Origin of the sequence: Streptomyces sp. NPDC093544 (assembly GCF_040683495.1) — a bacterium.
GTDB lineage: Bacteria > Actinomycetota > Actinomycetes > Streptomycetales > Streptomycetaceae > Streptomyces.
Genome location: NZ_JBFBEA010000015.1, coordinates 121,920 through 179,590, shown reverse-complemented (window position 1 = coordinate 179,590; position 57,671 = coordinate 121,920). Strand labels below are relative to the sequence as shown.

Genomic DNA, 57,671 nt, shown 5'->3' with positions numbered 1-57,671 from the left:
TCGGGATCGGGCGACTCCTGGGCCTCGGCCGGGGACTCCACCACGACCGCGTGCCTGAGGCCGTAGCGAGCGCGCAGCGCGTCCGAGCGCTCCGCGTCCAACTCTGCGGGGACGCGGATCTCGATCCTCACGAGATCCCGTTCGAGAGCGGTTTCCAGGACCCGGGCCACTTTGAAGCGGCTGACGCCGAACTCCTCGGCGATCTGGATCTTGGATTTGCCCTCGAGGTAGAAGCGGCGGGCCATGGCCGCCGCCTGCACCAGCTCTGCGGGTCCCATCCGCATGGCTGACCGGCCCGTCGACATACCCGACACGGCGATCTCCTCACTGCTGTTCACACTCTGGATTCGCCGTTCATCCTCGCAGATCCGGCGTACTTGATCAGCCCAGATGGGCGGCGTTCACGTTCCCTTCGGTCAGTGGCCGCACGCCCACGTCGCCTGGGCCGTCACCTCCTGAGCCTGCGTGCGCAATGCACGTACCGCCTGGGCCGGGTCGGATGCCCCGTACACCGCCGATCCGGCGACGAAAACGTCGGCTCCCGCCTCCGCACACCGCTCGATCGTCGACGCCGAAACTCCTCCGTCGACCTGAAGCCAGAGTTCAAGACCGTGCTTGCTGATCAGCTCGCGAGTGCGCCGGATCTTCGGGAGCATGATGTCGAGGAAGGACTGGCCGCCGAATCCCGGCTCCACCGTCATGATCAGCAGCATGTCGAGCTCGGGAAGCAGATCCTCGTACGGCTCGATCGGGGTCGCGGGCTTGAGCGCCATGGAGGCACGGGCACCCATGGCCCGGATTTCGCGGGCGAGCCGCACCGGCGCGGCGGCCGCCTCCACATGGAAGGTGACGGAACCGGCACCCGCTTCTACGTACTGAGGTGCCCACCGATCGGCGTTCTCGATCATCAGATGGCAGTCCAGCGGCGTATCCGTCGCACGGGCCAGGGACTCTACGACCGGCACACCCAGGGTGAGGTTCGGTACGAAATGGTTGTCCATGACGTCGACGTGGAGCCAGTCGGCCCCCTCCACCGCCTTTGCCTCCTCGGCAAGGCGGGCAAAGTCGGCGGACAGGATGCTGGGGTTGATCTGCACGGCCATGCCCCAAGACTGCCATGCCACGGGACGGTTGCCCTCCTCGGTCCAGACCTAGGCCGTTCTGCGGATGTTGTGGCGCGGCACCACATGCCATGCTGGGCGGCCCACAGGCGCCAGATGCGGCTACGGGGGTGGCCATGACGGACCAACAGGGAAAGCAGCGGCGTGGAATCGCCTGGCTTGTCTGCGGTCGACGCAGCAAGTGGGCGGTGGTGGGCCTGTGGCTGGTGCTGCTGGTTCTCACGGCACCGTTCGCCCAGAAACTCACCGACGCCCAGGACAACGACGCGGCCTCCTGGCTGCCCGGCTCCGCCGAGTCCACCCAAGTCCTGCAGATCTCCGAGGACTTCAGGCCGGAGCAGATCCCCGCGGTCGTCGTGTACGCCCGCGCGGACGGCCTCACGGCACAGGACCGGACGCGGATCGCCGAGGACGCGACACAGATCAAGCAGCTCACGGCGCACGGCATCCGCGGCTCGGAGACCCGGGGACCGGTGTACGACCGGGCCGCCGATCCGCGCGCGGCCCAGATCCTCGTACCCATCACGATGGACGAGAAGGGCTGGGAGGAGATCGCTCCCGCGGTCGACTCGATCCGTGACGTGACCGGCAAGGGCGGCGACGGGCTCGCGGTGCACGTCACAGGGCCGGGCGGTACGTCCGCGGACTTCTCCGAGGCCTTCGAGGGCATCGACTCCACCCTGCTCCTCTCGGCGCTGGGCGTCGTCATCGTGATGCTGCTGCTCACCTATCGCAGCCCCACCCTGATCGTCGTCCCGCTGCTCGGGGTGATCGCGGCGCTGTTCACCGCGCAGGCGCTGATCTACTTCCTCGCCGAGCACGCGGGCCTGACGGTCAACGGCCAGAGCGCCGGGATCCTCACGGTGCTGGTCTTCGGCGCGGGGACCGACTATGCCCTGCTGCTGGTCGCCCGGTACCGGGAGGAGCTGCGCCGCCACGAGGACCGTCACGAGGCCATGGCGCTGGCCCTGCACCGCGCGGGCCCCGCCGTACTGGCCTCCGGCGCCACCGTCGTCCTGAGCATGCTGGTGCTGCTGGCGGCCGAGATGAACTCGACGCGCGGCCTCGGCCCGGTCGCCGCGATCGGCGTCGGGGTCGCGCTGGTCGCCATGATGACGCTGTTCCCCGCCCTGCTGGTGATCTTCGGCCGCTGGATCTTCTGGCCGGTGATCCCGCACTTCGGTTCCGCCGACCCGACCGCACACGGCGTGTGGGCGCGCATGGGCGGCCGTATCGCCCGCCGCCCGCGGATGGTCTGGGGCGTCACGGCGGCCGCCCTCGCGCTGCTCTCGCTGGGCCTCATCCAGCTGCGCGCGGAGGGCATCGGCAACGCCGACGCCTTCACCGGCAAACCCGACTCGATCGTCGGCCAGGAGGTGTCCGCGCGCTACTTCCCGGCGGGCAGCGGCGACCCGCTCGTCATCGTCAGCAACCGCGACCAGGCCGAGGAGGTCAGCCGGGCGGTGGCCGCCACCTCCGGTGTCGTACCGGACTCCCTCGGTCTGCCACCCGGCACAAAACCCGAGTTCGAGGGCAAGGCCCTCTTCGAGGCCACCATGACCGCCCCCGCGGACAGCGAGACGGCGAAACAGACGGTGGAGCGGGTACGGGACGCCGTCCACACGGTTCCCGGCGCCAACGCCCAGGTGGGCGGCGGCACCGCGTCCCTGCTCGACATGGACAAGGCGACGACCCACGACAACATCCTGATCATCCCGCTGGTACTGGTCGTGGTCCTGCTGATCCTCGGCGCGCTGCTCCGCGCCCTGATAGCGCCCTTGCTGCTCATCGGGACGGTGGTGCTGTCCTTCGCGGCGGCACTCGGCATCAGCGCGCTGGCATTCCGGTACATCTTCGACTACGCGGGCGAGTCGACGGACTTCCCGCTGTTCGTCTTCGTCTTCCTGGTCGCCCTGGGTATCGACTACAACATCTTCCTGACCACCCGTATCCGCGAAGAGGCGGCCCGCCACGGCACCCGCAAGGGCGTGGTGACAGGCCTGACCGCGACCGGCGCGGTCATCACCTCGGCCGGCCTGGTCCTCGCGGGCACCTTCGCCGCGCTGGGCACACTGCCGATGGTGGCCTTCGCGGAGCTCGGCTTCACGGTGGCACTCGGCGTCCTGCTCGACACCTTCATCGTGCGTTCGGTGCTGGTCACGTCCCTGTTCCTGGACGTGGGACCGAAGGTGTGGTGGCCGCACCGGCTGGCGAACGAGGACGACCGAGAGCCGCCGCCCGCGGTGGCTCCGACGGAGGCACCGGAACCGGCGTCGCGGCCGGAGTGAGTGGCCGACCCCCGGCCCGGCACTCGTCGGTCACGCTGCCGCGGTCGCCGAACAGTTGGGGTCAGGCTTCAGCATCCGTACCTGATCAGCGGCTGCGGGCACCTTCCTGTACCGGCACCGTGGCCTGACCTGACCTGATCCACCGACGCCTCGGTGCGGGCCGAACTCCGGCTGATGGCCCCAGCCGCTGCCGCTTCGGACCGACGAAGGCCCGGCCCTACCCGCCGTGTCCCGTGCGCCACGGGGCCAGATACCCCGCCACGCACACCGTCGCGATCCCGGCGAGCGCCATGGCCACGCCGGCATCGGTGAACTCGGCGACGGCTCCGAACACGACCGGTCCCACTCCCTGCACCGACATCAGGCCGGCGTTGAGCAGCCCGAACGCCTGGCCGCGGCCCGCCTCCGGGACCGCGTCGAGGAAGGGCCGCTGGAGTCCGAGTGCGTAGGCGAACCCGGTCCCGGTGACCAGCAGGAGTCCCGCACACACCACCCAGGGCGGGTCCAGCGCGAAGCCGACCAGCGGCAGGCCGAGGACCACGACCAGCGTGACGACCAGACGTTCCCGTACGGCGGGACGGACGAAGCGGCCGACGGCCAGGTCGCCGGCGAGCATGCCGACCGGCAGACAGGCGAGCAACGGTCCTGCCGAACCGGCGGTCATACCGTGACCGCCCGCGAACGGGACGATCAGGCTCTCGGCGCCGGCGACGAAAGCGGGTGGCAGCCACTGGGCCAGCAGGAGCGCGCGGACCCTCCGTTCGGCGAGCAGCTTTGTGCTGCCGTACCAACTCTGGCGCAGTACGGAGCCGGAGCCGGAGCCCTGCCTCGGTCCGAGACGTACCGTCTGCTCGGGCGCGGGCAGGTCGGGCAGCCGGAGGCGGACGGCGACCGCGGCGGCCAGGTAGACACCCGCACTGAGCAGCAGCGCGGCCCGCGGGCCGAGGAACTCGACTGCTGCACCGCCACCGGCCAGGCCGAGCAACTGGGCAGCGGACGCGGACATGTTGGACAACGAGCGGCCCAGGACGTAGGCGTCACCGGTGAGCGTCTCGGCGACAAGTCGGTTGGTCACTCCGCTGAAGACGGGGGTCAGGCAGGCCACGGCGGCGAGGAGCATCAGGACCGCCGCCACCGGCAGTTGGGCCACCCCCATGACAGCGGCCGCCGCGCACTGGAGGCCATAACCCGCGGTGACGAGCCGGCGCGGGCGGCCTCGATCGGCGAGCGAGCCGAGGAGCAGCGAACCGGCGAGTTGCGGCAGGAAGCCGATGCCGAACGTCAGGGCGCCCAGCAGAGGTGAGCCGGTCGTCGCGAAGACGAGCACCGAAAGGGTCATGATCCGCAGCGAGTCGGCCGTGACCGTCAGAGTCCGGGTCACGAACAGCAGCCGGAAGCGCGGATCGGCCAGCACTTCCCGGTAGGTGGCGCGCTGTTCCGGGGCGGGGACGGTGGTCATGGCAGCAGCGTGCGGGGCGTCCCGCGCCCCGATCCGTCGTTATGCCTGGGGCGTAAGTCCATCAGTGTGTCTGGCGGGGTGCGGGACAAAATTCGGGACAACAGTCCCATCGGTGCGGGACACGGGGTGTCGGAAGATGATGCGTCGGGCAGGGTGTCATCCGCCCTGCCCGGGCCCGCCCCGTCCGACCAATGACGACCGAAGGGACCGGACATGCTGGTAGACCGCATCGAGACCCCCGACCTGGCTCCGCAGACCTACCTCGACGACGAGACCCCGGAGATTGCCGTGGACGCACCGGAGGAGCGCGCCTGGCTCCCGTCGTACCAGGCGGTCCGGACCGCCTGACCCGCGGCACGCCCTGCCGGTACCGGGCCCGCGACAGGTCCCGGTACCGGTGTCCTACGTCCACGTCCACGTCCACGTCCACGTCCACGTCCGCTGTCCTACGTCCACGTCCGCCGCTCGACCCCGAAGGACGGTCCGTCGTTGCCCGCTTCACCTTCAGCCGCCGAGCCGGTCGCCGACCGGGTGGCGCAGGCCGACACCCTGCTCTGCGCCGACCGGCAGTTCGGCGACTCCGCCGCCATCGGAGAGCGCAACCTCGCCCGGTTCCGGCTGGGCCTGACCATGCTGGCGCGGCACGACGGCGAAGCGTCGCATCTGCTGCGGACGACAGCCGCGGCGACCGAAGAACGCCTGCGTCCACTGCTGTACGACCCGGTGCTGCGCAACTGCTTCGAGGTCGACCTCGCGCGTCTGGAGAGCGGCCCGCTCACACACAGTTCGTTCGCCGCCCACGTGAGCGGCTACGCGGACGCCCCGCCTTCCTCCATGGCGCCCAGCGAAACCCTCACCAGTCCGCACCGGCTTGCCTGGCCCGGTCTCGGGGACACCTGGGTACTGACCGAACCGGCGCCCCACGGCAGCTCTCAGGAGATGCTGGCCGGGCGCCTCATGGAGCTGTACCGCGGTGCGATCGGCGCCGGCAAGGAGGCGACGCCGGTCGACCCGACTGACGGTGTCCGCGCCGTACTGCGGGAGGGCGCGGAGCTCCTCGCGACGCTACTGCCCGCCGCGGGAGCCGGTGTACTCGGACACGTCACGATGGTGGGTTTCGCACGCCGGGAGAGCGAGGAGGGCCCCCTGCAGTCCATGTCCGGCGGCGACCCTCTCCCCTCGACGGTGCTGCTGGCGCCCGAACGCTGCACGTCCCCGTGGCTCACCGCCGAGAGCCTGTTGCACGAGGGCGCCCACCTCAAGCTCTTCGACGCGCTGCGTACCGGCTCCGTGGTCAGGAACGCCACCGAGCGCGTCCCGATCCCCTGGCGGATCGGTTCCTGGACGGTCATCCGGGTGTTCGTCGCCCTGCACTTCTACGTGCACCTGCTGGTCTTCCGGGCGGCGGCGAGCGCCGCGGGTGAAGCGGTCCAGGAGAGGTTCGGCCCACCCCCGGCGGCCGAGGACCTCGACGAGCCCAGCCCCGGTACCCCCGCCGCCCGAAGCGGGCAGTACCGGACCAGCGCCGAACGGGCCCGCTACCTCGCCGAGTGTGTGTTGGCGCTGCCGGAACAGGCGCTCACCGAGAACGGACACCGGTTCGCCCGCTGGCTCCTGACAGCGCTGCGTCTGGTGGACGAGAACGCGCCGCGGCCCCATGCCCCGGCCGCCACGACGACCCGGTGGGCGGAACAGGGACAGCCCCCGGAGGTTCCCCCAGCAGGCGCCCTCCAGCGGATCGCCCCGGTGGACGCCTGCGCACTGCCCGGCCTGGGACAACTCGTCGTCAGCCCCGCGCGGTCGGCCCGGATGCACTGGCTGAACGCGCGCTCGTGGACGGTCTACTCCCTGTGCGACGGGCGTGACCTGGGCGCGGTGCACACGGCTTTCGCCGAGGCGGCCGGTCTCCCGGCCGGCTCGGAGGAAGTCGGCCGACAGGTGCGCGACAGCGTGCGCTCGCTGGTGGCCGCAGGCCTGGTCACCCAAGACATGTGACACCCCTCGCCCCGGGCACCGGTTCCGTCCGCCACCGCCCTTTCAACTGCTCTGCGGCTGCGCGTCCACACCTGCGGAGCCCGTGCCGGGGTAGGCCGTTTCCAGGCCTGCCAGCCGCGCGGACACGATGGCCTCCAGCCGACTGGAGACATTGATTTTCGGCAGGATGGCCGAAACATAGTTGCGCACGGTCTTCTCCGATATGAACAGCTCCTGCGCTATCCGCCGGTTTCCGTAGCCGAGCGAGACCAATCGCAGCACCTCCCGTTCCCGGTTGGTCAGCGCCGGGAACGGGAGCATTCCATCGGCTTCCGCCAGACGCACCAAAAGGGCGGAGAGTTCGCCCCCGGCCCGCGGACCCAGCGTGACGTAACCCCGCTGCACGGCCCGCACGGTGCGCAGCAGGTCCACCGTCTCTGTGTTCTTAAGCAGATATCCGGTGGCCCCCGCCAGCAGTGTCGTCAGCAGCAGGCTGTCGTCGTCGTGCTCCGGGGACACCGCGGCGACCAGCCGCGGAGCGGGGTACTGCCGGCGCAACTGCTGGAGCAGCCCGATACCCGCGCGGCCGGGCAGGTCGAGATCGACGATGACCACATCGGGCTTCTTCTCCCGTACTGCCCGCACCCCGGTGTGCGGGTCGTGGGTCCCTAAAGCAACGGTGATCCCGTCGTCTTCGAGCGCTGAACGTAAGCCGCCCAGAATCAGCGGAATGCTCTCGATTACCACCACACGCGTACTGACATCAGCGACCGCACTGGCCATTCTGGCCCCATCCTCACACCCTGGCCGGCGTGAGGCGCAACGAGCACTCTCCCCCCACGCCGTGACTATCAACGTCCAGGTGAAAGAGTAGAACCCGAGTTGATCAGCCGGCCGATACGTCGCACGGGCGGATCAGGCAGCACGGAGCGAGCGGCCCTGCCTGAGGAACCACAACAAGGCTGCGGCCAGAGGCAGTTCGCCATCCGCACGGCCCTGACCGGCGCCGGACGCGATCCGGACGAGTATCGGCCAAAGCGACCCGCCCCGCCTGCTTACTGGTCGATCTCGGGTTCAACGCCTGGCGTGTCGTGCCAGTTTGGGCGCCGAAGTCGCTTCGAACGCCTTCAACCAGCCCTGCCTCACCCGGTCCTGCGGATCAACGCCAGATACATCGCGTCCGTCCCGTGCAGATGCGGCCACAGCTGTACGTCGGGACCGTCGCCCAGGGCCGGAACTCCAGGCAGCAGGGGGCGGGCGTCGATGAGCTCGGCGTCGTGCTGCTTGACCACGTCCTCGACCACGGCCCGGGTCTCGGCGAGGTGCGGCGAGCAGGTCGCGTAACCGACGATGCCGCCGACGCGCACGGAGTCGAGCGCCGTGCGCAGCAGCCCGCGCTGGAGCGGCGCGAAGCCCTCCAGGTCCGAGGGGCGCCGCCGCCAGCGGGCCTCGGGACGGCGGCGCAGGGCGCCGAGCCCGGTGCACGGCACGTCCATGAGCACGCGGTCGAAGGTGCCGGAGCGCCACGGCGGACGGGTCCCGTCGGCGGCGATGACCTGGTAAGGACCGGGGTTCCCGGCGAGCGACTTCGCCACGAGCGCGGCGCGGTGCGGCAGCTTCTCGGAGGCGAGCAGCACGGCACCACGTTCGGCGGCGAGCCCGGCCAGCATGGCGGCCTTGCCACCGGGACCGGCGCAGCCGTCCAGCCACAGCTTGTCGGGCCCGTCGAGCGGGGCGTTCGCCAGGGCGATCGCGACGAGCTGGCTGCCCTCGTCCTGAACGCCGGCACGGCCTTCCCGTACGGCGTCGATGGCACCCGGCTCGCCGCCCTCGGAGAGCCGCACGGCGTACGGCGACCAGCGCCCCGGCAGCGCGGACTCCTCGCCGAGCACGTCGAGGAGTTCAGCGGCGGTGGACCGACCGGGCCGGGCGACAAGCGTCACCTCGGGCCGCTCGTTGTCGGCTTCGAGCAGATCCTCGATCCCGGCACGGCCGCCGCCCAGCGCGTCCCACAGCGCCGAGACGACCCACCGCGGGTGCGAGTGGACGATGGCGAGATTGTCCTCGGGGTCGTCGTCGTACGGCGGTGCGACCTGCTCGATCCATGCGTCGAGATCCTGCTGCGAGATCTTCCGCAGGACGGCGTTGACGAACTTGGCCCGCCCGTCGCCCAGCACCACGCGGGCGAGCTCGACGGAGGCCGAGACGGCGGCGTGGGTCGGGATGCGGGTGCCGAGCAGCTGATGGGCACCCAGGCTGAGCACATCGAGCACCGGCGGATCGACTTCGCGGAGCGGCCGGTCGACACATGCGGCGATGACGGCGTCGTACGTCCCCTGCCGACGCAGCGTTCCGTACACCAGCTCGGTCGCCAGTGCCGCGTCCCGCCCGTCGAAGTCGCCGTTCTCGCGTGCCTTCCGCAGCAACGGGGGCAGCACGAGGTTCGCGTACGCGTCCCGCTCGTCGACGGCCCGCAACGCCTCGAAGGCGAGCATGCGGACGGGGTCCTTCTGGGGACGGCGGTAGGGCTTGCCGGGCTTGCGCGGCCGACGGGACTGCTCACTCACGAAAAAGGTGCTCCGGATCCGGGAAAAGGTGCGTCTACCAGCGTACGCCGCAGGGCTGACGCCGGGCCCCGACGGTGTCTCGGGGTGATGCCAGGAGTCGGTGTCGTGGCCCGTGCCACGACCCGCCTCGGTGTGTTCAGCGGGTGCCGGCTCAGGCCCCGACCCGCTCCCCGGAGGCGATCCGCACCCCGCGCGCCCAGTCGGCGGCGCGCATCGGCTTCTTGCCCTGGGCCTGGACCCACAGCAGCTCGACGGCGTACGAACCGGTCCCCACATACACGTTGTTCTTGCCGACGGACAGCTCGCCCGGGGCGAGGTCGGTGCGGTCGGTCACCGGGGCGACCTGGATGAGCTTGAGCCGCTCGCCCCGGAAGACGGTCCAGGAACCGGGCGCGGGGGTGCACCCGCGGACGACCCGGTCGACGCGCAGCGCCGGGGCCGACCAGTCGACGTGGGCGTCCTCGACGCTGATCTTCGGCGCCAGGGTGATGCCGTCGGCGGGCTGCGGGACGGCCTTCAGGCTGCCGTCCTCGATCCCGTCCATGGTCGCGGCGAGCAGCCCGGAACCGGCGAAGGCCAGCCGGGTGAGCAGGTCCCCGCTGGTGTCGGTGGGCCGGATCTCCTCGGTGACGGTCCCGTAGACGGGTCCGGAGTCGAGCCCCTCCTCGATGAGGAAGGTGGAGGCGCCGGTGATCTCGTCCCCCGCCATGATCGAGTGCTGCACGGGTGCGGCGCCACGCCAGGCGGGCAGCAGCGAGAAGTGCAGGTTGACCCACCCGTGGACCGGGATGTCCAGTGCCACCCGGGGCAGCAGCGCGCCGTACGCAACAACGGGACAGCAGTCGGGCGCGATCTCCCGAAGCCGCGCCAGGAACTCCTCGTCCCGCGGCTTCACCGGCTTCAGCACCTCGATCCCGGCCTCCTCCGCGCGCTCGGCGACCGGACTCGCGACAAGCCGACGCCCCCGCCCGGCCGGCGCGTCGGGCCGCGTGACGACGGCGGCCACCTCGTGCCGCCCGGAAGCGATCAGAGCGTCCAGAGCGGGAACGGCGACCTCGGGGGTGCCTGCGAAGACAAGCTTCATGGGTGGCGGTTGACCTCTCGGACGGGAGCGCTTCAGAGCCTGCACACACGCCGGGAGCGGCGGGGTTGCGGGGCAGCGCACCAGTCTATGCGGGGCGGGCGGTCGGGGGCGCGGGGCGCCCGACCCGCGCACAAGGCCCCGCACCCGACAGCCGACTCGCACAGGCAGTCCGGGAGGGAACACATGTGCCGAGTGAAGTCCCCCGGCGGGTCAACACTCCGCCGGGGGCGTACGCCCCACGTCGCGCCCCGTGCATATGCCCTTACGCCCCCGCAGCGTGACCACTCACCCCATCGACGCGTTGGTCAAGAAAGAGTTGACCACAACGGGCCGCAATCGCGGCCCGATCCTTTTCAACGCCGGTTCGAGAGGCTTGTTCATGGCCGACCACGCAACCCACGACGCCCAGGCTCGGGCCAGCCTGCACTTGCTGGTGCGGGACATCGAGCGGGTCCGCCGGCAGGTGGACGCACTGCGCACGCTCACCGCCCAGCTGGGCAACGTCTACCGCCCGCGCCGCTCAGGCCCCTCCGCGGGCTTCGTCGTCTACGGACGCGCCCCCGCCCCGACCGTCCGCCTCGCCCAGGAGCTTCGGGACAGCGTCGAGACCCTGGTCACGGCCGCCGTGGACTTCGACCGCTCACTGGGTTTCTCGTGGGACGCGGTGGGCTCGGCCCTCGGGGTCACCAAGCAGGCGGTGCACCGCCGCTACGGCGCCCGCCGGGCCACCGCCCAGGCAGCCGCGGAGGCGGAGCGCGCCACGGAGCCGGCGGGCAACCACGCCGTCGCCGTCAACACCGGCATCCCCACGATGCCGGTACCGACGGTCCCCGCCGCCCGCTCCATGCCGACCCAGCCGACGGCGGGCAGCCCCACCCTCCGCGAGGAAGTGAGGCCCACCGCCTTCCCGGGGCCGCGCAACGGCTGACCCCCTGCCTCCGTCTGCCTCCCGGCGCCGCCAGGCCTGGGAGGCAGCCCAAACCCACGCCTCCTCCCCACGCGCGCTCACCCGATGTCCGGCGGATCGATCCGAATCCGTACGGGCTCGCTCCCCCCACGAGCCATCCGCGTCGCCTGTGCGGTCTTCAACGCCGCGGCGAGCGCGGCCCCGCTCCCGGGCGGCACCCGAATGAGGGCCCGCTCCCAGTGCTCGCCCGGAGGCGACCCGCCGACCCGCCGGGGACGCCCCACCTCCGTGACGTGCATCGGCACGGGCCCCAACACCTCGGCATCACCGGGCAGTTCGGCTGCCGCAAGGAACCCCGCCAGCGCCTCCGACGTACCGGACACGGCCGCCATCCGCGACACCGGGGGAAAACCGAGCTCGGCGCGCTCGGAGAGTTCGCGGACGGCATGCCCTACGGGATCCCACCGTACGAGCGCCTGAACGGGCCGCAGCGTCGGCTCGGCGACGATGACGACGGTCCCCCCGGCGCTCTGCGGGCGCACCAGCGAAGCCGCGCCGATCCAGCGCCGCAGGGCCTCCTCACCGGCCCGCAGATCGGGCCGCCCGAGCATCGCCCAGCCGTCGAGCAGCAGCGCGGCCGCGTATCCGCCATCGGCGACGGGCTCGGCGCCCGGCGTGCTCACGACGAGCGCGGGCGCCCCCGCGACGGTGTCGAGGACGTGCTCCCGCCCGGACGTCCGTACGGGTACGGCCGGAAACGCCCGCCCCAGTTCCTCCGCGGTCCGCCGCGCGCCCACGATCTGTGCCCGCAGCCGGAACCCACCGCACTCGGGACAGTGCCAGGCCGCCTCGTCCCGCCCACACCACGTACACCGCAACGCGCCCGCGTCCTGCGACTCCAACGGCCCGGCGCAATGCCGACACCGCGCGGCCGCCCGGCACTGCGCACAGGCCATCCGGGGCACGTAACCCCGCCGAGGCACCTGCACGAGCACCGGCCCGTTCCGTAGCCCTTCCCGCACCACCTGCCAGGCGATCGTCGGGAGCCGCGCGGCCCGAGCCGCCTCGTCCCGTGCGAGATCCCCGTCCCCCACGGTCCGCACCAACGGCGCGACTCCCCGCACCTGCTCGCGCTCCGCGACCAGCGGCAGCGCCCAGCCGCTCTCGACGAGCTGCGCAGCCTCGACCGTGCAGCTCCAACTCCCCAGCAGAAAGGCACACTTGTCATGAGCGGCCCGCAGCTGAAGCACCTCCCGCGCATGCGGCTGAGGTGCGTGCGGCTCGCTGTGGCTGCCGTCCCCGTCGTCCCAGATGGCGACGAGCCCCAGGTCCCGCACAGGCGCGAACATGGCGGCCCTGGTTCCCACCACGGCCCGTACGGACCCTCGCCGCACGGCAAGCCACTCCCGGTACCGCTTCTCGGGCCCGGCCTCCGCGGTCAGCACGGCATGCCGCCCCTCCCCCAGCAACGAGGTCAGCGCGGCGTCAACGCGCGAAACGGCCCGCCCGTCCGGCACGACCACGAGCGCGCCCCGCCCCGAGGCGAGCGTCGCGCCCACGGCCCGCGCCAGTTCCTCGGCCCAACCGGGCCCGGGCAACGCGTTCCACACAGCTCGCGGCGCGCCACCCGCCGCGAGCGACTCGAGAAAGACCGCGCCCCGCCCGTACCGCGCCCAGGACCCCACGTCAGGCACCCCGGGAACCGGCAGCGGAGCAGGCGAAGCCTTGCCCTCCGCCCGAGCGTTGCGCGGCGGGACAGCCAACTGCAGCACGTCGGCGAGGCTGCCCGCATACCGGTCGGCGACAGCACGCGCGAGCCCCAGCAACTCCGCACCCAACACCGGCTCGGGCGAAACGACTTGAGCCAGCGCTGCCAAGGGACCCGCGTACTCCGACTCGGCAAGCCGCTCGACGAGAAACCCGTCGATCAGCCCCCCGCCCTCACGCCGCCCCTCCCGCACCCGATGCCGCCCGGCGCCGAACCGCACCCGCACCCGCACCCCGGGCTGCGCCTGCGCATCAAGCTCCTCAGGCACGGCGTAATCGAAGTACCGGTCGAGATGCAGCACGCCTTTGTCCACGAGGACCCGCGCGACGGGCAGCTCCTTGGCAAGCGCTGCCCCCCGCCACGTCCGCGGCTTCGCCTTGGGCGCCGCAGCCTTCCGCACACTCTCCCGAATCAACGCAAGCTGCTCAGGCGGTGCACCCTCCGCACCACCCTCACCATCCCCATCCGCGCTGCTCACAGCAACATTCCTACCAGACCCCACTGACAGCGCCGCGCGCCCGAGGATCGTGACGAACCACCGAGAAACACCGAGGCCCGGCTCCCCCAAGGGACACCGGGCCTCGCCACACAACCGGCCCTACAGGCCAACAGCCTTGCGCAGCGCTTCCACGCGGTCCGTCCGCTCCCACGTGAAGTCGGGCAGCTCGCGGCCGAAGTGGCCGTACGCGGCGGTCTGGGAGTAGATCGGGCGCAGCAGGTCGAGGTCGCGGATGATGGCCGCCGGGCGGAGGTCGAAGACCTCGGTGATGGCGGTCTCGATCTTCTCGGCGTCGACCTTGGCGGTGCCGAAGGTCTCGACGAAGAGGCCGACGGGCTCGGCCTTGCCGATGGCGTACGCGACCTGGACCTCGCAGCGGGTGGCGAGGCCCGCGGCGACGACGTTCTTGGCGACCCAGCGCATCGCGTACGCGGCGGAGCGGTCGACCTTGGACGGGTCCTTGCCCGAGAAGGCGCCGCCACCGTGGCGGGCCATGCCGCCGTACGTGTCGATGATGATCTTGCGGCCGGTGAGGCCGGCGTCGCCCATCGGGCCGCCGATCTCGAAGCGGCCGGTCGGGTTGACCAGGAGGCGGTAACCCTCGGTCTCCAGCTTGATGCCGTCGTCGAGAAGAGCCTTCAGCTCGGGCTCGACCACGAACTCGCGGATGTCGGGGGCCAGCAGCGATTCCAGGTCGATGTCCGACGCGTGCTGCGACGAGACGACGACCGTGTCCAGGCGGACCGCCTTGTCACCGTCGTACTCGATGGTGACCTGGGTCTTGCCGTCCGGGCGCAGGTACGGGATCGTCCCGTTCTTGCGGACCTCGGAGAGGCGGCGCGCGAGGCGGTGCGCGAGGTGGATCGGGAGCGGCATCAGCGCCGGCGTCTCGTCCGTCGCGTAACCGAACATCAGGCCCTGGTCGCCCGCGCCCTGCTTGTCGAGCTCGTCCTCATCACCCTCGACGCGCTTCTCGTACGCCGTGTCGACGCCCTGCGCGATATCGGGCGACTGCGAGCCGATGGACACCGAAACGCCACAGGACGCGCCGTCGAAGCCCTTCTTGGAGGAGTCGTAACCGATCTCGAGGATCTTGTCGCGCACAAGCTGCGCGATCGGCGCGTACGCCTTGGTGGTGACCTCTCCGGCCACGTGCACCTGGCCGGTCGTGATCAGCGTCTCCACGGCGACCCGGGACTTCGGGTCCTCGCGCAGAAGCGCGTCGAGAATGGTGTCACTGATCTGGTCAGCGATCTTGTCGGGGTGACCCTCGGTCACAGACTCCGAGGTGAACAGGCGACGGGACACAACGCTCCCTGAGGTTGCAGCGGCTGCTGGCTGATCATTGGTGAACGGCCGGGGGCTGCGCCCGGCGTCGTCCGAGAACAGTTTATCGGTCGCACTCGCCCACAGGCCCATCTGTCTCGCTTCGCGGAAGCGCTGTGACCTGCGGCACGGGCATTCTCCGCCATGACGCTCGGTCTCCGCCAGGGTCGCCACGCCCGTTTTTGCGCGTCTTGTGGCGCCTGTTGAGGCAATTGAGGTGTTCTCTCATGGCTGAGATTTCACGTGACTGAGACGTTCGCCGTTCACCTGAGCCGGGGCACCACCAGATCCCACACGGTCTCGGCCAGCGCCTCCTTCGGCCCGTACGGCACCGGGGTCTCGCTGCCGTCGGCGCCGAGCACCACGGCCTCGTTCTCCTCGGCGCCGAAGGTCTTCCGCTCCCCCACCTCGTTCACGACAAGGAGGTCGCAGCCCTTGCGCTCGAGTTTCGTACGACCGTTGGCCAGTACGTCGTCCGTCTCGGCGGCGAAACCGACCACCACCTGGCCGGGACGGGACCGGTCCGCCGAGATCTCGGCGAGGATGTCCGGGTTGCGGACGAGCACGATCGGGTCCGGCTCCCGGCCGTCCTTCTTCTTGATCTTTCCGGTCGCGTACGTCGCAGGGCGGAAGTCCGCCACCGCCGCGGCCATGACCACCGCGTCGGCGTCCGGGACCGCCTTCAGTACGGCCTCGCGCAGCTGCACGGCGGTTCCGACCTGTACGACGTCCACGCCGGCCGGGTCCGGCAGTCCGGTGTTGGCGGCGATCAGCGTGACCCGGGCGCCCCGCGCGGCCGCCGTACGGGCGAGGGCGTAGCCCTGCTTGCCGGAGGAGCGGTTGCCGAGGAAGCGGACGGGGTCGAGCGGCTCGCGCGTGCCACCCGCGCTGACAACGACATGACGGCCGGCGAGATCCGGCTCGGCCACGCCCCGCGCGAGCACCCGTCGGCAGATCTCGAAGATCTCCGAGGGCTCGGGCAGCCGTCCCTTACCGGTGTCGACGCCGGTCAGTCGCCCAACGGCGGGCTCGATGACGACTGCGCCCCTGCGGCGAAGCGTCGCCACGTTCTCCCGCGTCGCCGGGTGCTCCCACATCTCGGTGTGCATGGCGGGCGCGAAGACGACCGGACAGCGGGCGGTGAGGAGGGTGTTCGTGAGGAGGTCGTCGGCGAGGCCGTGGGCCGCCTTGGCGAGCATGTCGGCCGTCGCCGGGGCCACGACGACCAGGTCGGCGTGCTGGCCGATGCGGACGTGCGGCACCTCATGGACGTCCGACCAGACCTCGGTGGAGACAGGATGGCCGGAGAGGGCGGACCAGGTGGCGGCGCCGACGAAGTGCAGGGCGGACTCGGTCGGTACGACGCGTACGTCATGACCGGACTCGGTCAGTCTACGGAGCAGCTCACAGGCCTTGTACGCGGCGATGCCACCGCTGACCCCCAGCACGACCTTGGGCTTGTCCACCGGGTCTCCCCACACTCGAGAACGTAAGACGCCGAACGACTCAAGCCGAAAAACTCGACCCGAACGACTCCATGACACACCACAGGCCCGACAGTCGCGCTGCCGGGCCTGTGGTGAAGAGAAACAGTGACTACTGAGCGGGGCCCTCAACGGCCTCGGACGTCAGCAGGCCCGCGTTGATCTCGCGCAGGGCGATAGAAAGCGGCTTCTCGTGGACGTGGGTGTCCACCAGGGGACCGACGTACTCAAGGAGACCCTCACCGAGCTGCGAGTAGTACGCGTTGATCTGGCGGGCACGCTTGGCCGCGTAGATCACCAGGCTGTACTTCGAGTCGGTGGCCTCGAGGAGCTCGTCGATCGGAGGGTTGATGATGCCCTCGGGAGCGGTGATGGAAGAGGACACGCTCTGCCTTCCGAAAAGGGAAAAAGACCTGAAAGATCAAACAACTTCCACCAAGGCTAGCAGCTCACGTGCTACATCCTCGACGGAGGTGTTGACAAGGGTGACATCGAACTCGGTCTCGGCCGCCAGTTCGATCTTGGCCGCCTCCAGGCGGCGCTCGATCACCTCGGGCGGCTCAGTGCCCCGACCGGTGAGTCTGCGCACCAGCTCCTCCCAGGAGGGCGGAGCCAGGAACACCAGCAGGGCGTCCGGCATGGACTCGCGGACCTGACGGGCGCCCTGGAGATCGATCTCCAGGAGGACCGGCACACCCGTTTCCAGGTGCTCCAGAACAGCCGCACGCGGTGTCCCGTAACGGTTGCCTGCGAAGTCGGCCCACTCCAGCAGCTCGCCGTTGGCGATCAGCTTGTCCATCTCCTCGTCACTGACGAAGAAGTAGTGGACTCCATGCTTCTCACCGGGGCGCGGCTTACGGGTCGTCGCCGACACCGAGAGCCAGACCTCGGGGTGTTCCTTGCGCATATGAGCGACGACCGTGCTCTTGCCGACCCCAGAGGGGCCGGAGAGCACGGTCAGCCGCGGACGTTCACTCATGCAGCGATTATTCCAGCAATCCCGGGGTGCCCAGAACTCAGGCTCCCGAGCCGCCGAACTCACGCTCCAAGGAGGCGATCTGGTTCGAACCGAGGCCGCGTACACGACGGCTCTCGGAGATCCCCAGTCGCTCCATGATCTGCTTGGCGCGGACCTTGCCCACGCCCGGCAGGGACTCCAGGAGTGCGGAGACCTTCATCTTGCCGACGACGTCATTCTCCTGGCCCTGCTTGATGACCTCGTGAAGGGAGGCGCCGGAGTGCTTGAGTCGATTCTTGACCTCGGCCCGCTCCCGGCGAGCCGCGGCGGCCTTTTCGAGCGCGGCTGAGCGCTGTTCAGGGGTAAGGGGCGGAAGAGCCACGCCTACGTCACCTCGGATGTCGAACTGTCGGATACGGACCGGTGAGGAACCTAGTCGCCCCACACCTGGGGAGCTATGAGCAACACGCTTGCCCGCTCCCTCTGCGTCGGAGACTAGCGGGCAAGTGCGCCAGAGTCAGCGAGAACAGCGGAAAAGTCCTGGTCAGCCTCCCCGGAGCCGAACATTTCCGACATATTGCCCTGGATTTGAGAATGTATCCAGGCTCGGAGCCCTCCGAAGACACTCGCCAGAGGGCTCCCGAGGACCGCCAAAGGACTCTCGAGGACCGCCGGAAGACGGCCGGAAGACGGCTGGAAGGCCTTCGAAACGGCTCAGGCGGCCGTCACAGCGGCCCTGATCTCCTCCGCGAAGCCCTCCGCCACCTCCCGCAGCGCGACGACGTCGGGACCGTGACGCAGAACACCCCGACTGACGTGCGGGACGACATTTCGCAGCGCCGCGCCGAAGACACCCGCGAGATCGGCCGCGGTGGCCCCCTGAGCGCCGATTCCGGGCGCGAGGATCGGCCCGTTGATGTCCAGGTCGTACGAGGAGAGGTCGCCCAGCGTGGCGCCCACCACCGCCCCGTAGGAGCCCAGCGGTGCCTCTCCCGCGTTCTCGGCGGCGAGGTGGGCCAGCATGGTCGCTCCGACGTTCCGGCCGTCCGCGCGGACCGCGTGCTGTACCTCGCCGCCCTCCGGGTTGGAGGTGAGCGCGAGGACGAACAGGCCGGCCCCGCTCTCGCGGGCCAGCTCGACAGCGGGCTTCAGCGAGCCGTACCCCAGATACGGCGACACGGTCAGCGCGTCCGAGAACAGCGGCGCGTCCTTGCGCAGGAAGGTCTCCGCGTACGCGGCCATGGTCGAGCCGATGTCACCGCGCTTGGCGTCCATCACGACCAGCGCCCCGGCCGCCCGCGCCTCCTCGACCGACCTCTCCAGGACGGCGATGCCGCGCGACCCGAAGCGCTCGAAGAACGCGCTCTGCGGCTTCAGGACGGCGACCCGCTCGGCCAGCGCCTCCACGACGGTACGGCTGAAGCGCTCCAGGCCCGCGATGTCGTCGCCCAGGCCCCAGTCGGCGAGCAGTGAGGCGTGCGGGTCGATGCCGACGCACAGCGGACCGCGGTCGTCCATGGCACGGCGAAGACGTGCACCGAAGGGTTCCAGGCTCATGCGGACTTCCTCACGTCGGCGCCGACAGCGTCGGCGAGGGTGGCGTACGGGCTGGTACGGAGGCGCGCGGCCAGCCCCTTGTGGATGGCGCGGCTCCAGAAGGGGCCCTCGTAGATGAAGGCGCTGTAGCCCTGGACCAGCGTGGCGCCGGCCAGGATGCGCTGCCAGGCGTCCTCGGCGTTCTCGATGCCGCCGACGCCCACCAGGGTGATCCGGTCACCCACGCGCGCGTGGAGGCGGCGCAGGACGTCCAGGGAGCGCGCCTTCAGTGGCGCTCCCGAGAGTCCGCCGGTCTCCTTGACCAGGGAGGGTTGGGACTTCAAACCGAGTCCCTCGCGCGCGATGGTGGTGTTCGTGGCGATGATCCCGTCCAGGCCGAGTTCGACGGCGAGGTCGGCGACCGCGTCGATGTCGTCGTCGGCGAGGTCGGGCGCGATCTTCACGAGGAGCGGCACCCGCCGGTCGGTGACCGCGCGGTCGGCGGCCTCACGGACGGCGCTCAGCAGTGGCCGCAGCGCCTCGGTGGCCTGGAGGTTGCGCAGGCCGGGGGTGTTCGGCGAGCTCACGTTGACCACGAGGTAGTCGGCGTGGCGCGCCAGCCGCTCGGTCGACTTCACGTAGTCACCGACGGCCTCCGCCTCGGGGACGACCTTGGTCTTGCCGATATTGACGCCCACGACAGTCCTGAAGACGGGCGTACGGGCCGTCAGGCGCTCGGAGACGGCCGCGGAGCCCTCGTTGTTGAACCCCATACGGTTGATCAGCGCCCGGTCCGGCACAAGCCGGAACAGCCGCTTCTTGGGGTTGCCGGGCTGCGGTTCCCCAGTGACCGTGCCGATCTCGATGTGGTCGAAGCCGAGCATCGACATCCCGTCGATGGCGACGGCGTTCTTGTCGAAGCCGGCGGCGAGCCCGAAGGGGCCGTGCATCCGCAGGCCGAACGCCTCGGTGCGCAGTTCCTCGTGGCGGGGCGCGAGGGCCGCCGCGACGAACGTCCGCAGCACAGGGATGCGTGCGGCGAGGCGGATCCACCGAAAAGCGAGGTGGTGGGCCTGCTCCGGGTCCATGCGCTGGAAGACGAGCCGGAAGAAAATCTTGTACATGATCAGTGTCCTCACGAAAAGCCTCAGAGAAGAGCCATGAAGAGCCTCATGAAGAGGGGGACACCGTTTCCGGTGTCCCCCTCAGGGCTGCTAGTCGCGGGCCGCGGTCAGATGCTCGGCGTGTTCCTGCAGTGAACGCACGCCCACGTCACCGCGGTTGAGCGCGTCGATGCCCTGGACGGCGGCGGCGAGCGCCTGAACCGTCGTCAGGCACGGGACGGACCGCGCCACAGCCGCCGTACGGATCTCGTAGCCGTCGAGGCGGCCGCCGGTGCCGTACGGCGTGTTGACGATGAGGTCGACCTGGCCGTCGTGGATGAGCTGGACGATGGTCTTCTCGCCGTTCGGGCCCACGCCCTCGCTCTGCTTGCGCACGACGGTGGCGTTGAGGCCGTTGCGCTTGAGCACCTCGGCCGTGCCGGAGGTGGCGAGCAACTCGAAGCCGTGCGCGACCAGTTCACGCGCCGGGAAGATCATCGAGCGCTTGTCGCGGTTGGCGACGGAGATGAAGGCGCGGCCCTTGGTCGGCAGCGGACCGTACGCGCCCGCCTGGGACTTGGCGTACGCCGTGCCGAACAGCGAGTCGATGCCCATGACTTCACCGGTGGAGCGCATCTCCGGGCCGAGCACCGTGTCGACGCCGCGCCCGTGGATATCGCGGAAGCGCGACCACGGCATGACGGCCTCCTTGACGGAGATCGGCGCGTCGAGCGGAAGCGTTCCGCCGTCGCCGTTGGCTGGCAGCAGGCCCTCGGCCCGCAGTTCGGCGACGGTCGCGCCGAGCGAGATCCGGGCGGCGGCCTTGGCGAGCGGCACCGCGGTCGCCTTCGAGGTGAAGGGGACGGTGCGCGAGGCGCGCGGGTTGGCTTCGAGGACATACAGGATGTCCCCGGCCAGCGCGAACTGGATGTTGATGAGTCCGCGTACGCCAACACCCTTGGCGATGGCCTCAGTTGAGGCCCGCAGTCGCTTGATGTCGAAGCCGCCGAGGGTGATCGGCGGCAGCGCGCACGCCGAGTCGCCGGAGTGGATACCGGCCTCCTCGATGTGCTCCATGACGCCGCCGAGGTACAGCTCCTCGCCGTCGTACAGCGCGTCGACGTCGATCTCGATCGCGTCGTCGAGGAACCGGTCGACCAGCACCGGCCGGGAGGGGCTGATCTCGGTCGACTCGGCGATGTACGAGGACAGCCGCGTCTCGTCGTACACGATCTCCATGCCGCGTCCGCCGAGCACGTACGACGGCCGTACGAGGACGGGGTAGCCGATCTCGTCGGCGATGGCCTTGGCCCCGGCGAAGGTGGTGGCGGTGCCGTGCTTGGGAGCCGGCAGACCGGCCGCCTCCAGGACCCGCCCGAAGGCGCCGCGGTCCTCGGCGGCGTGGATGGCCTCGGGCGAAGTGCCCACGATCGGCACGCCGTTGTCCTTGAGCGCCTGCGAAAGGCCCAGCGGGGTCTGGCCGCCGAGCTGCACGATCACACCCGCGACCGGTCCTGCCAGTGTCTCCGCGTGGACGATCTCCAGTACGTCTTCGAGCGTCAGCGGCTCGAAGTACAGGCGGTCGGAGGTGTCGTAGTCGGTCGACACCGTTTCCGGGTTGCAGTTGACCATCACCGTCTCGTAGCCCGCGTCGCTCAGCGCGAAGGAGGCGTGGACGCAGGAGTAGTCGAACTCGATGCCCTGGCCGATGCGGTTGGGTCCTGAGCCCAGGATGATGACCGCCGGCTTCACGCGTGGGGCGACCTCGGTCTCCTCGTCGTACGAGGAGTAGAAGTACGGCGTGTTGGCCGCGAACTCGGCGGCGCAGGTGTCGACCGTCTTGTAGACCGGGCGGATACCCAGCGCGTGCCGCACCTCGCGGACGACGTCCTCGCGCAGTCCGCGGATCTCGCCGATCTGAACGTCGGAGAAGCCGTGCCGCTTGGCCTCCGCCAGCAGCTCGGGATCCAGCTTGTCGGCGGCGGCCAGCTCGTCCGCGGTCTCCTTGATCAGGAACAGCTGGTCCACGAACCACGGGTCGATCTTCGTCGACTCGAAGACCTCCTCGGCAGTGGCGCCCGCGCGGATGGCCTGCATGACGGAGTTGATACGCCCGTCGGTCGGCCGGGCGGCCTCTTCCAGAAGAAGTGCCTTGTCACCGGGCTCGCCCACGAACGTGAACTGCGAGCCCTTCTTCTCCAGCGACCGCAGCGCCTTCTGCAACGCCTCGGTGAAGTTGCGGCCGATCGCCATGGCCTCACCGACCGACTTCATGGTCGTGGTCAGCGTCGAGTCGGCGGACGGGAACTTCTCGAAGGCGAAGCGCGGTGCCTTCACCACTACGTAGTCGAGCGTCGGCTCGAAGGACGCCGGGGTCTTCTCCGTGATGTCGTTCGGGATCTCGTCGAGCGTGTAGCCGACGGCGAGCTTGGCCGCGATCTTGGCGATCGGGAAGCCGGTCGCCTTGGAGGCGAGGGCCGAGGAACGCGACACACGCGGGTTCATCTCGATGACGATGATCCGGCCGTCGTCCGGGTTGACCGCGAACTGGATGTTGCAACCGCCGGTGTCGACACCGACCTCGCGGATGATCGCGATGCCGATGTCGCGCAGGCGCTGGTACTCGCGGTCGGTCAGTGTCATCGAGGGCGCGACGGTGATCGAGTCGCCGGTGTGCACGCCCATCGGGTCGAAGTTCTCGATGGAGCAGACGACCACGACGTTGTCATTCTTGTCGCGCATCAGCTCCAGCTCGTACTCCTTCCAGCCGAGGATGGACTCCTCCAGGAGCACCTCGGTGGTCGGCGAGAGGGTGAGTCCCTGGCCCGCGATGCGACGCAGTTCCTCCTCGTTGTGCGCGAAGCCGGAGCCGGCGCCGCCCATGGTGAAGGAGGGACGAACGACGACGGGGTAACCGCCCAGCGTCTCCACGCCCTTGAGGATGTCGTCCATGGAGTGACAGATCACGGACTTGGCGGACTCGCCGTGCCCGATCTTGGCGCGGACGGCCTCGACGACGCCCTTGAAGAGCTGGCGATCCTCGCCCTTGTTGATCGCCTCGACGTTGGCGCCGATCAGCTCGACGCCGTACTTCTCCAGGACACCCTGCTCGTGCATGGAGATGGCGGTGTTCAGGGCCGTCTGACCGCCCAGGGTGGGCAGCAGCGCGTCCGGCCGCTCCTTGGCGATGATCTTCTCGACGAACTCCGGGGTGATCGGCTCGACGTAGGTGGCGTCGGCGATCTCCGGGTCGGTCATGATCGTCGCCGGGTTGGAGTTGACCAGGATGACCCTGAGGCCCTCGGCGCGCAGGATGCGGCACGCCTGGGTGCCGGAGTAGTCGAACTCGGCGGCCTGGCCGATGACGATCGGGCCGGAGCCGATGACCAGGACGGACTGGATATCGGTGCGCTTAGGCACGCTGGCCCTCCATGAGCTCTACGAAGCGGTCGAACAGGTAGGCCGCGTCGTGCGGGCCCGCCGCCGCCTCGGGGTGGTACTGGACACTGAAGGCCGGCTGGTCGAGCAGCTGAAGCCCCTCGACGACCTGGTCGTTCAGGCAGACGTGGGAGACCTCGGCGCGGCCGTAGGGGGTGTCGGACACCTTGTCGAGCGGCGCGTCGACGGCGAAGCCGTGGTTGTGCGCGGTGACCTCGACCTTGCCCGTCGTACGGTCCTGCACCGGCAGGTTGATGCCGCGGTGGCCGTACTTCAGCTTGTACGTGCCGAAGCCGAGCGCGCGGCCCAGGATCTGGTTGCCGAAGCAGATGCCGAAGAGCGGGGTCTTGCGGGCCAGCACCGCCTTGACGACGCTCAGGTCCACGGTGGACGGGTCGCCCGGGCCGTTGGAGAGGAAGAAACCGTCCGGATTCACCGCGTACACGTCCTCGACCGTGGCGGTCGCGGGCAATACGTGCACCTCGATGCCACGCTCGGCCATCCGGTGCGGGGTCATGCCCTTGATCCCCAGGTCCAGGGCGGCGACGGTGAAGCGCTTCGCACCGATCGCGGGGACGACGTACGACTCCTTGGTGGCGACCTCCTCGGCGAGGCTGGCGCCGACCATCTCAGGAGCCTGCCGCACCTCCGCGAGCATGGTCCCCTCGTCGGGCAGCGCATTGCCGGAGAAGATGCCGACGCGCATGGCGCCACGCTCACGCAGGTGGCGGGTCAGGGCACGGGTGTCGATGCCGCTGATGCCGACGACACCCTGGTTGCGCAGTTCCTCGTCCAGCGAGCGCCGGGAGCGCCAGTTGGAGGGCACGCGCGCGGGGTCCCGTACGACATAACCGGCGACCCAGATCCGCTTCGACTCGGGGTCCTCGTCGTTCACGCCGGTGTTGCCGACGTGCGGGGAGGTCATCACGACGACCTGGCGGTGGTACGACGGGTCGGTGAGGGTCTCCTGGTAGCCGGTCATGCCGGTGGAGAACACCGCTTCGCCGAAGGTCTCCCCCACGGCCCCGTAGGCACGGCCGCGGAAGACGCGGCCGTCCTCCAGGACGAGTACGGCGGGAACCTTCACGGCTCCCCTGGTGGAGGTGGTCATCGTGCGCCTTCCGTGTCGATGGTCTTGTCGCTGCTCTTGTCGCTCTTGTTGATCATGGTGTTCAGGGTGTCGACCCACTCGTTGTGCTCGGCCGCGCGGTCGGAGCGGAACCCCGAGTCGATCAGCCTCTCGCCGTGCGCCCAGGTGACGACGAGCAGACCGCCCTCGGTGAGGACCTTGCCCGCGATGCCCTTGTCGAGCCGGGCCTCGCGGAGCTGCGCGGCCGGGACGAAGAAGTCGGCCGCGCCCGGGCGTACGACGTCAAGGCCCCCGTCCGTCAGCGTGAGCTCGACCCTGCTGCGGGTGCCCAGGCCGTGCGCGACGATGCGGTCCAGCCACTGCCCGGCGGTGGTGGAGCCGTGGTAGCGACCGGTCAGTTCAAGTCTCACCGGACCCGGCTCGGTCGGCGCGGTGGGCAGCTCCGGCAGGTCGCCCTGGAGGATGCCGCGCCACTTCCAGCCCTCACGCATCAGCCAGTAGAGGAGCGCGACGAAGAGGGCGAGGCCGACGAGCCAGCCGACGCGGGCGGCCCAGTCAGTCACCTCCGCCGACTTCTGTTCGGCGGCGATCATCATCTGAGGTGTCACGCGAGCTTCCCGTCCACGAGGGTGGCCTTGCCCCGGAGCCAGGTGTGCGTGACACGGCCCGGCAGCTCACGGCCCTCGTACGGGGTGTTGCGGCTGCGCGAGGCGAAGCCCGCGGGGTCCACGGCCCCACGGTATTCCGTGTCGACCAGCGTGAGGTTGGCGGGCTCACCTGCCGAGACGGGGCGGCCGTGACCGGTGGCCCGGCCGATCTCGGCGGGCTTGGCGGACATACGGTCCGCGACACCGGCCCAGTCGAGCAGTCCGGTCTCGACCATCGTCTGCTGGACGACGGACAGCGCGGTTTCGAGACCCACCATGCCCATGGCGGCCGCGGCCCACTCGCAGTCCTTGTCCTCGTGCGGGTGCGGTGCGTGGTCGGTGGCGACGATGTCGATGGTGCCGTCGGCGAGCGCCTGCCGCAGGGCCAGCACGTCACGCTCGGTGCGCAGCGGTGGGTTGACCTTGTAGACCGGGTTGTACGTGCGCGCCAGCTCGTCGGTGAGGAGCAGGTGGTGCGGGGTGACCTCGGCGGTGACGTCGATGCCGCGGGACTTGGCCCAGCGGACGATCTCGACGCTGCCTGCGGTCGACAGGTGGCAGATGTGGACGCGGGACCCGACGTGCTCGGCGAGCAGGACATCCCGGGCGATGATCGATTCCTCGGCCACCGCCGGCCAGCCGCCGAGCCCGAGTTCGGCGGAGACGACGCCCTCGTTCATCTGGGCGCCCTCGGTCAGCCGCGGCTCCTGCGCGTGCTGCGCGACGACACCGCCGAAGGCCTTCACGTACTCCAGCGCCCGGCGCATGATCACCGCGTCGTCCACGCACTTGCCGTCGTCCGAGAAGACCGTGACCCCGGCCGCGGACTCATGCATGGCGCCCAGTTCGGCGAGCTTCTTGCCCTCCAGGCCGACGGTGACGGCGCCGATGGGCTGTACGTCGCAGTAGCCGTGCTCCTGGCCGAGCCGGTAGACCTGCTCGACGACACCGGCGGTGTCGGCGACGGGGAAGGTGTTGGCCATGGCGAACACGGAGGTGTAGCCGCCGCTCGCCGCCGCCCGCGTGCCGGTCAGGACTGTCTCGGAGTCCTCGCGGCCCGGCTCACGCAGATGCGTGTGCAGGTCGACGAGCCCCGGCAGCAGCACCTTGCCCTCGGCCTCGATGACCTCGGCGCCCTCGGCGGAAAGCCCGGCGCCGACCGCCTCGATGACCGCACCGTCGATGAGTACGTCCTGCGGCTCGCCGCCGAGCACCCGCGCACCACGGATAAGGATCTTGCTCATGTACTTACTTCTCCTCGGTACGGGTGTGGGTGACGGCGGGCTCGTTGCCGCCAAGGAGCAGATAGAGGACGGCCATGCGGATCGAGACGCCGTTGGTGACCTGCTCGACGACGGTGCAGCGGTCCGAGTCGGCGACCTCGGCGGTGATCTCCATACCGCGGACCATCGGGCCGGGGTGCATCACGATGGCGTGCTCGGGCATCCGCGCCATGCGGTCGCCGTCCAGGCCGTAGCGCCGCGAGTACTCGCGCTCGGTGGGGAAGAACGCCGCGTTCATCCGCTCGCGCTGCACGCGCAGCAGCATCACGGCATCGGACTTGGAGAGCGTCCTGTCGAGGTCGTAGGAGACCTCGCAGGGCCAGGCCTCGACGCCGACCGGCACGAGGGTGGGCGGTGCGACCAGGGTGACTTCGGCGCCGAGGGTGTGCAGCAGGTCGACGTTGGAGCGGGCGACGCGGCTGTGCAGGATGTCGCCGACGAGCGTGATCCGCTTGCCGGCCAGGTCCTGCCCTATGCCCGCGTCCCGGCCGACGAGCCGGCGTCGCATGGTGAAGGCGTCGAGCAGGGCCTGGGTGGGGTGTTGGTGGGTGCCGTCCCCGGCGTTGATGACGACCGCGTCGATCCAGCCGGACGTCGCGAGCCGGTACGGGGCTCCGGAGGCGCCGTGCCGGATGACGACGGCGTCGACGCCCATGGCTTCGAGCGTCTGGGCGGTGTCCTTGAGGGACTCGCCCTTGGAGACGCTCGATCCCTTGGCGGTGAAGTTGATGACGTCCGCGGAGAGGCGCTTCTCGGCGGCCTCGAAGGAGATCCGGGTACGGGTCGAGTCCTCGAAGAAGAGGTTGACGACGGTGCGGCCGCGCAGTGTCGGCAGCTTCTTGATCGGCCGGTCGGCGACCCGGGCCATCTCCTCGGCGGTGTCGAGGATCAGGACGGCGTCGTCGCGGGTGAGGTCGGCGGCCGAGATGAGATGACGCTGCATCTTTCAGGCTCCGTAAGGAAGTTCAGTTCGCGGGAGAATTCGGGCGCGCGGCAGTGCGAGGGCGCACGACAGATGACGTACGCACGCGCGTGGCTACTGCTCGCCGCCCGTGGAGGTCCGCTTCGCACCGAGCAGCACGGTGTCGCGACCGTCCTCCTCGGCGAGCTGGACCTTGACCGTCTCCCGCAACGACGTGGGGAGGTTCTTGCCGACATAGTCGGCGCGGATGGGCAGTTCACGGTGACCGCGGTCGACGAGGACCGCGAGCTGCACGGCGCGCGGACGGCCGATGTCGTTCAGCGCGTCGAGCGCCGCGCGGATCGTGCGGCCGGAGAAGAGCACGTCGTCGACGAGGACGACCAGGCGGCCGTCGATGCCGTCAGCGGGGATCTCGGTACGGGCCAGCGCTCGCGGTGGATGCATGCGCAGGTCGTCGCGGTACATGGTGATGTCGAGGGAGCCGACCGGGATCTTGCGGCCGGTGATCTCCGCCAGCTTCACGGCGAGCCGCCGGGCGAGGAAGACGCCCCGGGTCGGGATGCCGAGAAGCACCACGTCATCGGCGCCCTTGGCGCGCTCGACGATCTCGTGGGCGATGCGGGTCAGCACCCGCGCGATGTCGGGGCCTTCGAGAACGGGCCGCGCATCGGCTTCGTACTGCTGTTTGTCTTGCTCGGTGTCCATATGAAACGGACCTCCTTCTCCGCCTCACGGGACGGATCATTAAAGGACGTCGGAATTGCGCCATCCACGCTACCAGCCCGGCAACGCGCCTGATCACCCCCCTTCAAGCCATCGCCGGTGACGCCCACGGAAGAGTCGGTCCGGACCATTCGGCTTGACGGGGGAGAGTAACGCTGCGTAACCTCACAGTGAGTCACCAGAGTCACAAGCCGCGCGGCCGAGCCGCACGTTGATACAACGTCCGGGGAGCTATATGTCCAGCGAATACGCCAAACAGCTCGGGGCCAAGCTCCGGGCCATCCGCACCCAGCAGGGCCTTTCCCTCCACGGCGTCGAGGAGAAGTCCCAGGGACGCTGGAAGGCGGTCGTGGTCGGTTCGTACGAGCGCGGAGACCGCGCCGTCACCGTGCAGCGTCTTGCCGAGCTCGCGGACTTCTACGGGGTTCCGGTGCAGGAGCTGCTGCCCGGCACCACTCCGGGCGGGGCCGCCGAGCCGCCGCCGAAGCTGGTCCTGGACCTGGAGCGCCTGGCCCACGTGCCGGCGGAGAAGGCGGGCCCCCTGCAGCGCTACGCGGCGACGATCCAGTCGCAGCGCGGTGACTACAACGGCAAGGTGCTGTCGATCCGCCAGGACGACCTGCGCACGCTCGCCGTCATCTACGACCAGTCGCCCTCGGTCCTCACCGAGCAGCTGATCAGCTGGGGCGTCCTGGACGCGGACGCGCGCCGCGCGGTCTCCCACGACGAGGGCTGATCCCAGCCCGCACTTCAGCAGAAACGTGCCGCCGGGGTGGCCGGAACACATCGTTCCGGCCACCCCGGCGGCTTTCTGCGGCCCTCGGAGACCTCCCGGGCAGGGATACGCCGGAGGGCCCGCAGCGGACGTGCTGCGGGCCCTCCGGCGTTTTCATGACTTTCGCGCGCCGTTCCGTACGTCCTGAGGTTCGTCTCAGGACTCGTCCCGGCGCAGTGACGGCTTCAGGTCCTTGAGCCGGCCGAGGAGGCCGTTCACGAACGCGGGCGAATCGTCCGTGGAGAACTCCTTCGCCAGCTGCACCGCCTCGTCGAGCACCACGGCGTCCGGGGTCTCGTCGACCCAGATCAGTTCGTAGGCACCGAGGCGCAGGATGTTGCGGTCGACGACCGGCATCCTGTCGAGCGTCCAGCCGACGGAGTACTGCGCGATGAGGTCGTCGATCCGCCTCGCCTTGGTGGCGTACCCCTCGACCAGCTGCATCGTGTACTCGCTCACCGGCGGCTGCCGGGTGTCGGTCCGGGAGTGCCGGATCCAGTCCGCGAGGACCGTCTGAACGTCCGTGTCGCGTTGGTCGCCCTCGAAGAGGATCTGGAAGGCGCGCTTGCGGGCCGTGTTGCGGGCAGCCACGGTTAGCTGTTCACCCGGCCGAGGTAGTCGCTCGTGCGGGTGTCGACCTTGATCTTCTCACCGGTGGTGATGAAGAGCGGGACGTTGATCTGGTGACCGGTCTCCAGGGTGGCGGGCTTGGTGCCGCCGGTGGAGCGGTCGCCCTGGACGCCGGGCTCGGTCTCCTGGATGACGAGCTCGACGGCGGCCGGCAGCTCGACGAAGAGCACGGAGCCCTCGTGCTGCGCGACGGTGGCCGTGAAGCCCTCGATCAGGAAGTTGGCGGCACCGCCGACGGACTTGCGGTCGACCATCAGCTGGTCGTACGTGTCCATGTCCATGAAGACGAAGTACTCGCCGTCCATGTACGAGAACTGCATGTCACGCTTGTCGATCGTGGCCGTCTCGACCTTGACGCCGGCGTTGAACGTCTTGTCGACGACCTTGCCGGAGAGCACGTTCTTCAGCTTGGTGCGCACGAAGGCCGGGCCCTTGCCGGGCTTGACGTGCTGGAACTCGACGACGGACCAGAGCTGGCCTCCGTCGAGCTTGAGCACCAGGCCGTTCTTGAGGTCGTTCGTGGAAGCCACGGTTGCGGAATCTCCTGGACTGACGTGGACGACCCAGGGGCACGCGCGCAGCTCGAAGGCTAGAGCGCGAGCAGTTCCTTGGTCGTAATGGTGAGTAGCTCGGGTCCGCCGTCCGCCTCGGGGCGTACGACGAGCGTGTCATCGATCCGGACACCGCCCCGTCCCGGGAGGTGGACCCCCGGTTCGACGGTGACCGGCACGCAAGCGTCCAGTTTACCCATGGCTGCGGGAGCCAGCTGCGGGTCCTCGTCGATTTCGAGCCCCACACCGTGCCCGGTCAGCGGAGACAGGCCTTCCGTATACCCCGCGGAGTCCAGTACCTGGCGGGCCGCGCGGTCCACATCGCGGTAGGCGGCGCCCGGTGTCAGCGCCTCGCGTCCGGCGCGCTGGGCGGCGAAGACGAGGTCGTACAGCTCGATCTGCCAGTCGGCGGGCGAGGTCCCGATCACGAACGTACGGCCGATCTCGCAGCGGTAGCCGCGGTAGCTCGCGCCGAGGCAGACGGAGAGAAAATCTCCCTCCTCGACCCTTCGGTCCGTGGGCCGGTGGCCACGGCGCCCTGAGTTCGGCCCTGTACCGACCGAGGTCGCGAAGGCCGGGCCGTCGGCGCCGTGATCGACGAGGCGGCGCTCCAGCTCAAGCGCGAGATGGCGCTCGGTCCTGCCGACGAGGATCGATTCGAGGAGTTCGCCCAGCGCCTGATCGGCGATCTCGGCGCCGATCCGCAGACAGGAGATCTCCTCCTCGTCCTTGATCACCCGCAGCTGCTCCACCGCGCCGCCGAGGTCGGCCAAGCGCAGCCGTGGCGCCACCGAGCCGAGGGCACGGTGCCGGGTCACGGTCAGGTGGTGCTCCTCCACCGCGAGGGACTCGGCGCCCTGCGCGAGGGCCACATCGGCCGCGGCGACGGCCGGGTCACCGCCGGGGCCCGGCAGCACCTGCACGCGCAGCGCCTGGTCAGGGCGGCCTACCGCGGCCTCTCCGCTCGGCGGGCCGCCACAGAAGAGCAGATCCTCACCCCTGCCGAGCAGGAGGACGGCGCCGCGCGGGGCCGCGCCGGCGAGATACCTCACATTGGCCGGGCGGGTGACTAGCGCCGTAGCACTGCCGCCCGCCGTACAGCGCTCTCGGAGCCGCTCTCGGCGGGCCGCGTACACCTCTGACATAAACCGAGCGTACGAGCGGTTGCCCGATGCCGCCGGTTCAACGGGGCTGGACGGGCGGCAGGCCCGTCCGGACTACCACTGGGGCGGGCTGGCGATCGACCGCGCGAGGACGTCGTCCAGGACACGGGCCGTGGTCGGTACGTCGAGCTGCGAGTTGTCGATGATGGGGAGTCCCGAGCCGTACCAGCCGGCCATCCGGCCATGGATACGGGCGACTTCCTCGTCGGTGAGGCGGCGGTTTCCGGAGCGCTCGGCGTTGCGCTCCAGGACTATCTCCAGGCCCGGCAGCAGGACGACGGGCAGCAGGCCCGGCCCTACGTGGCGCTTCCAGCCGCCGAGGCCGACGACCGGGCGGTCCGGGAAGACGGCGTCGTCGAGGATGCAGGAGATGCCGTTGGCCAGGAAGTTCCGTGCGGCGAATCCGCAGGTACGGCGGGCCAGCCGGTACTGCGCCTCCGAATGGTCGTTCCACCCCGACTGTGGGTCGGCGAAGCCCGAGCGCACCCATTCCCGTACGTCGTCGAGGCTGATGTGGGCGGTGGGGACCCGGCGGTGGGCCGCCCAGTACTTGGCGACGCTGGTCTTCCCAGCGCCCGCGGGGCCGATGAGCAGCACCGCGAGCGTGATGGACGTGGGGTCGGCCTGGCCCGTGGCGGGCGGCGCGCTCGGCATGGCGACGGGTCCGCCCGGGGGCAGCTGCACATGGCCGGTGGTGTCCGGCTTGGGCGGCACCGGGGCGTGCTGCGGGGGCGTGTGATGCGGCACGTGTGAGTGGGGCGCCGCATGTCCCGGTGGCGGGCCGGTGAAGCCGGGGGCGGACGGTGGCGGGGGTACGGGACCCGGGTGTCCGGGCTGCGGTCCGGCCGGCGACCAGCCGGCGGCCGATCCCTGCCCCGGCTGGTGGGGCGGCGGCAGCGGAGCCCCCACTGCGTGCTGCATCCGGTGCCACTCCGTCTCGTACAGGCAATTGACGCTGGCGAACGGAGCCTCGGTCCCGCTCGCTACCGAACGGTACCTTCCCCGGCCGCCGTTGTGTGAACGGCCGGGGAGGGTGCGAAGTGCCCGTCGACCGGGGGCAAATCGGGCCAAGTGCGGGCCCGTTGGACGTTACGTTCTTAAGTCACTTCGCCGTGAGCCCTCTTGAGTCACGTCACCGTGAGCCGTCGATCCGCGCCTACTCCCCCACTTCGCCGTACGCGGCGAGGAGGACGGCCGGATCGGGCCCTTCCAGGACGGTCGGCTTGGCGAGGCCGTCCAGGACGATGAAGCGGAGCAGGTTGCCGCGGGACTTCTTGTCGACCTTCATGTTCTCCAGGAGCTTGGGCCACTGGTCGTAGCGGTAGCTCAGCGGAAGGCCGACGGACTCCAGGATCGTGCGGTGGCGGTCGGCGGTCGCGTCGTCCAGCCGGCCCGCGAGACGGCCGAGTTCGGCGGCGAAGTGCATCCCGACGGCGACGGCCGCGCCGTGCCGCCACTTGTAGCGCTCGTTCTTCTCGATGGCGTGCGCGAGGGTGTGCCCGTAGTTGAGGATCTCGCGCAGCCCGGACTCCTTGAGGTCGCCGGAGACGACCTCGGCCTTGACCTTGATGGACCGCTCGATCAGCTCGGCCGTGTGCGGACCGGCCGGCGTGCGGGCCGCCTCGGGGTCCTCCTCGATGAGCTCCAGGATCACCGGGTCGGCGATGAAACCGGCCTTGATGACCTCCGCGAGCCCGGACACGAAGTCGTTGACCGGCAGCGAGTCCAGCGCGGCCAGGTCGCAGAGCACACCGGCCGGCGGATGGAAGGAGCCGACGAGGTTCTTGCCCTCGGCCGTGTTGATGCCGGTCTTGCCACCGACCGCCGCGTCCACCATGGCCAGCACGGTGGTCGGGACCACGATCCAGCGCACCCCGCGGAGCCAGGTCGCCGCCACGAACCCGGCCAGGTCGGTGGTGGCGCCGCCGCCGACGCCCACGATGACGTCGGTGCGGGTGAAGCCGGACTGTCCCAGCGCCTTCCAGCAGTACGCGGCGACCTCGGCGGTCTTGGCCTCCTCGGCGTTCGGCACCTGGATGGCGACGGCCTCGTAGCCCTGCTCACCCAGGTCGGCGCAGAGGGCCGCACCGGTGTCGGCGAGCGACTCGGGGTGGATGACCGCGACCCGCTGGGCCTTGTCGCCGATCAACCCGCCGAGCTCACCGAGGAGTTGACGGCCGACCAGGACCTCGTAGGGGTCGGTGCCCGCGGTTCCGCCGACCTGGATGCGGGTCACTGCCTCGCTCATGCTTCCTTCAACTCCATTGCGTCGAGGACCGCTTGGGTGACCTCTTCGGGGGTGCGGTCGTCGGTTGCCACGACCGCCCGGGCGACTTCGGTGTACAGGTCGCGGCGCGCGTCCATCAGCTCGCGCCACTGCCGGCGCGGGTTGACGGCCAGCAGGGGCCTCGCCGTGTTGAGGCCGGTGCGCCTGACCGCTTCCTCGACGTCCATCGAGAGGTACACGACCTGGTGCCCGGCGAGCAGAGCGCGTGTCTCCTCGTCCAGGATCGCGCCGCCGCCGAGCGCCAGGACACCGTCGTGCTCGGCCAGCGCCCGCTTCACGGCCTGCTTCTCGATCGCGCGGAAGACCGGCTCGCCCTCGTCGACGAAGATGTCGGCGATGGTGCGGCCCTGCTCCCCCACGATGTCGTCGTCGGTGTCCCGGTAGACACAGCCGAGCCGCTCGGCGACCAGCGCGCCCACCGTGGACTTGCCCACTCCCATCGGGCCGACGAGGACGATCCGCGGACCGGTCACCGTACGACCAGGTTCTCGAGGTAGGACCGCACGTTGCGGCGCGTCTCTGGGACGCTGTCCCCGCCGAACTTCTCCGCGACGGCGTCCGCGAGAACCAGCGCCACCATCGCCTCCGCGACGATCCCGGCGGCCGGAACCGCGCACACGTCCGAGCGCTGGTGGTGCGCCTTGGTCGCCTCGCCGGTGGCCACGTCGATGGTCGCCAGCGCGCGCGGCACGGTCGCGATCGGCTTCATCGCCGCCCGTACGCGCAGCAGCTCACCGGTGGTCAGACCGCCCTCGGTGCCGCCGGAGCGACCCGAGGTGCGCCGGATACCGTCCTCGGTGCGGACGATCTCGTCGTGCGCCTGCGAGCCCGGCACCCGGGCCAGCTCGAAACCGTCGCCGACCTCGACACCCTTGATCGCCTGGATACCCATGAGCGCGGCCGCGAGCCGGGCGTCCAGCCGCCGGTCCCAGTGCACGTGCGAGCCGAGTCCCACCGGCACGCCGTACGCCAGCACCTCGACCACACCGCCGAGCGTGTCGCCGTCCTTGTGGGCCTGGTCGATCTCCGCGACCATCGCCTTCGACGTGTCGCTGTCCAGGCAGCGCACCGGATCGGCGTCGAGCTTCGCCACGTCGGAGGGCTTGGGGTAGACGCCGTACGGGGCCTTCGCCGCCGCCAGCTCGACGACGTGCGAGACGATCTCGATCCCGGCCGTCTCCTTGAGGTACGAACGGGCCACCGCACCCAGCGCCACCCGCGCCGCCGTCTCCCGCGCGCTCGCCCGCTCCAGGATCGGCCGGGCCTCGTCGAAGCCGTACTTCTGCATGCCCGCGAGGTCCGCGTGACCGGGCCGGGGCCGGGTCAGCGGGGCGTTGCGGGCGACATCGGCGAGGATCTCCGGATCGATGGGGTCGGCCGACATGACCTGTTCCCACTTGGGCCACTCGGTGTTGCCGACCATGATGGCCACCGGCGAACCGAGGGTGAGCCCGTGGCGTACGCCGCCCAGGAAGGTGATCTCGTCGCGCTCGAACTTCATCCGGGCACCGCGCCCATAGCCGAGCCGCCGCCGGGCCAGATGGTCCGCCACCATGTCCGTGGTGATCGGCACGCCGGCGGGAAGTCCCTCCAGCGTCGCGACAAGTGCGGGACCGTGGGATTCCCCCGCGGTCAGCCAGCGCAACCTGCTCAACGGTGCTCCTCATGCTCGCGCCCTGGTACTGCTGCTGCGTACGCGCGTCCTCGCGTACCGCGACGGCGCGACCGGGTGCGCGGCCCTGGCCCGCCACCCCGATCCTCCCACGTCCACGTATGGGAACCGGTCACAGGTCCAGCAGACGGACGGACGCTGTGCGGGCAGGGAGGGATCAGTGCCCGCCGGCGAGCGCGTGCTCGCCCGCCTTCCGCATGGCATCGAGCGGCGCGGGGGAACGCCCGGTCATCTGCTCGACCTGGAGCACCGCCTGGTGCACCAGCAGGTCGAGCCCGCTGACCACGGCACCGCCGTACGCCGACCAGCGCGCCGCGAGCTCGGTCGGCCACGGGTCGTACAGCACGTCGAACAAGGTGGCGGGACGCTCGGGAATGGCCGCGGCCAGCGCGTCCGTCGTACCCGCCGGGGTCGTGGCGATCACGAGCGGCGCGTGCAGTGCCTGCTCGGCGTCCGCCCAGTCCTGAGTCCGCACCTCCAGGCCGAGCCGCTCGCCCCACTGCCGCATCTCGGCGGCCCGCTCCGCGCTACGGACGTAGGCGACGACCTCGCCTGTACAGATCCGGGCCAGCGCGGCGAGCGCCGACGAAGCGGTGGCACCTGCGCCGAGGACCGCGGCGGAGTCCACCTGCTCGATACCCCGCTCGCGCAGGGCGGCGACCATCCCGGGGATGTCGGTGTTGTCGCCGACGCGTCGGCCGTCCGCGGTGAGCACCACGGTGTTGACCGCCTCTACGGAGGCCGCCGTCTCACTCACCTCGTCGAGCAGCGGAATCACGGCCCGCTTCAGCGGCATGGTCAGCGACAGCCCCGCCCACTCCGGTCCGAGCTTCTCGAAGAACCCGGGCAGCGACTCCTCATCGACGTCGAAACGGTCGTACGACCAGTCGCTGAGGCCGAGTTCCTCGTAGGCGGCGCGATGCAGCACCGGGGAGAGGGAGTGGGCGATCGGAGAACCGAGTACGGCGGCCCGGCGTGCGTCAGCTGCCTGAGCTGTCATTGAACTTGTCCTTGAGCTCCTGGAATTCCGCGTATGTCTTGGCGAACTCCGTCTTGTTCTGACCGTCGGTCGCCACGAAGTAGATCCAGCCGTCCTTGGTGGGATTCAGCGCCGCCTTCAACGCGTCGTCACCAGGGTTGTCGATGGGCCCGGGCGGGAGGCCCTTCTGCGTGTACGTGTTGTACGGGTCCTGGTTACTGTTGATCTCGGACTCGCTGATGTTGATCTTACTCTGACCCTTCAAATAGTTGAAGGTCGAGTCGAACTGCAACAGCTGGTTGGTCTCCGTGTTCGTGGACTTCAGCCGGTTGTAGATGACCTCCGACATCTTGCGGAAGTCGTCATGCGTCTTCCCCTCGGCCTGAACGAGACTCGCGACGGTGAGAAGCTCCAACGGGTTCTTCAGTTTCAGGCCCTCGGCCTTGGACTCAAGGCCGTAGTCGGCGTACTTCTCCTTGGCCAGGTCGACCATCTGCTTCAGGACTTCCTTGGGCTCCATCCCCTTGGAAACGGGATAGCTGGAGGGGAAGAGGAATCCTTCCAGCGGGTCCTTGATGTCCTTGTCCGTGTTCGCCCAGTCAGGAAGACCGAGGCTCTCCCAGTCTTTCTCCGCAACGCCCTTGGTCGTGCCTTTCTTGACCTCAAGACGGGCGTCGATCTTCTCGTAGATCGTCGAATTGCGTGAACCCTCGGCAATGATCAGATTGTTGCGACTTTCAGGGCTGAGCATCAGCGCGACGACACTTTCCCCGGACATTTCCTTCTTGAGCGTGTAGACACCCGCCTGAATGGAATTTCCCTTGGGATTCTGAGATTGCGCAGTCACAAAAGCGTCGACACTCTTGACGACACCGGCATCCTTCAAGGTCTGCCCAATCGTATAACCGACTGCGCCCTTTGGAATGGTGACGTTCACGCTTTCGCTCGTGCCGTCCCCGGCATAATCGGGCGCCGCGCCAAAACGATTCTGGTAAAACTGGTAGCCGAAATACCCGACTCCGCCGATCCCGCCCCCGAAGACCAGGACGACCACCAGACAGGCACACCCGCTGCGGCGTTTCTTGCCCTTGCCGCCGCCTCGGCCCTTCTTGTCACCGCGTCCGCCGCGGCCCTTCGGATCGTCGTCGTCCGCATCGTCATCATCGTCGCCGCCCCCGGCGAAGAAGGCGTGCTCCCCCTGGTCCGGTCCGGGATCCCAGTCGGTCTTCGGCTCGGGTTCGGCGCGACGGCGGGCCGGCGGCTCGGGGGGCGGGTAGGCGTCGGGGGTCCCGTACTGGTCGGGCTGCTCAGCGCCGTACGCGACGGGCTGGCCCCCGTACGGGTCGGCCGGGTCGGCGGCGTAGGGGACCTGCTGTTGCGCCCCGTTGCCCCAGCCACTGTTGTCGTACTGCTGCTGACCCTGACCGCCGTACTGCGGCTGGCTCTGGTCCACGTACTGCTGTTGCTGACCCTGGTCCGCGTACGGCTGCTGCCCTTGACCACCGTACGGCTGCTGACCCTGGCCGCCGTACTGCTGCTGGCTCTGGTCCGCGTACTGCTGCTGCCCTTGGTCGACATAGGACTGCTGGTTCTGAGCAGGGAACTGCCCCTGGCCCTGGCCCTGCCCCTGATATTGCTGCTGGTCCTGGCCGTACCCGCCCTGCTGACCAGCGGCCCAGTCGCCGTACTGCTGGTGCTGCTGCTGGTGCTGCTGCTGTTGCGGCTGCTGCGGATACTGCTGCGGCTGGCCGCCGTAGGGGGACTGGCCGTCTTCGGCCTGTCCTCCCCATCCGTTGTCCCCGAACAACGGGTCCTCCGGATGCCACGGTTCGGAGCCTGGGCCCCGGCCATACTCAGTCATTGATCCCCTAGAGCCGCGAGGCGGCGGGCACGCGGTGCTTGCGGCACCGCCTCCGTTCCGTCTCTTCTGCTGTGCGGTGGCTGTTCGAACAGAGCCGCATCGCGCGGAACGTTACCGTATCGCGATCAGACAACCACTTCGACGCCCTCGCCCGGAGATTTACCCGACACCCGTTCGGACTCCAAAGCCTGCTGAAGGATGATCACGGCGGCTGCCTGATCGATGACGGACCTGCCCTTCTTGGACTTCACGCCCGAGGCGCGCAGGCCCTGACTGGCCGTCACCGTGGTCATGCGCTCGTCGACGAGTCGGACCGGAACGGGAGCGATGCCCTGGGCGAGGTGCTGGGTGAAGGCACGGACCTTGACCGCGGCCGGGCCCTCGCCACCCTTGAGGGAGCGAGGGAGGCCGACGATCACCTCGATCGGTTCGTATTCCTCGACGAGCTGCTTCAACCGGCGGTGCGCGGCGGGGACGTCGCGCCCCGGGACCGTCTCGACCGGAGTCGCGAGGATCCCGTCGGGGTCGCACGAGGCGACCCCGATACGGGCATCCCCGACGTCGATCGCGAGACGACGTCCTCTGCGCATGTCCGGTGGCCCTACTTGGCCGTCTCGGCGACGAGCCGCTCGACCGCGTCGATGGCGTCGCCGATGGCGGCCGGGTTCTGGCCGCCGCCCTGGGCGACGTCCGGCTTGCCGCCACCGCCGCCGCCGAGGGTCTTGGCAGCCGTACGGACCAGGTCGCCGGCCTTGAGGCCCCGCTCGCGGGCGGCTTCGTTGGTGGCGATGACCGTGAGCGGCTTACCGTTGGCCGTCGTGAACAGGGCCACAACGGCGGCCCGTCCACCCTGGATGCGGCCGCGCACATCGAGGACCAGCTTGCGCAGATCGTCGGCGCTTGTGCCGTCCGGGACCTGGCCGGTGACGAGAGCGACACCGCGTACGTCCTTGGCGGAGTCGACGAGACCGCCGGCGGCCTGGAGGACCTTCTCCGCGCGGAACTTCTCGATCTCCTTCTCGGCGTCCTTCAGCTTGCCGAGCATGGCGGAGATCTTCTCCGGAAGCTCCTCGGAGCGGCCCTTGACCAGTTCCTGGAGCTGGGCGACGACCGTGTGCTCGCGGGCCAGGAAGTTGTACGCGTCCACGCCGACCAGGGCCTCGATACGGCGTACGCCGGAGCCGATGGACGACTCGCCCAGCAGCTTGACCAGGCCGAGCTGGGCGGTGTTGTGGACGTGCGTGCCGCCGCACAGCTCCTTGGAGAAGTCGCCGATGGTGACGACGCGGACGCGCTCGCCGTACTTCTCGCCGAACTCGGCGATGGCGCCCTGCTTCTTGGCCTCGTCGAGGCTCAGGACCTCGGCGTGCACGTCCAGGTCGCGGGCGAGCACCTCGTTGATCTGCTGCTCGACATCGGCCATCACCGTGTGCGGTACGGCGGCCGGGGAGCCGAAGTCGAAGCGGAAACGGCCGGGCTGGTTCTCGGAACCGGCCTGGGCGGCCGTCGGGCCGAGGGCGTCGCGCAGGGCCTGGTGCGTGAGGTGCGTGGCCGAGTGGGCGCGGGCGATGGACTTGCGGCGGTGGGCGTCGATGGAGGCCTGGGCCTTGGCACCGACGGTGACCTCGCCGACCTGGACGACACCCTTGTGGACGTACACGCCCGGGACCGGCTTCTGGCAGTCGCGGACCTCGACGACGGCACCGGTGTCGAGCCTGATCCGCCCGGTGTCGCCGATCTGGCCGCCGCCCTCGGCGTAGAACGGGGTGCGGTCGAGGACGATCTCGACCTCGTCGCCCTCGGTGGCAGCGGGCGACGAGGCGCCGTCGACCAGGATGCCGACGATCGTCGACTCGCCCTCGGTCCGGTCGTAGCCGATGAAGTCGGTCTCACCGGCGGCGTCGGCGATCTGGCGGTAGGCGCCGAGGTCGGCGTGGCCGGTCTTCTTGGACCGGGCGTCGGCCTTGGCCTTGTCCCGCTGCTCCTTCATCAGGCGGCGGAAGCCGTCCTCGTCCACCGAAAGGCCCTGTTCGGCGGCCATTTCGAGGGTGAGGTCGATCGGGAAGCCCCAGGTGTCGTGGAGCAGGAAGGCCTTGTCGCCGGCCAGCACCTTGCCGCCGGCGGCCTTGGTCTCCGTGACGGCGGTGTCGAGGATGTTCGTACCGGCCCGCAGCGTCTTGACGAAGGCGGCCTCCTCGGCAAGAGCCACGGTCTCGATGCGCTTGCGGTCGGAAACCAGCTCCGGATACTGCTGGCCCATCATCTCGATCACGATGTCCACGAGGTCCTGCACGACCGGGCCGGTGGCTCCGAGCAGCCGCATGTTGCGGATGGCGCGGCGCATGATGCGGCGCAGCACATAGCCACGGCCCTCGTTGCCGGGCGAGACTCCGTCGCCGATGAGCATCACGGACGTACGCATGTGGTCGGTGACCACGCGCAGGGAGACGTCGGAGTCCGGGGCGGCGCCGTATTCGACGCCGGTCAGCTCGGTGGCCTTGTTGATGACAGCCATGGAGGTGTCGATCTCGTACAGGTTCTGCACGTCCTGCAGAATCATGGCGAGGCGTTCCAGGCCAAGGCCGGTGTCGATGTTCTTGCTGGGCAGGTCGCCGAGGATCTCGAAGTCGTCCTTCGAGGTGCCCTCGCCGCGCTCGTACTGCATGAAGACCAGGTTCCAGATCTCCACGTACCGCTCGTCGTTGACGGCCGGGCCGCCCTCGACGCCGAACTCAGGACCGCGGTCGTAGTTGATCTCGGAACACGGGCCACAGGGTCCGGGGACGCCCATGGACCAGTAGTTGTCCTTCTTGCCGAGGCGCTGGATGCGCTCGGCGGGGACGCCGATCTTCTCGCGCCAGATCTGCTCGGCCTCGTCGTCGTCGAGGTAGACCGTGATCCACAGGCGCTCCGGGTCGAGCCCGTAACCGCCCTTGTCCTGGGGCGAGGTGAGCAGCTCCCAGGCGTAGGTGATGGCGCCTTCCTTGAAGTAGTCGCCGAAGGAGAAGTTGCCGCACATCTGGAAGAACGTGCCGTGCCGGGTGGTCTTGCCGACCTCTTCGATGTCGGGCGTGCGTACGCACTTCTGCACGCTGGTGGCGCGCGGCCACGGCGGCTTGACCTCACCGAGGAAGTACGGCTTGAAGGGGACCATGCCCGCGGGGACCAGGAGCAGAGTCGGGTCGTCCGCGATGAGCGACGCCGAGGGGACGACGGTGTGACCGCGCTCCTCGTAGAAGCTCAACCAGCGGCGGCGAATCTCGGCCGACTCCATCAGTGGTCCTCATTCCGGTTGTACGTGTACGTCGACCTCTCGACGTACGTCGGGTTCTTGCTGTAGTCCGAGCTGTTGCGGTTCTCGATCGCGGCGCGGCGTCGGGGGCCCGGCAGTTCGTGGTCGACGGACGCGTTCAGACCGAGCACCTCGTCGAGTTCGGCCTCCCGCTGGACCATGCCGTCGCGGACGTCGAGCGCGAAGTCCTTGAGCCGGTGACCCGCGTCGATCGCCTTGTTCGCGGCCTGTGCCGCGAGGCTTTCGGGGGTCAGCTGCTTGAGCTTGCGGTTGACTTTGGTGGTGGCCCACACACCGGCGGCTGCGCCCGCGGTGAACCAGAACGTACGGCGGAACATCGCTGCGTCAGTCCTTCTTCCGCTTTCCCCGTCGCGCCGACGGGACGGTGCGGCCCACGATCACGGTGCGGCGGGACGCCTTGGGGGGCTCGTTCTCACGACGGCCTCCGATGGCCCGGCGCACGCCGTAGCCGAACGCCGCGACCTTGACCAGGGGGCCGCCGAAGGTCGAGGCGACCGTGGTGGACAGCGCCGACGCGTTCGACGTGACCTCCTGGACGTCGGAGGCGATGGCGTCGACGCGGTCGATCTGGGTCTGCGCGGAGCGGACCGCCGAGGAGGCGTCGGCAAGCAGGGGGACGGCCTGGTCGGTCACGTCCGCCACGAGCTTGGTGGTCGCCTTGAGCGTCTGGGCCAGCCTCGCCAGCGCGACGGCGAGAAAGGAGACCAGGATCGCCCAGAAGACGGCCACCAGGATCCCGGCCACCTCTCCACCGGACACTGTCCGCACCCGCTCCCTGATACGTGCATGGAACATCGGAAACCAAAATTACAGTTTCCCGAGCCTATCGCGCCGAGGCCGTCGCTCCGTACCGCATTACCGCCGCCCGGCACCAGAGCTGCGGCAAGCGATTGTACGGACCGCATACGGGTCAGTACGCTCCGTGTCCCATGCGAGGCTTTCAGCGCTCCGGCCGTTCACCGCTCGGCAACCTGCCCCTGGAACTCAACACGTTCGTGGGCCGCTCGACCGAACTCGCCCACCTCGCCGAGGCGCTGGAGACATCCCGCCTGGTGACGGTGACGGGCGTGGGAGGCGTCGGCAAGTCACGGTTCGCGGCGCGCGGCGCGGCGCGGACGGACGTACGCGACGGGGCTTGGCGCGTGGACCTGTCCGCGGTGCGTGAGCCGGACCTCGTCGAGCACACCGTCGTCGAGGCTCTCAGCCTGACGGATCAGACCTCGCGGCCGCCGCGTCAGGTCCTTCTCGAGGATCTCGCCGAGCGTCAACTCCTGCTGGTTCTGGACGGGTTCGAGCATCTGGTGGACGTGTGCGCCTCGCTGGTGGGCGAGCTGCTGAGGTGTGCGCCGGGGCTGCGGGTGCTCGCCGTGGGGCGTCGGCCCCTGGACCTGGAGGGCGAGCGGCTGTTCCCGCTGGCACCGCTGGCCGAGCACGAGGCGGCGGAGCTGTTCGAGGACCGGGCGGCGGCCCGGGTGCCCGGGTTCGCGCTGGACGGCGGCAACCGGCCCGACGTCCGGGAGCTGTGCCGGCGCCTCGACGGGATCCCGCTCGCCGTCGAGCTGGCGGCGGGGCGGCTGAGCACCCTCTCCCCCGCGCAGCTGCTGTCCCGCCTGGAGGACCGCTTCCGGCTGCTGACGGGGGGCGGGCGCGACGCACTGCCGCGGCACCAGACCTTGCGTACGGCGATCGGCTGGAGCCATGAGCTGTGTACGCCCGAGGAGCGGCTGCTGTGGTCGCGCCTGTCGGTGTTCGCGGGGCAGTTCGACCTGGAGGCCGCCGAGTACGTGTGCAGCGGGGAGGGACTGCACAGCGACGACGTTCTCGATGTCCTGGGCGAGCTGCTCGCGCAGTCCGTGCTGTCCCGCGAGGAGACCGCGGCGGGCGTGCGCTATCGGATGCTGGACACGGTCGGCGCGTACGGAGCGCACTGGCTGGAGGCGACGGGCGACGGCCCACGGCTGCGCCGCCGCCACCGCGACTGGTACATGGGCCTGGCCACCTGGTGCGAGTTGGACTGGTTCTCGCCGCGGCAGGGCGAGGTCGCCACGCGCGTGGAGACGGAGCTGCCCAATCTGCGCCGCGCGCTGGAGCACTGTCTGACCGAGCCGGGTGAGGCGCATCTGGGCCAGTACCTCGCGGGCACCCTCTGGTTCTACTGGGTCGGCTGCGGCCGGCTGTCGGAGGGGCGGCACTGGCTGCAGCGCGGCGTCGAACTCGACAGCGATCGTGATCAGTCGCGGCTCAAGGCGCTGTGGGTGCTGGGCTATGTGGCGGTTCTGCAGGGCGACATGGTCCCCGCTCTGACCGCGTTGCAGGAGTGCCGTGCGGAGGCGGACCGTACCGGCAACGCCACCGCGGTGGCGTATGCAGAGCACCGCACCGGCTGCCTGGCCCTGCTCTCGGACGACATGCCGCACGCCGAATCCCTGCTGCGCTCGGCACTGGACCGCTACCACGTGATCGGCGAACTCAACAGCAATGTGCTGATGGGCCAGGTCGAGCTGGCGATGGCCCTGGCGTTCCAGGGGGATCTGCCGGCTGCGGTGAATCTGTGCGAGGACGTCCGCCAGGTGTGCGAGGACCACGGCGAGCGCTGGGCGCTGGCGTACGCGTTGTACGTCCTGGCGTACGGGGCCCAGGCCAAGGGCGATCAGGCACGGGCCCGGCGTCTCCTGGAGGAGGGCATCGGCATCGGCCACGCCTTCAACGATCTGCTCGGCACGGTCCTCGCGATCGAGCTGCTCGCGCTGGTCACCGCGGATGAGGGCGATCCGGCGGAGGCCGCCCTGCTTCAGGGGGCTGCTTCCCGCATGTGGCCGTCGGTGGGGCTGCCGCTGTTCGGCTCGGCGTACTACAACGCGCCGCACGAGCAGTGCGAGGCGAATGCCCGGGAGCGGCTGGGCGACGGGCGGTACGAGGAGTGCGTACGGGAAGGGGCGCGCCTCGGGCAGGAGGCGGCGGTGTCGCGGGCGCTGGCGCGAGCCGGAGTCCGGCCGCTCGGTGCGCTGTCGGCGCCGCGCGCGCTGCCTCCGAACATGCGCAAACCCGTCGTCTCGCCCACCTCGAAGGGCGGGGAGACGACGGGCTGACACGCAGGTGGTGCTACGTCCGCCGGAGAATGATCAGCGGGCGTAGTACTCGACGACGAGCTGCTCGTCGCAGATCACCGGGATCTCCTTGCGGTTCGGCTCGCGGTCCAGGCGGAACGCCAGGGCACCGAGATTCACCTGGAGGTAGCGCGGGGTCTCGCCGTCGGGGGCGAACCCACCGGCGCGGGAGACCTCGAACAGCGTCTTGCTGCGGCTGCGCTCGCGGACCATCACGACGTCGTCGGGCTTGACGCGGAAGGACGGCTTGTCGACCTTGCCACCGTTGACCTCGATGTGGCCGTGGACGACCATCTGGCGGGCCTGGTAGATCGTGCGGGCGATGCCCGAACGCAGAACCAGGGCGTCGAGACGACGCTCCAGCTCGATGACCAGGGCCTCACCGGTCTTGCCCTGCGTCTTGGCGGCACGCTCGTAGGCGCGGACGAGCTGACGCTCGGACACGTCGTACTGCGCGCGCAGACGCTGCTTCTCGAGCAGACGGACCTTGTAGTCCGAGTTCTGCTTACGGCCACGGCCGTGCTCGCCCGGCGGGTAGGGGCGGGCCTCGAAGTACTTGACGGCCTTCGGGGTCAGCGCGATGCCGAGGGCACGCGACTTCTTGACCTTGGGGCGGGGCTGATTCGCCACTCTCTGTCTCTCTTTTCGGGTTTCGGCTCACCAGAGTTAAGGGAGGTCGCATCCGCAGCCTGGGAAACCCCGCGGGCCCTTACGGACCTGCTGGGCAGCCGCTCCCTGGACTGGGCACATACGTGCAGCACGCGAGTGGCCCACCGACCGTTTCCCGATGCCGGGAGGGTGGTGGGCTGCCCGCGACACCTTCGACGGTGCGCGACGCTCCTGGAATCCCCCTTGGAGGCGGGGCTCCGGCTGGATGTCCCGTTCTGGTGGTGCCGACCGGAGCCGGACACGGGACGCAGCGCTTCGAGGATTCTACAGGGTGGTCAGGACCGCCCTCGACCGAGGTGCTTCCTGGTCCATTCCACCGCGTCCGCGTAGCGCGCCTCGGCGCCGTGGCGGGTCGGGGTGTAGTACTCCCGGTCCTTGAGCTCCTCCGGGGCGTACTGCTGGGGGGCGATGCCCTCGGGCAGGTCGTGCGGATACACGTACCCCTGCGCGTGACCGAGCTTGGCGGCTCCCTTGTAGTGCCCGTCGCGCAGATGCATCGGTACGGGGCCCGCGTGCCCCTTGCGTACGTCCTCCATGGCGGCGCCGATCGCCATCGTCGCGGCGTTGGACTTCGGGGCCAGGGCTAGGGCGATGGTGGCGTGGCTGAGGGTGAGCGCGGCCTCGGGGAAGCCGATCATCGCGACGGCCTGGGCGGCCGCGACGGCTATCGGCAGCGCGTTCGGATCGGCCAGGCCGATGTCCTCGCTGGCGGAGATCATCAGGCGGCGGGCGATGAAGCGGGGGTCCTCACCGGCCTCGATCATCCGGGCCAGGTAGTGCAGGGCGGCGTCCACATCGGAACCGCGGATGGACTTGATGAGGGCGCTCGCCACGTCGTAGTGCTGGTCGCCGTCGCGGTCGTACGTCACGGCGGCTCGGTCGACGGTCTCCTCCAAGGTCTGGAGGGTGATCTCGGGCTCACCTTTGTCGATCGCGGCCCCGGCGGCGGCCTCCAGGGCGGTGAGCGCGCGGCGGGCGTCACCGCCGGCGATCCGCAGCAGGTGTTCCTCCGCGGCCTCGGGGAGGGTGACGGCGTCCTTGAGGCCGCGCTCGTCGGAGAGCGCGCGCTTGAGGAGGCCGCGCAGGTCGTCGTCGCTGAGCGGTTCGAGGGTGAGGAGGAGGGAGCGGGAGAGCAGGGGCGAGATCACCGAGAAGTACGGGTTCTCGGTGGTAGCGGCGATCAGCGTCACCCAGCGGTTCTCGACGGCCGGGAGGAGGGAGTCCTGCTGGGCCTTGCTGAAGCGGTGGATCTCGTCGAGGAAGAGGACGGTCTCCTTGCCGAAGCCGCCGGTGGCACGGCGGGCGCTCTCGATGACCGCGCGCACTTCCTTGACGCCCGCTGTGATCGCGGAGAGCTCGACGAAGCGCTTGTTCGTGGCCTTGGAGACCACGTACGCCAAGGTCGTCTTGCCGGTGCCGGGTGGGCCCCAGAGAATCACCGAGGAGGGTCCGGCCGGGCCTCCACCGCTCTCGCCGACCAGTCTGCGCAGGGGTGAGCCCGGCTTCAGCAGATGCTGCTGGCCCACGACCTCGTCGAGGACGCGCGGGCGCATCCGGACCGCCAGGGGACTGCTGGACGGGTCCTTCTCCTGGCGTTCTTCCGCTGCGGCGGTGAATAGGTCGGGCTCCACGGACAAAACCCTATGTCACGCCACTGACATTCCCCTCGGGGCTGTCATCGGAGCTGTCAGCTGGTCCAGAAGTCCCACCAGCGCGTCAGGATCAGCATCCCGATGATCCCGATGTGCAGCACCGGCAGGACCCAGGTGAACTCGCCGAAGAAGCTCTTCAGCCAGTTCGGCGCGGGCAGGAAGCCGTTGCGGATGTTGGACGAGGTCACGTACCAGAACATGATGATCGTGGCGACCCACGCCAGGCAGCACCACAGGCACAGCGAGTTGATGCGGTAAAGCGACTGGAACTGCAGCCAGGTGCAGAATCCGACGCCGAAGAGCGTGCCGAAGTTGAAGGTCAGCCAGTACCAGCGCGGGAAGGTGGTGCGAGCCAGCAGGCTCATGCCGACGCCGATCACGATGGCGTACGTCACAAGGCCGAGCATCGGGTTGGGGAATCCGAAGGCCTCGGCCTGGTCGCTCTTCATGATGTTGCCGCAGGACACGACCGGGTTCAGGCTGCACCCGGGCACGAAGTCCGGGTTCTCCAGCAGCTTGAACTTGTCGATCGTGATGACCCACGCGGCAAGGAGGCCTGCCGCACCGGTGATCACCAGCAGCAGGGCGAGCGCACGACTGCCGCCGACCGTCCGCGGAGCGGTGACGGTGCGGTCGTCGTGGTCGGTGGAGGCGTCCTTGACTGTCGTCTTGCTCATCACGCCGTTTCCGTAGCTTCGAAGGGGCCTGCGGGCACGGATATTGTGCCGCACGCACACGTGTGTCCACCGTTCGATGGACATAAGGAAGTACGCACGGTCGTCCCGGAGAGCTCGGTCCGGCGGGAGGCTTGTCGGCATGACAACTCACGGGGACCAACTCGCGGTGGACGTACGGGGCCTGCGCAAACGGTACGGCGATGTGACCGCCGTCGACGGCATCGATCTCAGCATCCGGCAGGGCGAGGTGTTCGGTCTGCTCGGGCCCAACGGAGCCGGCAAGAGCACCACCGTGGAGATCCTCCAGGGCAACCGCGGGCGGGACGCGGGCGAGGTCTCCGTGCTCGGCGCGGATCCCGCGAGCGCCAAGCGCGCCTGGCGCTCGCGCGTCGGCATCGTATGGCAGGACGAATCCGCGCCCGCCGAGTTGACGGTGCGGGAGACCGTGCGGCATTTCGCCCGCTATTACCCGAGGCCGCGCGATCCGGAGGAAGTCATCGGCCTGGTCGGCCTGGAGGAGAAGGCCGGCAGTCGCGTCAAGGCACTCTCCGGCGGTCAGCGCAGGCGCCTCGACGTGGCACTCGGCGTGATCGGCCGCCCTGAGCTGCTGCTCCTGGACGAGCCGACGACCGGCTTCGACCCGGCGGCCCGGCGGCAGTTCTGGGAGCTGATCCGGAAGCTGTCCGCCGAGGGCACGACGATCCTGCTGACCACGCACTACCTGGAGGAGGCGGAGGCGCTCGCGCACCGGCTCGCGGTCATCGCGAAGGGGCAGGTTGTCGCCGAGGGCGAGCCCTCCGCGCTGCGGGAGCAATTCGGCACCGGGGCCACCGTGGAGTGGACGGAGCCCGACGGCACGCCGCGCGCCGAGCACACAGTCACGCCCACACGAACGGTCGCCGAGCTGACCCGCCGCTTCGACGGCGAGATTCCGGGACTGCGCGTGCTCCGCCCCACCTTGGAGGACGTCTATCTGCGACTGACCGGACAGGAGGGCGGGCGATGACCACGACCGCCGTACGCACACATGAAGAGACCGTTGCCGGGCGACTTCCCGGGGTCTGGGGGCTCGGGCTCCACCAGGGCGTCCTGGAGCTCAAGCAGTTCTTCCGCCAGCGCGAGCAGGTGGTGTTCACCTTCGCCTTCCCGGTCGTCTTCCTCTTCCTCTTCGCGTCGATCTTCAGCGACGACGTGGAGGGTGCGGGCATCACCGCCTCGCAGCTGTACGTCCCCGCGATGATGGCCGCCGGGATCATGTCCACCAGCTTCCAGTCCCTCGGCATCTCGATCGCGATCGAACGGGACGAGAAGGTGCTGCGCCGGCTGCGCGGCACGCCGATGCCACCGGCCGCGTACTTCCTCGGCAAGATATGGCTGGTTCTCGTGACCGGCGCCCTGGAGACCGCCGTACTGCTCCTGGTCGGCACGACGCTGTACGACGTCGATCTGCCCTCGGACGTCGGCACGTGGTTCGACTTCGCCTGGGTCTTCGTCCTGGGGCTCACGGCGTGCGCTCTGCTCGGCATCGCCATCAGCTCGGTCCCCAAGTCCGGCAGGAGCGCCACCTCTGTGGTCGTACTGCCCTTCCTGGTACTGCAGTTCATCTCCGGGGTGTACATCGCGATCGACACGATCCCGGACTGGATGCTGAACGTCGGCGCTCTGTTCCCGCTGAAGTGGATGTGCCAAGGGCTGCGCGGTGTGTTCCTGCCGGAGTCGGCGAGCGTCCTTGAACAGGCGGGCAGTTGGGAGTTCGGGCGGATCGCCCTGGTGCTCGGGGCGTGGTGCGTCGGAGGATTGCTGCTGTGTCTGCTGACCTTCCGGTGGAAGAACCGGCGCGACGGATGAGTGCCGGTGCTCCGGGCAGGCCTCTTGACGATCCGGACCCGGCGCCGATCGGGGCGCTGGAGCCGAACGGGCCGCGCGAGTCGAACACCTGGGACCGCTCGTTCCGGCTGTGGGACTCGTACTTCGTGATCGTGTGGGTGGCCACTCTGGTATTCGTGCTCGGCACGGACTATCCGGCGTGGCACGTACGCGTCGCGGCGGGCGGGCTGCTCCTGCTGCTCATTCCCTGGTACCTCGTGGTCGGGCGCCCCATCCTCACCTCCGAAGTCCCGGACGAGCGCCTCGCCCTTGCCTACATAGCGGGCGCGATCCTGCTCTTCCTGCCGCCCGGCGTCCTGGTCGGTGAGACCCGCCTGATGACGTTCGCGCTGGTACCCCAGTGCTTCATCGCACTGCGCCTGCGCCGGGCCCTGACAGCCGTGACCGTCATCAACATCGCCCCGGTGGTGGGCTGGGCCGCGCTGTGGTGGCCCAGCGATCAGGACGTCTTCTTCAACTCGGTCTTCGCCGTGGTCACCCTCGTCTTCTCGGCGGCCGTCGGCAGCTGGGTCATCCGCATCATCGAGCAGAGCCAGGAACGGGCGGTGCTGATCACGGAGTTGGACGCCAGCCGTCATGAGATCTCCCGCCTCTCGGCCGCGCACGGCGCGCTGGCCGAGCGCGAGCGGTTCTCCCGAGAGATCCACGACACCCTCGCGCAGGGCTTCACCAGCCTGTTGATGCTCGTCCAGGCCGTCGAGGCAGAACTCGACCGCGATCCGCCCGAAGCTCGCCGCCACCTGGCCCTGATGGCCGAGACCGCCCGGCAGAACCTCGCCGAGGCGCGGGCCCTGGTCATCGGAGGCACACCCGCCGACCTGGACGGCGCCTCGCTGCCCGACGCACTGCGCCGCCTCGCCGCCCGCCATGACGCGACCGTCGAGGTGAGCGGTCCGGTGCGCGCGGTCCCTGCCGGGCCCGAGGTGGTCGTCCTGCGCACCTGCCAGGAGGCGCTCACCAACGCCCGCAAGCACGCGGGCAGTTCGGCCACGGTCAGCATCGCCCTGGAGTACGCCGCCGAAGCCCTCACCGTGTCCGTGCGTGACGACGGCCGCGGCTTCGATCCCGCGGCGCCGGTCAGCGGCTACGGCCTCGCAGGGCTGCGCTCCCGGGCGGCCGAAGTGGGCGGCACCGCACAGGTGCGCAGTTCACCCGGCGCCGGTACCACCGTCACCGTCCGCCTGCCCGTCTCCAGGAGTGGCCCGTGATCCGGATCGTCCTCGCCGACGACCATCCCGTCGTACGCGAAGGGCTGCGCGCGATGCTCAGCGCCGAGCCCGACCTCGACGTGGTGGGCGACGCGTCCAGCGGTCCGCAGGCGGAGGCAATGGCCGCCGAACTCCGGCCCGACATCGTGCTCATGGACCTGCGCATGCCGGGAGGCGGGGGTGTCGACTCGATCGTCCGGATGACCGCGGCCGGGCTGACCTGCCGGGTCGTCGTACTGACGACGTACGAGACGGACAGGGACATCCTTCGGGCCGTGGAGGCGGGGGCGGCGGGATACCTGCTCAAGGACCTGCCACGGGGTCAACTCGCGGACGCCGTGCGGGCGGCGGCCCGCGGGGAGACCGTTCTCGCCCCGTCCGTGGCCGCGCGGCTCGTCGACCAACTGCGTACGAAGCCGGAGCGGCCGCGGTTGTCCGAGCGCGAGACGGCTGTTCTCCGACTGGTCGCCGAGGGGTGCACCAACGCCGAGATCGGGCGCCGGATGTTCATCGGGGAGTCCACCGTGAAGACCTATTTGCTAAGGGTCTTCGGGAAGTTGGGGGTGGCCGACCGGACGGCTGCGGTTACGTGTGCGATGCGGCTCGGGTTGCTGGAGTGAGATCTCTTCGCCCCCTCCGCCGCTGACCGTCCCGTACTTCCGGGGCTCCGCCCCGTTTCAGCCCGTCAGGCGTTTGAGGACGAGGCCGTCCAGGCCGACAGCGGGGGCCTGGGGGCGGCAGCCCCCAGGAACGGAACGGGAAGGGGCGGAGGGGGCGAAAAACCCACCCTCAGCCCAACCGCCCCGCAATCTCCGCCACGATCCCCTCGACCGCCACTGCCGCCTGCTCCCCGGACTCCATGTCCTTGAGCTGCACCACGCCCTCGGCGAGGTCCCGCTCACCGGCGACGATCGTGTACCGGGCGCCCGACCGGTTCGCGTTCTTCATCGCGCCCTTGAGCCCCTTCGCCCCGTAGGAGAAGTCCGCCGCGACCCCCGCCCTGCGCAGCTCGGTGACCACACCGAAGAGCACCCGGCGGGCCTCCTCCCCCAGCGGTACCGCGAACACGCTGGTGGACGCCGGGAGTTCGAGCGAGACACCCTCGGCTTCGAGGGCGAGGACCGTACGGTCGACGCCCAGCGCCCAGCCGACGGACGGCAGCGCGGGCCCGCCGATCATCTCGGAGAGGCCGTCGTAACGACCGCCGCCGCCGACCGCGGACTGGGACCCCAGTCCGTCGTGGACGAACTCGAAGGTGGTCCGGGTGTAGTAGTCCAACCCACGCACGAGCCTCGGGTCGTCCTCGAAGGAGACACCCGCGGCCGTGATCAGCTCGCGCACCTCCTCGTGGTACGCCTTGCACGCGTCACACAGGTAGTCACGCAGCAACGGTGCGCCGACCAACTGCTTCTGGACGTCGTCGCGTTTGTCGTCGAGGACCCGCAGCGGGTTGATCTCGGCGCGGCGGAGCGTCTCCTCGTCCAGGTTCAGCCCGCGCAGGAAGTCCTGGAGGGCGGCCCGGTAGACGGGACGGCACTCCTTGTCGCCGAGGGAGTTCAGCAGGATGCGGAATTCGCGCAGGCCCAGCGAGCGGTACGCCTGGTCGGCCAGGATGATCAACTCGGCGTCGAGCGCCGGGTCCTCGGCGCCGATCGCCTCGGCACCGACCTGCGAGAAGTGCCTGTAGCGGCCCTTCTGGGGGCGCTCGTAGCGGTAGTAGGAGCCCGAGTACCAGAGCTTGACGGGGAGGTTGCCCGCCTTGTGCAGGTTGGCCTCCAGTGCGGCGCGCAGCACGGACGCGGTGCCCTCGGGGCGCAGCGCCAGCTTGTCGCCGCCTTTGGTCTCGAAGGCGTACATCTCTTTGGTCACGATGTCGGTGGACTCACCGACCCCGCGCGCGAACAGCTCGACGTTCTCGAAACCGGGCGTCTCGATGTAGCCGTAGCCGGAGTTCCTGAGCGGAGCGGCGATCGCCTCGCGGACCGCGAGGTACTTCGCGCTCGCCGGCGGAACCAGGTCGTAGGTGCCCTTGGGGGCCTTGAAGGTGCTCACGAAGGTTCTCGTCACATTCCTCGTCGGGGAGCGTCAATGCTCCCGGGGCCGGCCGCCACCTGCCGCAGATACGGGTTGGTGGCGCGCTCCTGGCCGATGGTGGTCTGGGGGCCGTGGCCGGACAGCACCACGGTCGAGTCGTCGAGCGGCAGGCACACGCGGGCCAGCGAGTCGAGGATCTCGGTGTGGGAGCCGCCCGGCAGGTCGGTGCGTCCGATGGAGCCGGCGAAGAGCAGATCCCCGGAGAAGAAAACGGAAGGAATCTCCGTGTTCTCGGGCATCTGGAAGGTCACCGACCCCTTCGTATGGCCGGGCGTGTGGGCGACGGACAGCTCCAGGCCGGCCAGTTCCAGCCGTGCGCCGTCGGTCAGCTCACGGACGTCGTCCGGCTCCCCCACGGTCAGTTCGCCCATCAGCGGCATCCCGATGGAACGGCCGAGCGCCTTCTCCGGGTCGCTCATCATGTACCGGTCCTCGGGGTGGATCCAGGCCGGTACGTCATGTGCTCCGCACACCGGGACGACCGAGGCGACATGGTCGATGTGGCCATGCGTGAGGATGACCGCGACGGGCTTGAGCCGATGCTTCCTGAGCGCGTCCTCGACTCCCTGGGCGGCCTGATGGCCCGGGTCGATGATCACGCACTCCTCACCCGCGCCGGGGGCGACCAGATAACAATTGGTCCCCCAGGCCCCTGCGGGGAACCCGGCAATGAGCACGATCGTCCTTCGTTTGTGGCGTACGAGGTCATACGGCGTCGTACGGGGCGGGCAGCTGTGGATCAGAGCCTACCGGCGCTGCCGAATCCTCAGCGAACCCATATACGGTACGGGGCACACGCAGGCGGTCGGCTCACAAGACGCACGCGTCCCACTTGACGTACGAGACGCATGAGGAGAAAACCCGGTGGTCACCCAGGAGCAGCGGCGGCGTCAGCTCGCCCGGGAGAAGTTCTTGCGACAGCAGCAGCGGCGCACAGCCGCGCGGCGCAAGACACATGCACGCAACGCGATCATCGCCTCGGTCCTCGGCGTCATCGTGATCGGCAGCGTCGTTTCGTACGCGACCGGGGTCTTCAAGAACGACGACAAGGCGTCCAGCGCGGCCGCGGAGGCGTCCCCCAGCGCCTCGGCGCCGAGCGCGGCGCCGGATCCGTGCGAGAAGGCCGCAGCGGGCAAGGTGAAGACGGAGACCTGGAAGAAGGAACCGGCGATCACCATCGACAAGTCCGCGGACTACACGATGAAGATGGCGACGACCTGCGGCGAGATAGACATCGCACTGAAGACGGCCGCGGCCCCGCACACCGTGAACTCGTTCAGCTTCCTCGCGGCCAAGGGTTACTTCGACCACACGAAGTGCCACCGGCTCACCACGAACGGCATCTACGTGCTGCAGTGCGGTGACCCGACGGGCGCCGGCTCCGGCGGCCCCGGCTACACGATCCCGGACGAGAACCTGAAGGACAAAACCCTTACGGGCGGCGTGTATCCGGCGGGCACCATCGCCATGGCCAACACCGGCCAGGCACACACCGGCGGCAGCCAGTTCTTCCTCGTCTACCAAGACAGTCAGCTACCGGCCAGTTACACACCGTTCGGAACTATTTCCAAGGACGGAATGGCGGTACTGGAGAAGATCGCGGCGGCCGGCGAAAGCACCGGCGCGGGCGACGGAGCGCCCAACGCGACGGTCGTGATCAACAAGATGACCGTGACGAAATCCTGACCGCCAGCTGCGAAATTTCGGTCGCGCGGGATGCGGACAGCCGCCCTGCCGGTCGCCTATGTTGGCCGTGACGAAACTGTGGACGATGCCCGGGGGCGCTGACGCCTCTCGCAGGCATCATGTGGAGGAGGCGCTGTGAGCAGCGACCCGTGGGGCCGCGTCGACGAGACGGGGACCGTGTACGTGCGTACGGCCGACGGCGAGCAGGTCGTCGGCTCCTGGCAGGCCGGCTCTCCTGATGAGGCGCTGGCCTACTTCGAGCGCAAGTACGAAGGCCTGGTTGTCGAGATCGGCCTCCTCGAAAAGCGAGTGAAGACCACCGACCTGTCGGCGAAGGACGCCCAGACCGCCGTCGCCCACCTGCGCGAGCAGGTGGACGCGCACCACGCGGTCGGCGACCTGGCCACGCTGCGGGAGCGGCTGGACAAGCTCGTCGAGACGGTCGACGCGCGCCGTGAGGAGCGCAAGGCCCAGCGGGCCAAGCAGTCCGACGAGGCGCGGCACGCAAAGGACGCGCTGGTCATCGAGGCCGAGGAGTTGGCGCAGAGCGACCAGTGGCGGTCGGCCGGTGAACGGCTGCGCGCCCTGGTGGACACCTGGAAGGGGCTGCCGCGGCTCGACCGGAAGTCGGACGACGAGCTGTGGCACCGTTTCTCGCATGCGCGCTCGGCATTCTCCAAGCGCCGCAAGGCGCACTTCGCCTCGCTGGACGCGCAGCGCGAGGACGCCCGCAAGGCCAAGGAGAAGCTGGTCGCGGAGGCCGAGGGGTTGTCCGCTTCGACGGACTGGGGCCCGACGGCGGCGCGTTACCGCGATCTGATGACGGACTGGAAGGCCGCGGGCCGTGCCCAGCGCGAGCACGAGGACGATCTGTGGAACCGCTTCCGCGGCGCCCAGGACGTCTTCTTCGCGGCCCGCAGTTCGGTCTTCGCCGAGCGGGACGCCGAGCAGACGGAGAACCTGAAGCTCAAGGAGGAGCTGGCCGAGGAGGCCGAGAAGCTCGTCCCGGTGCAGGACCTGAAGACGGCCCGCGCCGCCTTCCGTTCCCTGAACGAGCGCTGGGAGGCCATCGGCCACGTGCCGCGCGATTCCCGCCCGAAGGTCGAGGGCCGGATGCACGCGGTGGAGCGGGCCCTCCAGGAGTCCGAGGAGACCGAGTGGCGCCGGACGAACCCGGAGGCACGCGCGCGTGCCGAGGGTCTCACCGGTCAGCTCCAGGCCGCCGTGGACAAGCTTCTGGGCCAGATCGAGACGGCGCGCTCCGCGGGCAACACCGCGAGGGCCGACAAGCTCCAGAAGGAACTCGACGGCCGTCAGGCGCTGCTCGACCAGGCGCTGAAGGGTCTTCAGGAGTTCGGCGGCTGAGGCTGCCTCGGCAGGAACTGAGCAGGGACTGAGGCGGCTGGTTTTTCCGCTTCTACGTAGAGGGGCTCCCGTACGCAATGTACGGGAGCCCTCTACGTAGTGCCCGACTACGGCCTGCGGGCCGACGTGACGCGATACACGTCGTAGACGCCCTCGACGCCCCGGACCGCCTTCAGGACGTGCCCCAGGTGCTTCGGGTCACCCATCTCGAAGGTGAAGCGGGACGTGGCGACCCGGTCGCGGGACGTCTGGACGGCCGCCGACAGGATGTTGACGTGCTGGTCCGACAGGACGCGCGTGACGTCCGAGAGGAGCCGGGAGCGGTCCAGGGCTTCGACCTGGATGGCGACCAGGAAGACCGAGGACTGGGTGGGCGCCCACTCGACCTCGAGGATGCGCTCGGGTTCGCGGGACAGCGACTCGATGTTGACGCAGTCGTTGCGGTGCACGGAGACGCCGCTGCCGCGGGTGACGAAGCCGATGATGGGGTCGCCCGGTACGGGTGTACAACAGCGGGCGAGCTTGACCCACACGTCGTCGACGCCCTTGACGACCACACCCGGGTCGGCGTTGGAGCGGCGTTTGCGGCCGCGACCGTGGGGGGACGGGACGCTCTCGTCGATCTCCTCGGTGGCCGCCTCCTCGCCGCCGAGGGCCTGCACCAGTTTCTGCACGACGCTCTGTGCGGCGACATGGCCCTCGCCGATCGCCGCGTACAGGGACGAGATGTCGGGGTAGCGCATCTCGTGGGCCAGCGTGACCAGCGAGTCCCCCGTGAGGATGCGCTGGATGGGCAGGTTCTGCTTGCGCATCGCGCGGGCGATGGCGTCCTTGCCCTGCTCGATCGCCTCGTCGCGGCGCTCCTTGGAGAACCAGGCGCGGATCTTGTTGCGGGCGCGCGGGGACTTCACGAAGCCCAGCCAGTCGCGGGAGGGGCCCGCGCCGGCCGCCTTGGAGGTGAAGACCTCCACCAAGTCGCCGTTGTCCAGGGTGGATTCGAGCGGTACCAGGCGTCCGTTGACCCGTGCGCCTATCGTGCGGTGGCCGACCTCCGTGTGGACCGCGTACGCGAAGTCCACCGAGGTCGAGCCCGCCGGAAGCGCTATCACGTCGCCCTTGGGCGTGAAGACGAAGACCTCGTTGCGGGACAGGTCGAAGCGCAGGGACTCCAGGAACTCGCTGGGGTCCTCGGTCTCCTTCTGCCAGTCGAGCAACTGGCGCAGCCACGCCATGTCGTTGACGCCGTCCTTGTCCTTCCCGGAACTCCTCGGGGCGTCGGTGCGCACCTTGGAGGCGCCGGCGGACGGCTCCTGCTTGTACTTCCAGTGCGCGGCGATGCCGTACTCCGCGCGGCGGTGCATGTCGAACGTACGGATCTGCAGCTCAACAGGCTTGCCGTTGGGGCCGATCACCGTCGTGTGCAGCGACTGGTACATGTTGAACTTGGGCATCGCGATGTAGTCCTTGAACCGGCCGGGGACCGGGTTCCATCGCGCGTGCACCGTGCCGAGCGCCGCGTAGCAGTCGCGAACCGTGTCGACCAGGACGCGGATTCCCACCAGGTCGTAGATCTCCGCGAAGTCGCGGCCGCGGACGATCATCTTCTGGTAGACGCTGTAGTAGTGCTTCGGACGGCCGGTGACCGTCGCCTTGATGCGGGCCGCGCGCAGGTCGGACTGGACCTCGTCGGTCACTATGGCGAGGTACTCGTCGCGCTTGGGGGCGCGCTCGGCGACCAGGCGCACGATCTCGTCGTACATCTTGGGGTAGAGGATCGCGAACGCGAGGTCCTCCAGCTCCCACTTGATGGTGTTCATGCCCAGCCGGTGGGCGAGCGGCGCGTAGATCTCCAGGGTCTCGCGCGCCTTCTTCTCCTGCTTCTCGCGCTTGAGATAGCGCATGGTGCGCATGTTGTGCA

General features: G+C 69.6%; 51 protein-coding genes (2 of these 51 cut by a window edge). 12 read left to right on the top strand and 39 right to left on the bottom strand.

The features are described 5' to 3' along the window. Together AB0N66_RS23785 and rpe are read right to left on the bottom strand one after the other, a co-directional pair. Positions 1-338, bottom strand: the 5' portion of a protein-coding gene (locus AB0N66_RS23785; protein ID WP_365438492.1) for a sugar-binding domain-containing protein. It extends 706 nt beyond the left edge of the window; only the first 338 of its 1,044 coding nucleotides appear in the window; it begins with the start codon at positions 336-338; its stop codon lies beyond the left edge, outside the window. A 78-nt stretch (positions 339-416) separates the two neighbouring features. Continuing rightward, positions 417-1,103, bottom strand: coding sequence for a ribulose-phosphate 3-epimerase (gene rpe / locus AB0N66_RS23780; protein WP_365438647.1), 687 nt, complete (start codon positions 1,101-1,103; stop codon positions 417-419). 134 nt (positions 1,104-1,237) lie between these two features. Between rpe and AB0N66_RS23775 the strand changes: the two genes are divergently transcribed. Continuing rightward, positions 1,238-3,409: an MMPL family transporter gene (locus tag AB0N66_RS23775; protein WP_365438490.1), complete on the top strand. Its 2,172-nt coding sequence runs from the start codon at positions 1,238-1,240 to the stop codon at positions 3,407-3,409. 217 nt (positions 3,410-3,626) lie between these two features. On the opposite strand, the gene AB0N66_RS23770 is transcribed toward AB0N66_RS23775, so the two are convergent. Further along, entirely contained in the window at positions 3,627-4,868 is a 1,242-nt protein-coding gene (locus AB0N66_RS23770) for an MFS transporter (protein WP_365438489.1), read from the bottom strand. A 213-nt stretch (positions 4,869-5,081) separates the two neighbouring features. Between AB0N66_RS23770 and AB0N66_RS23765 the strand changes: the two genes are divergently transcribed. Next, positions 5,082-5,216 carry a hypothetical protein gene (locus AB0N66_RS23765; RefSeq protein ID WP_365438487.1) on the top strand — a complete coding sequence of 45 codons (135 nt, stop codon included), beginning with the start codon at positions 5,082-5,084 and terminating at the stop codon, positions 5,214-5,216. A 141-nt stretch (positions 5,217-5,357) separates the two neighbouring features. Beyond that, positions 5,358-6,863 (top strand): HEXXH motif-containing putative peptide modification protein, encoded by a 1,506-nt coding sequence (locus tag AB0N66_RS23760; RefSeq protein ID WP_365438485.1) that lies wholly within the window; start codon positions 5,358-5,360, stop codon positions 6,861-6,863. 42 nt (positions 6,864-6,905) lie between these two features. Here AB0N66_RS23760 and AB0N66_RS23755 read toward each other — a convergent pair whose 3' ends face one another. The 3 genes from AB0N66_RS23755 to fmt form a co-directional block, all read right to left on the bottom strand. After that, on the bottom strand, positions 6,906-7,625 hold the full coding sequence (locus tag AB0N66_RS23755; RefSeq protein ID WP_365438483.1) for a response regulator transcription factor: 720 nt from the start codon (positions 7,623-7,625) through the stop codon (positions 6,906-6,908). Between the two features lie 359 nt (positions 7,626-7,984). Further along, a complete protein-coding gene (locus tag AB0N66_RS23750) occupies positions 7,985-9,409 on the bottom strand; it encodes a transcription antitermination factor NusB (RefSeq protein WP_365438481.1) in 1,425 nt (474 codons plus the stop codon). A 151-nt stretch (positions 9,410-9,560) separates the two neighbouring features. Next, a complete protein-coding gene (fmt, locus tag AB0N66_RS23745; protein ID WP_365438479.1) occupies positions 9,561-10,493 on the bottom strand; it encodes a methionyl-tRNA formyltransferase in 933 nt (310 codons plus the stop codon). 379 nt (positions 10,494-10,872) lie between these two features. On the opposite strand from fmt, the gene AB0N66_RS23740 reads away from it, so the two are divergent. After that, entirely contained in the window at positions 10,873-11,421 is a 549-nt protein-coding gene (locus tag AB0N66_RS23740; RefSeq protein ID WP_365438477.1) for a hypothetical protein, read from the top strand. A gap of 77 nt (positions 11,422-11,498) precedes the next feature. Here AB0N66_RS23740 and AB0N66_RS23735 read toward each other — a convergent pair whose 3' ends face one another. The 14 genes from AB0N66_RS23735 to pyrR form a co-directional block, all read right to left on the bottom strand. Beyond that, on the bottom strand, positions 11,499-13,646 hold the full coding sequence (locus AB0N66_RS23735; RefSeq protein WP_365438475.1) for a primosomal protein N': 2,148 nt from the start codon (positions 13,644-13,646) through the stop codon (positions 11,499-11,501). A 120-nt stretch (positions 13,647-13,766) separates the two neighbouring features. Next, entirely contained in the window at positions 13,767-14,975 is a 1,209-nt protein-coding gene (metK, locus tag AB0N66_RS23730) for a methionine adenosyltransferase (protein WP_365438473.1), read from the bottom strand. Between the two features lie 281 nt (positions 14,976-15,256). After that, the gene (gene coaBC / locus AB0N66_RS23725) at positions 15,257-16,459 is read right to left on the bottom strand and encodes a bifunctional phosphopantothenoylcysteine decarboxylase/phosphopantothenate--cysteine ligase CoaBC (RefSeq protein WP_365438471.1); all 1,203 of its coding nucleotides are present in this window, start codon (positions 16,457-16,459) and stop codon (positions 15,257-15,259) included. A 130-nt stretch (positions 16,460-16,589) separates the two neighbouring features. Further along, positions 16,590-16,862, bottom strand: coding sequence for a DNA-directed RNA polymerase subunit omega (gene rpoZ, locus AB0N66_RS23720; protein ID WP_003982715.1), 273 nt, complete (start codon positions 16,860-16,862; stop codon positions 16,590-16,592). Between the two features lie 36 nt (positions 16,863-16,898). Further along, a complete protein-coding gene (gmk, locus tag AB0N66_RS23715) occupies positions 16,899-17,456 on the bottom strand; it encodes a guanylate kinase (protein WP_365438469.1) in 558 nt (185 codons plus the stop codon). A 37-nt stretch (positions 17,457-17,493) separates the two neighbouring features. Continuing rightward, the gene (locus AB0N66_RS23710; RefSeq protein ID WP_365438467.1) at positions 17,494-17,817 is read right to left on the bottom strand and encodes an integration host factor; all 324 of its coding nucleotides are present in this window, start codon (positions 17,815-17,817) and stop codon (positions 17,494-17,496) included. Between the two features lie 332 nt (positions 17,818-18,149). Then, positions 18,150-18,992: an orotidine-5'-phosphate decarboxylase gene (pyrF, locus tag AB0N66_RS23705; protein WP_365438465.1), complete on the bottom strand. Its 843-nt coding sequence runs from the start codon at positions 18,990-18,992 to the stop codon at positions 18,150-18,152. Continuing rightward, positions 18,989-20,095, bottom strand: a complete 1,107-nt coding sequence (locus tag AB0N66_RS23700) for a quinone-dependent dihydroorotate dehydrogenase (RefSeq protein ID WP_365438463.1) — start codon at positions 20,093-20,095, stop codon at positions 18,989-18,991. Before AB0N66_RS23700 ends, pyrF begins: the two co-directional genes overlap by 4 nt. Positions 20,096-20,185: 90 nt before the next feature. Beyond that, on the bottom strand, positions 20,186-23,494 hold the full coding sequence (carB, locus tag AB0N66_RS23695; protein WP_365438461.1) for a carbamoyl-phosphate synthase large subunit: 3,309 nt from the start codon (positions 23,492-23,494) through the stop codon (positions 20,186-20,188). Continuing rightward, positions 23,487-24,623, bottom strand: coding sequence for a glutamine-hydrolyzing carbamoyl-phosphate synthase small subunit (carA, locus tag AB0N66_RS23690; protein WP_365438459.1), 1,137 nt, complete (start codon positions 24,621-24,623; stop codon positions 23,487-23,489). Before carA ends, carB begins: the two co-directional genes overlap by 8 nt. Beyond that, positions 24,620-25,210, bottom strand: a complete 591-nt coding sequence (locus AB0N66_RS23685) for a hypothetical protein (RefSeq protein ID WP_365438457.1) — start codon at positions 25,208-25,210, stop codon at positions 24,620-24,622. Before AB0N66_RS23685 ends, carA begins: the two co-directional genes overlap by 4 nt. Beyond that, positions 25,207-26,493: a dihydroorotase gene (locus AB0N66_RS23680; protein ID WP_365438455.1), complete on the bottom strand. Its 1,287-nt coding sequence runs from the start codon at positions 26,491-26,493 to the stop codon at positions 25,207-25,209. The genes AB0N66_RS23685 and AB0N66_RS23680 overlap by 4 nt, the downstream gene beginning before the upstream one ends. Positions 26,494-26,497: 4 nt before the next feature. After that, positions 26,498-27,475, bottom strand: a complete 978-nt coding sequence (locus AB0N66_RS23675) for an aspartate carbamoyltransferase catalytic subunit (RefSeq protein ID WP_365438453.1) — start codon at positions 27,473-27,475, stop codon at positions 26,498-26,500. Positions 27,476-27,568: 93 nt separating this feature from the next. Then, on the bottom strand, positions 27,569-28,159 hold the full coding sequence (gene pyrR / locus AB0N66_RS23670) for a bifunctional pyr operon transcriptional regulator/uracil phosphoribosyltransferase PyrR (protein WP_365438451.1): 591 nt from the start codon (positions 28,157-28,159) through the stop codon (positions 27,569-27,571). A gap of 253 nt (positions 28,160-28,412) precedes the next feature. On the opposite strand from pyrR, the gene bldD reads away from it, so the two are divergent. Further along, on the top strand, positions 28,413-28,913 hold the full coding sequence (bldD, locus tag AB0N66_RS23665; RefSeq protein ID WP_067366005.1) for a transcriptional regulator BldD: 501 nt from the start codon (positions 28,413-28,415) through the stop codon (positions 28,911-28,913). 195 nt (positions 28,914-29,108) lie between these two features. Here bldD and nusB read toward each other — a convergent pair whose 3' ends face one another. The 13 genes from nusB to AB0N66_RS23600 form a co-directional block, all read right to left on the bottom strand. After that, the gene (gene nusB, locus AB0N66_RS23660; protein WP_365438449.1) at positions 29,109-29,543 is read right to left on the bottom strand and encodes a transcription antitermination factor NusB; all 435 of its coding nucleotides are present in this window, start codon (positions 29,541-29,543) and stop codon (positions 29,109-29,111) included. A 2-nt stretch (positions 29,544-29,545) separates the two neighbouring features. Next, on the bottom strand, positions 29,546-30,112 hold the full coding sequence (gene efp, locus AB0N66_RS23655) for an elongation factor P (protein ID WP_365438447.1): 567 nt from the start codon (positions 30,110-30,112) through the stop codon (positions 29,546-29,548). Positions 30,113-30,171: 59 nt separating this feature from the next. Continuing rightward, positions 30,172-31,278 (bottom strand): aminopeptidase P family protein, encoded by a 1,107-nt coding sequence (locus AB0N66_RS23650; RefSeq protein WP_365438445.1) that lies wholly within the window; start codon positions 31,276-31,278, stop codon positions 30,172-30,174. Between the two features lie 72 nt (positions 31,279-31,350). After that, positions 31,351-32,217, bottom strand: a complete 867-nt coding sequence (locus AB0N66_RS23645; protein ID WP_365438443.1) for a Pro-rich N-terminal domain-containing protein — start codon at positions 32,215-32,217, stop codon at positions 31,351-31,353. Between the two features lie 235 nt (positions 32,218-32,452). Next, positions 32,453-33,544, bottom strand: a complete 1,092-nt coding sequence (gene aroB / locus AB0N66_RS23640) for a 3-dehydroquinate synthase (protein WP_365438441.1) — start codon at positions 33,542-33,544, stop codon at positions 32,453-32,455. After that, the gene (locus tag AB0N66_RS23635) at positions 33,541-34,023 is read right to left on the bottom strand and encodes a shikimate kinase (RefSeq protein ID WP_365438645.1); all 483 of its coding nucleotides are present in this window, start codon (positions 34,021-34,023) and stop codon (positions 33,541-33,543) included. Before AB0N66_RS23635 ends, aroB begins: the two co-directional genes overlap by 4 nt. A gap of 29 nt (positions 34,024-34,052) precedes the next feature. After that, entirely contained in the window at positions 34,053-35,237 is a 1,185-nt protein-coding gene (gene aroC / locus AB0N66_RS23630; protein ID WP_365438439.1) for a chorismate synthase, read from the bottom strand. 175 nt (positions 35,238-35,412) lie between these two features. Next, positions 35,413-36,255, bottom strand: a complete 843-nt coding sequence (locus AB0N66_RS23625) for a shikimate dehydrogenase (protein ID WP_365438437.1) — start codon at positions 36,253-36,255, stop codon at positions 35,413-35,415. Next, on the bottom strand, positions 36,236-38,095 hold the full coding sequence (mltG, locus tag AB0N66_RS23620; protein ID WP_365438435.1) for an endolytic transglycosylase MltG: 1,860 nt from the start codon (positions 38,093-38,095) through the stop codon (positions 36,236-36,238). The genes AB0N66_RS23625 and mltG overlap by 20 nt, the downstream gene beginning before the upstream one ends. A 125-nt stretch (positions 38,096-38,220) precedes the next feature. After that, positions 38,221-38,685, bottom strand: a complete 465-nt coding sequence (gene ruvX / locus AB0N66_RS23615; RefSeq protein WP_365438433.1) for a Holliday junction resolvase RuvX — start codon at positions 38,683-38,685, stop codon at positions 38,221-38,223. 11 nt (positions 38,686-38,696) lie between these two features. Further along, a complete protein-coding gene (gene alaS / locus AB0N66_RS23610) occupies positions 38,697-41,369 on the bottom strand; it encodes an alanine--tRNA ligase (RefSeq protein ID WP_365438431.1) in 2,673 nt (890 codons plus the stop codon). Further along, positions 41,369-41,725: a DUF6167 family protein gene (locus AB0N66_RS23605; protein WP_365438429.1), complete on the bottom strand. Its 357-nt coding sequence runs from the start codon at positions 41,723-41,725 to the stop codon at positions 41,369-41,371. The genes alaS and AB0N66_RS23605 overlap by 1 nt, the downstream gene beginning before the upstream one ends. 7 nt (positions 41,726-41,732) lie before the next feature. Beyond that, positions 41,733-42,176 (bottom strand): DUF948 domain-containing protein, encoded by a 444-nt coding sequence (locus AB0N66_RS23600; RefSeq protein ID WP_365438643.1) that lies wholly within the window; start codon positions 42,174-42,176, stop codon positions 41,733-41,735. Between the two features lie 161 nt (positions 42,177-42,337). On the opposite strand from AB0N66_RS23600, the gene AB0N66_RS23595 reads away from it, so the two are divergent. After that, positions 42,338-44,497 carry a regulator gene (locus tag AB0N66_RS23595; RefSeq protein ID WP_365438427.1) on the top strand — a complete coding sequence of 720 codons (2,160 nt, stop codon included), beginning with the start codon at positions 42,338-42,340 and terminating at the stop codon, positions 44,495-44,497. Between the two features lie 33 nt (positions 44,498-44,530). On the opposite strand, the gene rpsD is transcribed toward AB0N66_RS23595, so the two are convergent. The 3 genes from rpsD to AB0N66_RS23580 form a co-directional block, all read right to left on the bottom strand. Further along, positions 44,531-45,145, bottom strand: coding sequence for a 30S ribosomal protein S4 (gene rpsD, locus AB0N66_RS23590; protein WP_365438425.1), 615 nt, complete (start codon positions 45,143-45,145; stop codon positions 44,531-44,533). A 314-nt stretch (positions 45,146-45,459) separates the two neighbouring features. Next, positions 45,460-46,815, bottom strand: coding sequence for a replication-associated recombination protein A (locus AB0N66_RS23585; protein ID WP_365438423.1), 1,356 nt, complete (start codon positions 46,813-46,815; stop codon positions 45,460-45,462). 56 nt (positions 46,816-46,871) lie between these two features. Beyond that, positions 46,872-47,513, bottom strand: coding sequence for a vitamin K epoxide reductase family protein (locus AB0N66_RS23580; RefSeq protein ID WP_365438422.1), 642 nt, complete (start codon positions 47,511-47,513; stop codon positions 46,872-46,874). Between the two features lie 139 nt (positions 47,514-47,652). On the opposite strand from AB0N66_RS23580, the gene AB0N66_RS23575 reads away from it, so the two are divergent. Genes AB0N66_RS23575 through AB0N66_RS23560 form a run of 4 tightly spaced genes read left to right on the top strand, consistent with a single transcriptional unit; the run spans position 47,653 to position 51,228 of the window. Next, entirely contained in the window at positions 47,653-48,519 is an 867-nt protein-coding gene (locus AB0N66_RS23575) for an ABC transporter ATP-binding protein (protein ID WP_365438421.1), read from the top strand. Beyond that, positions 48,516-49,361 (top strand): ABC transporter permease, encoded by an 846-nt coding sequence (locus tag AB0N66_RS23570; RefSeq protein WP_365438420.1) that lies wholly within the window; start codon positions 48,516-48,518, stop codon positions 49,359-49,361. Before AB0N66_RS23575 ends, AB0N66_RS23570 begins: the two co-directional genes overlap by 4 nt. After that, entirely contained in the window at positions 49,358-50,608 is a 1,251-nt protein-coding gene (locus AB0N66_RS23565) for a sensor histidine kinase (protein WP_365438419.1), read from the top strand. Before AB0N66_RS23570 ends, AB0N66_RS23565 begins: the two co-directional genes overlap by 4 nt. After that, positions 50,605-51,228, top strand: a complete 624-nt coding sequence (locus tag AB0N66_RS23560; RefSeq protein WP_365438417.1) for a response regulator transcription factor — start codon at positions 50,605-50,607, stop codon at positions 51,226-51,228. The genes AB0N66_RS23565 and AB0N66_RS23560 overlap by 4 nt, the downstream gene beginning before the upstream one ends. Before the next feature lie 169 nt (positions 51,229-51,397). On the opposite strand, the gene hisS is transcribed toward AB0N66_RS23560, so the two are convergent. Together hisS and AB0N66_RS23550 are read right to left on the bottom strand one after the other, a co-directional pair. Further along, positions 51,398-52,660 carry a histidine--tRNA ligase gene (hisS, locus tag AB0N66_RS23555; RefSeq protein WP_365438415.1) on the bottom strand — a complete coding sequence of 421 codons (1,263 nt, stop codon included), beginning with the start codon at positions 52,658-52,660 and terminating at the stop codon, positions 51,398-51,400. A gap of 11 nt (positions 52,661-52,671) precedes the next feature. Next, positions 52,672-53,379: an MBL fold metallo-hydrolase gene (locus tag AB0N66_RS23550; RefSeq protein WP_365438413.1), complete on the bottom strand. Its 708-nt coding sequence runs from the start codon at positions 53,377-53,379 to the stop codon at positions 52,672-52,674. A 187-nt stretch (positions 53,380-53,566) separates the two neighbouring features. Here AB0N66_RS23550 and AB0N66_RS23545 point away from each other — a divergent pair, with 187 nt between their 5' ends. Continuing rightward, on the top strand, positions 53,567-54,388 hold the full coding sequence (locus tag AB0N66_RS23545; RefSeq protein WP_365438411.1) for a peptidylprolyl isomerase: 822 nt from the start codon (positions 53,567-53,569) through the stop codon (positions 54,386-54,388). 135 nt (positions 54,389-54,523) lie between these two features. Further along, positions 54,524-55,753 carry a DUF349 domain-containing protein gene (locus AB0N66_RS23540; RefSeq protein WP_365438409.1) on the top strand — a complete coding sequence of 410 codons (1,230 nt, stop codon included), beginning with the start codon at positions 54,524-54,526 and terminating at the stop codon, positions 55,751-55,753. Positions 55,754-55,860: 107 nt separating this feature from the next. Here AB0N66_RS23540 and AB0N66_RS23535 read toward each other — a convergent pair whose 3' ends face one another. Next, a protein-coding gene (locus tag AB0N66_RS23535) for a RelA/SpoT family protein (RefSeq protein ID WP_365438407.1) crosses the window boundary here: on the bottom strand, positions 55,861-57,671 show its 3' portion. It continues 733 nt past the right edge of the window; the window shows 1,811 of its 2,544 coding nt (coding positions 734-2,544); its start codon lies beyond the right edge, outside the window; its stop codon occupies positions 55,861-55,863.

Coding starts and splice junctions, on each gene's coding strand:
- rpe (WP_365438647.1), bottom strand. CDS start 1,103: ATGGCCGTGCAGATCAACCCCAGCATCCTGTCCGCCGACTTTGCCCGC.
- AB0N66_RS23775 (WP_365438490.1), top strand. CDS start 1,238: ATGACGGACCAACAGGGAAAGCAGCGGCGTGGAATCGCCTGGCTTGTC.
- AB0N66_RS23770 (WP_365438489.1), bottom strand. CDS start 4,868: ATGACCACCGTCCCCGCCCCGGAACAGCGCGCCACCTACCGGGAAGTG.
- AB0N66_RS23765 (WP_365438487.1), top strand. CDS start 5,082: ATGCTGGTAGACCGCATCGAGACCCCCGACCTGGCTCCGCAGACCTAC.
- AB0N66_RS23755 (WP_365438483.1), bottom strand. CDS start 7,625: ATGGCCAGTGCGGTCGCTGATGTCAGTACGCGTGTGGTGGTAATCGAG.
- fmt (WP_365438479.1), bottom strand. CDS start 10,493: ATGAAGCTTGTCTTCGCAGGCACCCCCGAGGTCGCCGTTCCCGCTCTG.
- AB0N66_RS23740 (WP_365438477.1), top strand. CDS start 10,873: ATGGCCGACCACGCAACCCACGACGCCCAGGCTCGGGCCAGCCTGCAC.
- gmk (WP_365438469.1), bottom strand. CDS start 17,456: ATGAGTGAACGTCCGCGGCTGACCGTGCTCTCCGGCCCCTCTGGGGTC.
- pyrF (WP_365438465.1), bottom strand. CDS start 18,992: ATGAGCCTGGAACCCTTCGGTGCACGTCTTCGCCGTGCCATGGACGAC.
- AB0N66_RS23700 (WP_365438463.1), bottom strand. CDS start 20,095: ATGTACAAGATTTTCTTCCGGCTCGTCTTCCAGCGCATGGACCCGGAG.
- carA (WP_365438459.1), bottom strand. CDS start 24,623: ATGACCACCTCCACCAGGGGAGCCGTGAAGGTTCCCGCCGTACTCGTC.
- AB0N66_RS23680 (WP_365438455.1), bottom strand. CDS start 26,493: ATGAGCAAGATCCTTATCCGTGGTGCGCGGGTGCTCGGCGGCGAGCCG.
- AB0N66_RS23675 (WP_365438453.1), bottom strand. CDS start 27,475: ATGCAGCGTCATCTCATCTCGGCCGCCGACCTCACCCGCGACGACGCC.
- pyrR (WP_365438451.1), bottom strand. CDS start 28,159: ATGGACACCGAGCAAGACAAACAGCAGTACGAAGCCGATGCGCGGCCC.
- bldD (WP_067366005.1), top strand. CDS start 28,413: ATGTCCAGCGAATACGCCAAACAGCTCGGGGCCAAGCTCCGGGCCATC.
- AB0N66_RS23650 (WP_365438445.1), bottom strand. CDS start 31,278: ATGTCAGAGGTGTACGCGGCCCGCCGAGAGCGGCTCCGAGAGCGCTGT.
- AB0N66_RS23645 (WP_365438443.1), bottom strand. CDS start 32,217: ATGCAGCACGCAGTGGGGGCTCCGCTGCCGCCGCCCCACCAGCCGGGG.
- aroB (WP_365438441.1), bottom strand. CDS start 33,544: ATGAGCGAGGCAGTGACCCGCATCCAGGTCGGCGGAACCGCGGGCACC.
- AB0N66_RS23635 (WP_365438645.1), bottom strand. CDS start 34,023: ATGGGAGTGGGCAAGTCCACGGTGGGCGCGCTGGTCGCCGAGCGGCTC.
- AB0N66_RS23625 (WP_365438437.1), bottom strand. CDS start 36,255: ATGACAGCTCAGGCAGCTGACGCACGCCGGGCCGCCGTACTCGGTTCT.
- mltG (WP_365438435.1), bottom strand. CDS start 38,095: ATGACTGAGTATGGCCGGGGCCCAGGCTCCGAACCGTGGCATCCGGAG.
- ruvX (WP_365438433.1), bottom strand. CDS start 38,685: ATGCGCAGAGGACGTCGTCTCGCGATCGACGTCGGGGATGCCCGTATC.
- alaS (WP_365438431.1), bottom strand. CDS start 41,369: ATGGAGTCGGCCGAGATTCGCCGCCGCTGGTTGAGCTTCTACGAGGAG.
- AB0N66_RS23605 (WP_365438429.1), bottom strand. CDS start 41,725: ATGTTCCGCCGTACGTTCTGGTTCACCGCGGGCGCAGCCGCCGGTGTG.
- AB0N66_RS23595 (WP_365438427.1), top strand. CDS start 42,338: ATGCGAGGCTTTCAGCGCTCCGGCCGTTCACCGCTCGGCAACCTGCCC.
- AB0N66_RS23580 (WP_365438422.1), bottom strand. CDS start 47,513: ATGAGCAAGACGACAGTCAAGGACGCCTCCACCGACCACGACGACCGC.
- AB0N66_RS23575 (WP_365438421.1), top strand. CDS start 47,653: ATGACAACTCACGGGGACCAACTCGCGGTGGACGTACGGGGCCTGCGC.
- AB0N66_RS23570 (WP_365438420.1), top strand. CDS start 48,516: ATGACCACGACCGCCGTACGCACACATGAAGAGACCGTTGCCGGGCGA.
- AB0N66_RS23565 (WP_365438419.1), top strand. CDS start 49,358: ATGAGTGCCGGTGCTCCGGGCAGGCCTCTTGACGATCCGGACCCGGCG.